The sequence below is a fragment of the Bacillota bacterium genome (genome assembly GCA_040757205.1).
In the GTDB taxonomy this organism is placed as follows: domain Bacteria; phylum Bacillota; class Desulfotomaculia; order Desulfotomaculales; family Desulforudaceae; genus Desulforudis.
The window spans coordinates 57,672-115,342 of record JBFLXL010000004.1; the positions used below are offsets into that span (position 1 = coordinate 57,672).

53 protein-coding genes (2 of these 53 cut by a window edge) are annotated in these 57,671 nt (G+C 63.8%); 15 read left to right on the plus strand and 38 right to left on the minus strand.

Features of this window, described 5'->3' with window-relative positions:
- The 8 genes from AB1402_04415 to AB1402_04450 all read right to left on the minus strand — a co-directional run.
- Positions 1–50, minus strand: partial view of a hypothetical protein gene (locus AB1402_04415; GenBank protein MEW6540844.1) — the beginning only. It extends 271 nt beyond the left edge of the window; the window shows 50 of its 321 coding nt (coding positions 1–50); the start codon lies at positions 48–50; its stop codon lies beyond the left edge, outside the window.
- A 192-nt stretch (positions 51–242) separates the two neighbouring features.
- Positions 243–518: a hypothetical protein gene (locus AB1402_04420; protein ID MEW6540845.1), complete on the minus strand. Its 276-nt coding sequence runs from the start codon at positions 516–518 to the stop codon at positions 243–245.
- Between the two features lie 432 nt (positions 519–950).
- Positions 951–1,742, minus strand: coding sequence for an N-acetylmuramoyl-L-alanine amidase (locus tag AB1402_04425; GenBank protein ID MEW6540846.1), 792 nt, complete (start codon positions 1,740–1,742; stop codon positions 951–953).
- Positions 1,743–1,805: 63 nt separating this feature from the next.
- The gene (gene rpsI / locus AB1402_04430; GenBank protein MEW6540847.1) at positions 1,806–2,198 is read right to left on the minus strand and encodes a 30S ribosomal protein S9; all 393 of its coding nucleotides are present in this window, start codon (positions 2,196–2,198) and stop codon (positions 1,806–1,808) included.
- Positions 2,199–2,216: 18 nt separating this feature from the next.
- A complete protein-coding gene (gene rplM, locus AB1402_04435) occupies positions 2,217–2,633 on the minus strand; it encodes a 50S ribosomal protein L13 (protein MEW6540848.1) in 417 nt (138 codons plus the stop codon).
- Between the two features lie 199 nt (positions 2,634–2,832).
- Entirely contained in the window at positions 2,833–4,956 is a 2,124-nt protein-coding gene (gene rnr / locus AB1402_04440; GenBank protein ID MEW6540849.1) for a ribonuclease R, read from the minus strand.
- 2 nt (positions 4,957–4,958) lie between these two features.
- On the minus strand, positions 4,959–5,510 hold the full coding sequence (locus tag AB1402_04445) for an HDIG domain-containing metalloprotein (protein ID MEW6540850.1): 552 nt from the start codon (positions 5,508–5,510) through the stop codon (positions 4,959–4,961).
- Positions 5,511–5,777: 267 nt separating this feature from the next.
- The gene (locus AB1402_04450) at positions 5,778–6,188 is read right to left on the minus strand and encodes a PaaI family thioesterase (GenBank protein MEW6540851.1); all 411 of its coding nucleotides are present in this window, start codon (positions 6,186–6,188) and stop codon (positions 5,778–5,780) included.
- Positions 6,189–6,491: 303 nt separating this feature from the next.
- Between AB1402_04450 and AB1402_04455 the strand changes: the two genes are divergently transcribed.
- The 4 genes from AB1402_04455 (at position 6,492) to AB1402_04470 (ending at position 10,767) form a co-directional block, all read left to right on the plus strand.
- Positions 6,492–8,834 carry a bifunctional diguanylate cyclase/phosphodiesterase gene (locus AB1402_04455; protein MEW6540852.1) on the plus strand — a complete coding sequence of 781 codons (2,343 nt, stop codon included), beginning with the start codon at positions 6,492–6,494 and terminating at the stop codon, positions 8,832–8,834.
- Between the two features lie 78 nt (positions 8,835–8,912).
- A complete protein-coding gene (locus AB1402_04460; protein ID MEW6540853.1) occupies positions 8,913–9,281 on the plus strand; it encodes a response regulator in 369 nt (122 codons plus the stop codon).
- Between the two features lie 245 nt (positions 9,282–9,526).
- The gene (locus tag AB1402_04465) at positions 9,527–9,940 is read left to right on the plus strand and encodes a PadR family transcriptional regulator (protein ID MEW6540854.1); all 414 of its coding nucleotides are present in this window, start codon (positions 9,527–9,529) and stop codon (positions 9,938–9,940) included.
- Positions 9,940–10,767: an extracellular solute-binding protein gene (locus AB1402_04470; GenBank protein ID MEW6540855.1), complete on the plus strand. Its 828-nt coding sequence runs from the start codon at positions 9,940–9,942 to the stop codon at positions 10,765–10,767. The genes AB1402_04465 and AB1402_04470 overlap by 1 nt, the downstream gene beginning before the upstream one ends.
- Here the strand turns inward: AB1402_04470 and AB1402_04475 are convergent, their stop codons facing one another.
- The 16 genes from AB1402_04475 to uvrB form a co-directional block, all read right to left on the minus strand.
- Positions 10,768–11,727: a sulfite exporter TauE/SafE family protein gene (locus tag AB1402_04475; protein MEW6540856.1), complete on the minus strand. Its 960-nt coding sequence runs from the start codon at positions 11,725–11,727 to the stop codon at positions 10,768–10,770. It lies immediately after the preceding gene.
- 499 nt (positions 11,728–12,226) lie between these two features.
- Positions 12,227–14,275: a sodium-translocating pyrophosphatase gene (locus AB1402_04480; GenBank protein MEW6540857.1), complete on the minus strand. Its 2,049-nt coding sequence runs from the start codon at positions 14,273–14,275 to the stop codon at positions 12,227–12,229.
- Positions 14,276–14,388: 113 nt separating this feature from the next.
- Positions 14,389–14,616, minus strand: a complete 228-nt coding sequence (secG, locus tag AB1402_04485) for a preprotein translocase subunit SecG (GenBank protein ID MEW6540858.1) — start codon at positions 14,614–14,616, stop codon at positions 14,389–14,391.
- A 106-nt stretch (positions 14,617–14,722) separates the two neighbouring features.
- On the minus strand, positions 14,723–16,006 hold the full coding sequence (gene eno, locus AB1402_04490) for a phosphopyruvate hydratase (GenBank protein ID MEW6540859.1): 1,284 nt from the start codon (positions 16,004–16,006) through the stop codon (positions 14,723–14,725).
- A 234-nt stretch (positions 16,007–16,240) separates the two neighbouring features.
- The gene (gene gpmI / locus AB1402_04495) at positions 16,241–17,824 is read right to left on the minus strand and encodes a 2,3-bisphosphoglycerate-independent phosphoglycerate mutase (GenBank protein ID MEW6540860.1); all 1,584 of its coding nucleotides are present in this window, start codon (positions 17,822–17,824) and stop codon (positions 16,241–16,243) included.
- Positions 17,821–18,591: a triose-phosphate isomerase gene (gene tpiA, locus AB1402_04500; GenBank protein ID MEW6540861.1), complete on the minus strand. Its 771-nt coding sequence runs from the start codon at positions 18,589–18,591 to the stop codon at positions 17,821–17,823. The genes gpmI and tpiA overlap by 4 nt, the downstream gene beginning before the upstream one ends.
- An 18-nt stretch (positions 18,592–18,609) precedes the next feature.
- Positions 18,610–19,791: a phosphoglycerate kinase gene (locus AB1402_04505; protein ID MEW6540862.1), complete on the minus strand. Its 1,182-nt coding sequence runs from the start codon at positions 19,789–19,791 to the stop codon at positions 18,610–18,612.
- A 27-nt stretch (positions 19,792–19,818) separates the two neighbouring features.
- Positions 19,819–20,862: a type I glyceraldehyde-3-phosphate dehydrogenase gene (gap, locus tag AB1402_04510; GenBank protein MEW6540863.1), complete on the minus strand. Its 1,044-nt coding sequence runs from the start codon at positions 20,860–20,862 to the stop codon at positions 19,819–19,821.
- A gap of 119 nt (positions 20,863–20,981) precedes the next feature.
- Positions 20,982–21,923, minus strand: a complete 942-nt coding sequence (gene whiA / locus AB1402_04515) for a DNA-binding protein WhiA (GenBank protein MEW6540864.1) — start codon at positions 21,921–21,923, stop codon at positions 20,982–20,984.
- Positions 21,924–22,047: 124 nt separating this feature from the next.
- Positions 22,048–22,929, minus strand: coding sequence for an RNase adapter RapZ (gene rapZ / locus AB1402_04520; protein MEW6540865.1), 882 nt, complete (start codon positions 22,927–22,929; stop codon positions 22,048–22,050).
- 19 nt (positions 22,930–22,948) lie between these two features.
- Entirely contained in the window at positions 22,949–24,016 is a 1,068-nt protein-coding gene (locus tag AB1402_04525; protein ID MEW6540866.1) for a bifunctional phosphoglucose/phosphomannose isomerase, read from the minus strand.
- A 432-nt stretch (positions 24,017–24,448) separates the two neighbouring features.
- Positions 24,449–25,462: an ROK family protein gene (locus AB1402_04530; protein MEW6540867.1), complete on the minus strand. Its 1,014-nt coding sequence runs from the start codon at positions 25,460–25,462 to the stop codon at positions 24,449–24,451.
- Positions 25,463–25,481: 19 nt separating this feature from the next.
- A complete protein-coding gene (locus AB1402_04535) occupies positions 25,482–26,291 on the minus strand; it encodes a Cof-type HAD-IIB family hydrolase (GenBank protein ID MEW6540868.1) in 810 nt (269 codons plus the stop codon).
- A gap of 232 nt (positions 26,292–26,523) precedes the next feature.
- The gene (gene uvrC / locus AB1402_04540; protein MEW6540869.1) at positions 26,524–28,368 is read right to left on the minus strand and encodes an excinuclease ABC subunit UvrC; all 1,845 of its coding nucleotides are present in this window, start codon (positions 28,366–28,368) and stop codon (positions 26,524–26,526) included.
- Positions 28,369–28,678: 310 nt separating this feature from the next.
- Positions 28,679–31,624 (minus strand): excinuclease ABC subunit UvrA, encoded by a 2,946-nt coding sequence (gene uvrA / locus AB1402_04545; GenBank protein MEW6540870.1) that lies wholly within the window; start codon positions 31,622–31,624, stop codon positions 28,679–28,681.
- 71 nt (positions 31,625–31,695) lie between these two features.
- Positions 31,696–33,723 carry an excinuclease ABC subunit UvrB gene (uvrB, locus tag AB1402_04550; GenBank protein ID MEW6540871.1) on the minus strand — a complete coding sequence of 676 codons (2,028 nt, stop codon included), beginning with the start codon at positions 33,721–33,723 and terminating at the stop codon, positions 31,696–31,698.
- 192 nt (positions 33,724–33,915) lie between these two features.
- Here uvrB and AB1402_04555 point away from each other — a divergent pair, with 192 nt between their 5' ends.
- On the plus strand, positions 33,916–34,368 hold the full coding sequence (locus AB1402_04555) for a hypothetical protein (protein ID MEW6540872.1): 453 nt from the start codon (positions 33,916–33,918) through the stop codon (positions 34,366–34,368).
- Positions 34,369–34,527: 159 nt separating this feature from the next.
- Here AB1402_04555 and AB1402_04560 read toward each other — a convergent pair whose 3' ends face one another.
- A complete protein-coding gene (locus AB1402_04560) occupies positions 34,528–35,820 on the minus strand; it encodes a substrate-binding domain-containing protein (GenBank protein ID MEW6540873.1) in 1,293 nt (430 codons plus the stop codon).
- 93 nt (positions 35,821–35,913) lie between these two features.
- Here AB1402_04560 and AB1402_04565 point away from each other — a divergent pair, with 93 nt between their 5' ends.
- On the plus strand, positions 35,914–36,240 hold the full coding sequence (locus AB1402_04565) for a DUF2508 family protein (GenBank protein MEW6540874.1): 327 nt from the start codon (positions 35,914–35,916) through the stop codon (positions 36,238–36,240).
- Here the strand turns inward: AB1402_04565 and AB1402_04570 are convergent.
- The 7 genes from AB1402_04570 to ftsE form a co-directional block, all read right to left on the minus strand.
- Positions 36,201–36,824: a uracil-DNA glycosylase gene (locus tag AB1402_04570; GenBank protein MEW6540875.1), complete on the minus strand. Its 624-nt coding sequence runs from the start codon at positions 36,822–36,824 to the stop codon at positions 36,201–36,203. The two genes, AB1402_04565 and AB1402_04570, sit on opposite strands and share 40 nt — an antisense overlap.
- A 264-nt stretch (positions 36,825–37,088) precedes the next feature.
- Positions 37,089–37,277 carry a CooT family nickel-binding protein gene (locus AB1402_04575; GenBank protein MEW6540876.1) on the minus strand — a complete coding sequence of 63 codons (189 nt, stop codon included), beginning with the start codon at positions 37,275–37,277 and terminating at the stop codon, positions 37,089–37,091.
- Between the two features lie 157 nt (positions 37,278–37,434).
- Entirely contained in the window at positions 37,435–38,682 is a 1,248-nt protein-coding gene (locus tag AB1402_04580) for a PDZ domain-containing protein (GenBank protein MEW6540877.1), read from the minus strand.
- The gene (locus AB1402_04585) at positions 38,679–39,818 is read right to left on the minus strand and encodes a S41 family peptidase (GenBank protein ID MEW6540878.1); all 1,140 of its coding nucleotides are present in this window, start codon (positions 39,816–39,818) and stop codon (positions 38,679–38,681) included. Before AB1402_04585 ends, AB1402_04580 begins: the two co-directional genes overlap by 4 nt.
- A 191-nt stretch (positions 39,819–40,009) precedes the next feature.
- A complete protein-coding gene (locus AB1402_04590; protein ID MEW6540879.1) occupies positions 40,010–41,137 on the minus strand; it encodes a peptidoglycan DD-metalloendopeptidase family protein in 1,128 nt (375 codons plus the stop codon).
- 90 nt (positions 41,138–41,227) lie between these two features.
- Complete coding sequence (gene ftsX / locus AB1402_04595; protein MEW6540880.1) at positions 41,228–42,115, minus strand: permease-like cell division protein FtsX; 888 nt, start codon at positions 42,113–42,115, stop codon at positions 41,228–41,230.
- Positions 42,105–42,791, minus strand: a complete 687-nt coding sequence (gene ftsE / locus AB1402_04600) for a cell division ATP-binding protein FtsE (protein ID MEW6540881.1) — start codon at positions 42,789–42,791, stop codon at positions 42,105–42,107. Before ftsE ends, ftsX begins: the two co-directional genes overlap by 11 nt.
- Positions 42,792–43,117: 326 nt before the next feature.
- Between ftsE and AB1402_04605 the strand changes: the two genes are divergently transcribed.
- From AB1402_04605 to AB1402_04630, 6 genes are all read left to right on the plus strand, one after another.
- Positions 43,118–44,062, plus strand: a complete 945-nt coding sequence (locus AB1402_04605) for a nitronate monooxygenase (protein ID MEW6540882.1) — start codon at positions 43,118–43,120, stop codon at positions 44,060–44,062.
- 169 nt (positions 44,063–44,231) lie between these two features.
- On the plus strand, positions 44,232–45,731 hold the full coding sequence (gene thrC / locus AB1402_04610; GenBank protein ID MEW6540883.1) for a threonine synthase: 1,500 nt from the start codon (positions 44,232–44,234) through the stop codon (positions 45,729–45,731).
- A 114-nt stretch (positions 45,732–45,845) separates the two neighbouring features.
- Positions 45,846–47,585, plus strand: a complete 1,740-nt coding sequence (locus tag AB1402_04615; GenBank protein MEW6540884.1) for an aldehyde ferredoxin oxidoreductase C-terminal domain-containing protein — start codon at positions 45,846–45,848, stop codon at positions 47,583–47,585.
- Between the two features lie 257 nt (positions 47,586–47,842).
- A complete protein-coding gene (locus AB1402_04620; protein ID MEW6540885.1) occupies positions 47,843–48,076 on the plus strand; it encodes a MoaD/ThiS family protein in 234 nt (77 codons plus the stop codon).
- A 4-nt stretch (positions 48,077–48,080) separates the two neighbouring features.
- Positions 48,081–48,806, plus strand: coding sequence for a HesA/MoeB/ThiF family protein (locus AB1402_04625; protein MEW6540886.1), 726 nt, complete (start codon positions 48,081–48,083; stop codon positions 48,804–48,806).
- A 220-nt stretch (positions 48,807–49,026) separates the two neighbouring features.
- Positions 49,027–49,353: a hypothetical protein gene (locus AB1402_04630; GenBank protein MEW6540887.1), complete on the plus strand. Its 327-nt coding sequence runs from the start codon at positions 49,027–49,029 to the stop codon at positions 49,351–49,353.
- 52 nt (positions 49,354–49,405) lie between these two features.
- Here AB1402_04630 and AB1402_04635 read toward each other — a convergent pair whose 3' ends face one another.
- The 5 genes from AB1402_04635 to cbiM form a co-directional block, all read right to left on the minus strand.
- Positions 49,406–49,909 (minus strand): nitroreductase family protein, encoded by a 504-nt coding sequence (locus AB1402_04635; GenBank protein MEW6540888.1) that lies wholly within the window; start codon positions 49,907–49,909, stop codon positions 49,406–49,408.
- An 85-nt stretch (positions 49,910–49,994) separates the two neighbouring features.
- The gene (locus AB1402_04640; protein ID MEW6540889.1) at positions 49,995–50,783 is read right to left on the minus strand and encodes a glucose 1-dehydrogenase; all 789 of its coding nucleotides are present in this window, start codon (positions 50,781–50,783) and stop codon (positions 49,995–49,997) included.
- Between the two features lie 128 nt (positions 50,784–50,911).
- The gene (locus AB1402_04645) at positions 50,912–51,724 is read right to left on the minus strand and encodes an ATP-binding cassette domain-containing protein (protein ID MEW6540890.1); all 813 of its coding nucleotides are present in this window, start codon (positions 51,722–51,724) and stop codon (positions 50,912–50,914) included.
- Entirely contained in the window at positions 51,721–52,470 is a 750-nt protein-coding gene (gene cbiQ / locus AB1402_04650; protein ID MEW6540891.1) for a cobalt ECF transporter T component CbiQ, read from the minus strand. Before cbiQ ends, AB1402_04645 begins: the two co-directional genes overlap by 4 nt.
- 105 nt (positions 52,471–52,575) lie before the next feature.
- Complete coding sequence (gene cbiM / locus AB1402_04655) at positions 52,576–53,271, minus strand: cobalt transporter CbiM (GenBank protein ID MEW6540892.1); 696 nt, start codon at positions 53,269–53,271, stop codon at positions 52,576–52,578.
- 303 nt (positions 53,272–53,574) lie between these two features.
- Here cbiM and AB1402_04660 point away from each other — a divergent pair, with 303 nt between their 5' ends.
- From AB1402_04660 to AB1402_04670, 3 genes are all read left to right on the plus strand, one after another.
- Positions 53,575–53,829, plus strand: a complete 255-nt coding sequence (locus AB1402_04660; GenBank protein MEW6540893.1) for a DVU0772 family protein — start codon at positions 53,575–53,577, stop codon at positions 53,827–53,829.
- A 256-nt stretch (positions 53,830–54,085) separates the two neighbouring features.
- On the plus strand, positions 54,086–54,991 hold the full coding sequence (locus tag AB1402_04665) for an isoaspartyl peptidase/L-asparaginase (protein MEW6540894.1): 906 nt from the start codon (positions 54,086–54,088) through the stop codon (positions 54,989–54,991).
- Positions 54,992–55,262: 271 nt separating this feature from the next.
- Positions 55,263–57,131, plus strand: a complete 1,869-nt coding sequence (locus AB1402_04670; protein ID MEW6540895.1) for a gamma-glutamylcyclotransferase — start codon at positions 55,263–55,265, stop codon at positions 57,129–57,131.
- Here AB1402_04670 and AB1402_04675 read toward each other — a convergent pair.
- Positions 57,064–57,671, minus strand: the end of a protein-coding gene (locus AB1402_04675; protein MEW6540896.1) for a GGDEF domain-containing protein. 616 nt of this gene lie beyond the right edge of the window; 608 of the gene's 1,224 nt are visible here — the last part of the coding sequence; its start codon lies off the right edge, out of view — the gene reads right to left on this strand; it ends in the stop codon at positions 57,064–57,066. The genes AB1402_04670 and AB1402_04675 overlap by 68 nt on opposite strands.

A 57,671-nucleotide genomic window follows, 5' to 3' on the forward strand; every position in this document is an offset into this window, starting at 1 on the left:
AAACAGATGCGGCCGTGCAGGACTCCGAGTTCCAGCCGCGCCACCAGCACTACGCTTACCCCCGATCCCGGTACCCGATAGCTCGATTTTGTTGAAACTGTGCCCGCACCATGAACTCGCTCACCTCGGGCAGCGCTAGAGGCTCGCCCGCTTTCGCAGGTCAAAACAGCCGGCCGCCGCCATTTCCCGGGAGCGTCCAATGGGCAACAATGCCCGGCGCGCAGCAGGGTTTTTCAGCTCAACTAGCACCAGCAGGCCAGGACCTTGACCTTGGCCTTGAAAGGCAGGTAGAAGTTCACCAGCGCGCTGAAGTGGTCATTGGTTCCGGGCACGGCCCGGTGCACCTGCCGCACCTGTCTGCCGTCAACCCAGGCGTTCGACCGGTATTCCAACTCCTGCGCGAGGTACGGTTCAATCCGGATTCTGAGCTCATCGTCCGCATTTTCGAGGTACACTCTCCGGCCGTCAAAACAGAGGCGGCCCACGTGACCGTTGAACTCCAGAGGCACTTCGATCATGTCTCTGTCCCCCCTCCCTCTCCCCGGCAAGGCGGCGCCCGGCAACGCGAAAGGCGCCGTCGCAAAAGACTCGCGTGGGCAAATGGTACTCATTTGCCAGTATCCCCTAGTCTTCGACTTTCAGCCGTGAAACCCTTCCGCAAACGGCAAAAACGCCGCTAACGGCGTTTGCTTGCTTCAAAACCCGCAAAGAAAAACGAAAGGCGCTTATGTACGGTGATTCCGGGTGGCGGCGGTCGGTTCCGGCCTATTGGCCGAAGATAATCACCATCATGTAGCAAAAAACACCCAGGCCGGCAAACAAAAACGTGGCGGGATTCTTCCACTCCATCACCGCTGTCCCCCTTGTGCTTCTTCAATTGGTTATGATTTATTCTATACGCTTCCGGGGACGGGTTCAAGAGTTTTGTAGAAATCCTTCTCGTGGAACGTTCAGGGGGCGACGATCTCGGGCATTTGCCGCTTGAAAGTCTCGATGATCTTCTCGTCGACCCATCTGGTGGCCGGAGTGGCCTGCTCGGCGAGGTACTTGACGATGCCGCAGTAGATCGCAAAGGCCATCTTTTGCTGGTAACCCGGGTCTTGGAGCAGCTTGAACTCCCGGGGGTTGGTCACGAAGCCCGTTTCCACGAGCACGGTCGGCATTGAGGCGTTGCGGCCGAGGAAGAAGTCCAACTCCTTGGGAGTGCGGTCGGTGTTGCCGAGGATACGGATGATCTCCGCCTGGATGGCCCCGCTGAGCGCGGCGCTGTCTTCCTCTCCCGGCTGCGAAAAAGTCTGGGCCCCCCGCTGACTTCTGTCCCGCGGATAGCTGTTGGCGTGGATGCTGATGAAGAGGTCGGCGTTTTGTTCCTCAGCCAGGCGGACCCGTAAAGCCAGGTCCTCCCGGTAGCGGGTGCCCATCCGGTGGTCGTCGTCGCGGGTCGCCAGCACGGTCGCCCCGCCCTGGCGCAACAGCTCAGCCAGCTTCAAGGCGATCTCCAGGTTGACGTCCTTCTCGGCCACCGGGCCGCCACCCACTCCCTTGTCGGCGCCGCCGTGCCCGGCGTCGACCACGATGGTCTTTCCCGACAGGATCCAGGACAGCGCGGCAACGGTCCGCTGCTGAAAATGCGCTCCCAAAGCCTGATATGCTTGCACCAAACCGGTCAGCACCAGGAAAATGGCCGCGGCAAGCAAGAGGTGGCGCCAGCCGAGCCGGCGGCTGCCGATCCAGACCGGCATGAGAAAACCCCCTTCAACACGCATTCGCTCAAGGAATATGCGTACCGAGGGGGGATTATGTGCCTAGCGCTTGGAGAACTGGGGAGCCCGGCGGGCCTTCTTGAGCCCGTACTTTTTGCGTTCCTTCATCCGCGGGTCGCGGGTGAGGAAACCGGCCTTTTTCAACGCCGGGCGGAGGTTAGGATCGGCCTGTACGAGCGCCCGGGCGATGCCAAGCTTGATCGCCCCGGCCTGACCGCTGACGCCGCCGCCGCATACGGTCGCCCGCACGTTGAACCTCCCGGCGGTACCGGTGATCTCCAGCGGCTGCCTGACAATCATCTCCAGGGTTCTCCGGCCCAGATAGCTGCCGAGTTCCTTCTCGTTGACCCGTACCGCTCCCGAACCCGGAGAAAGAAACACTCTGGCGATCGCGTTCTTCCTTCTGCCGGTGCCGTAGTAGTGTACCTGTGCCACGTTTTGTCTCTCCCTCCTTTACCCCGGCCAGACTTGGGGCCCCTGGGCCTGATGCGGGTGTTCGGGTCCGGCGTATACCTTAAGTTTCTTGGCAGCTTGCGCGCCGAGCCGGGTGTGCGGAAGCATCCCTACCACGGCCTTGCGCACCGCCTCCTCCGGCTTCTTGGCCATAAAGGTCCGGTAGTCGAGCGCCTTGAGGCCGCCCGGGTAGCCGGAATGCCGGTAATAGAACTTGTCGTTGAGCTTGTTGCCGGTCAGTACCGCCTGGGCCGCATTCACGATGATCACGTGGTCCCCGCAGTCGACGTGGGGGGTGAAACTGGGCTTGTGTTTGCCCCTCAAGATGCGCGCCGCTTCAACCGCCACCCGGCCGAGCGGTTTGCCGGCTGCGTCCAGGACGTACCACTTGCGCTCCACATCCTGGGCGCGCGCCATGTAAGTCGAAGTCGTGTTCACTGCCGCAATCCTCCCAAAAAACCTGAACCCTGCAAGAACACAGGGCTTTGGAGTCATACATTCCCCATTCTACTGCAGACGCCGCCCGCCTGTCAAGAAAAAACATCCCTTTCCGAAAAAGGGGGACAGTCCCACTTTTTCAAAATCCCCTTTCCAAAAAGGGGGACAGTCCCCCTTTTTAGGAGAGGGTGAAGTCGATCTGGCGGTCTTCCACGCTCGCCCGCACCACCTGCACGGTGACCTCGTCCCCCAGCCGGTAGACCTTGCCGGTACGCTGTCCGACCAGCCGGAAACCCGGTGGGTCATAGTCGTAGTAGTCGTCGGTCATGCTGGTCAGGCTGACCAAACCCTCCACCGTGTTCTCCAGCTCCACGAACATTCCAAAACTGGTCACCCCGCTGATGATCCCCGGGTACACCTCGCCGATCCGGTTTTGCATGTATTCCACTTTTTTGGCGTCCACCGCCTCCCGCTCGGCCTCCACCGCCAGGCGCTCCCGCTCGGACGACTGCTTGGCGACCTCGGGCAAGCGATTTTGCAGGGCGTTTTTCCGGCTGTCACTCAACGTTCCCCCGGCCGTCAGCACCTCCCGGATAAGCCGGTGGTTCACCAGGTCGGGGTAACGCCGGATCGGGGAGGTGAAGTGGGTGTAGTCGCGGGACGCCAGCCCGAAATGCCCCAACGGACTGGGGTGGTAGCGCGCCTGTTGCATCGAGCGCAGGGTCACGTCGTTGACCAGCCGTTCCTCTTTCTTGCCGGCCACGCGCGACAGGATGTCCTGCAGCGCGCCGGGCCGGACCCGGGGATAACCGGGGATGGCGTAGCCCAGGGTCCGGAGCAGGGCCTGCAGGTTCTCGAGTTTCTCACTATCCGGCTTCTCGTGCACCCGGCACAGAAACGGCACTTCCAGGCGGTGCAGGTGCCGGGCCACCACTTCGTTGGTCATCAGCATGAATTCCTCAATGAGCTGCTCGGCGACCGTCCGCTCGACCTTCATCAGCTCTTGCACCCGGCCGTTCTCGTCCAGGAGCACTTTGACCTCCGGTAGGTTGAAGTCGATCGCCCCGCGGCGGAAACGCCGGGTGCGCAACACCAGGGCCAACTCCCGCATCAGGCGCAGCATGGGGATGAGGTCCGCGTAGCGTTTGGCGGTCTGTTCATCCCCGTTGGTCAACACCTGCCGGACCGCCGTGTAGGTCAACCGCTCCCGGGTCCGGATCACCGACGGAAAGATCTCGTACCGCACCACTTCGCCTCCCCGGTCGATGTCCATCAGGACGGAGAGCGTCAGGCGGTTCACCCGGGGATTTAGGCTGCAGATCCCGTTGGAGAGCCGTTCGGGAAGCATGGGGATGACCCGGCCGGGCAGGTAGAAACTGGTTCCCCGCGCGTAGGCCTCGCGGTCCAGGGCGCTCCCCTCGGGCACGTAATACCCGACATCGGCGATGTGCACCCCCAATTGGCAGAGCCCGCCGGGCAGGGACTCCAGGCTCACCGCGTCGTCCAGGTCCTTGGCGTCCTCGCCGTCGATGGTGACGACCGCCTTGTCCCGCAGGTCACGCCGGCCCTCAAGCTCCCGCGCGCCGACCGTCTCCGGAACCCGTTCCGCTTCTTTTAGCGCCGGCTTCGGAAAATCTTCCGGCAGCCCGTACCGGCGGCAAAGCGTCAGGATGTCCATCCCCGGCTCGTCCGCGGCCCCCAGCACCTCCACGATCTTGCCCTCCGGGGCGCGGCGTTTGCCGGGCCAGGCGGTGAGGGCGACCACCACCTTGTCTCCGGAACGGGCCGCGTTCAGCCGGCCCCGCGGTATGAACACGTCGTGCGGCAGGCGGGGCTCGTCGCAGACCACGAATCCGTAGTTCTGTTTCTTCTGGAAGGTCCCCACCACCCGTTCGTTGGCGTGGTGCAGGATCTTGATCACTTCGCCCTCTTTTTTTCCGTTCCGGCCGGGGGTGACCCGCGCCACCACCCGGTCGCCGTGCATCGCGCCGTTTAGGGCCGACGCGCTGATGAACACGTCCGGGTGTTCCCGGTTATCGGGAATCACGAAACCAAAGCCCCGGGGATGCCCCTGCAGCTTGCCGACGGTGAGATTCATCTTCTCGGGCAGGCCGTAGCGGGCCGCCCGCGTCTTGTAGATCGAACCCTCGCTCTCCATATCCCCGAGCAGCTTCTTGAAGGCGCGCGCGCCGGTCTTTTTCACGGCGAAGGCCCGGAGGAGTTCGTCCTCGGTCATCGGCCGGTAGGCGTCCTTGCGCATGTATTCTAAAACTGCGTCTCTGTCATTTCTCTCATTCATCATTATTATAGACCCAACTCCTTGGCTTTTTCCTGCATCGCCTCCAGGCCCAGCTCGATGAATTCCTCCAGGGACAGGCCCAGTTCGGCGCAGGTCTCTATTTGTTCGCGGTTGGCGCCCCGAGCGAAGGCCTTCTCCTTGAACCGGTTGGTCAAGAAGGCCACGTCCACGGCGGCCAGTTTCTTTTCCGGACGGATGAGCGCCCCGGCCACAATGAAGCCGGTCAGCGGGTCCACCGCGTAGAGCGCCTTATCCAGCAAGCTCTCGCGGGGGAAGCCGTGCCGCTCGTTGTGCACTTTCACCGCGTACACGACTTCCGGCGGCAGTCCCAGCTCCGCAAGCATCCGGGCGCCCTCCATGCTGTGACGCTCCGGCTCGTCCTTGGTCTTTTCGTAGTCGATGTCGTGGAGCAGTCCGGTCAGCCCCCACGACTCCTCGTCCTCTTCAAACCGCCGGGCCAGGCGGCGCATCACCGCTTCGGCGGCCAGGCAGTGCTTTTGAAGATTCTTGTTCGGCAGGTTCTTTTTCAGCAAGACCATCGCTTCTTCCCGTTTCAAGCTTCAACCTCCTTGGTTCCTTAGTTAGATTCCGGTGTGCTCGACCGGGGCATTATCTTCGGTCACCATGTCTGCGCTGGGAAAGCGCCGGCTGAACTCCGTGCTCCGCGTGGACAGCGGTTTCAGCTTGGCTCGGGGCACTGCACGCTCGCCTCACATACTAGTTATTTCCTGATTTCTAACCGGCTTAACCCTCCCCGGCCACGGACCGCGGCTGTTCCACGGCCGCAAAAGCCGACCGGGGGCACCCAGGATCGCCCAGCACCGTCAGCCCAGGACTTGGGCCGGCACCCGCAGGAACTTCCCCTGGGCCGTGGCCACCACCGTCCCGTCAACGAGGCGGGCCTTGGCCTCCAGGATAAGCAGCCGCCCGCGCGCACCGGTCTGCCGGGCCTCCACCAGGAGTTCGCGCTCCACCGGCACCGGCAGGCGAAACCGCACCGTCAGTTCGGCGGTCACCGCCGTTTCCTTCCGCCGGTACAGGAACTGGGCCATGGCCTCGTCGAGCAGGGTGGTGACGATCCCACCGTGCACGCGACCGGTCCAGCCCTGGTGTTCGGGCCCCGGCACAAACCGCGTGACACAGGCGTCACCTTCATCCGCGAAAACCAGTTTTAGGCCGATGGGATTGATCGGACTGCAGGCGAAACACATGTGGGTGGTCTCGTCGATCGTCAAGCTACCAGACCCCGATACGGTCGATTCCACGATTCCGAGGATACCTCGAGATTGCGGATTGATTCTATAATTTTACACGAAACCCGGGCATTTCGCAAACTCCTGTTTTTTCGGGGTTTTGCAGCCCCCTTACTGCTGATTGGCAGTTCTCCGTTACAACCCAAAAACCGGCTAATCGCTTAGAATAGGCCCTAATGGTTATCCTCACTTTTTAATTTGGGCGCAACAAACAATTAACAATCATCTGCGATAATCGCCATAACGACATGATAATTTCTGCCGGGTTGTTGGAGATGATGCCGAGTGATCACGGCGATCGGGAATATCTATCAGCTGGTTGGCGACCTGCTCCGCTACCGCCCGCGGGGAATGCTTGTTCTTAACCGATCCATTAATCAGGCGTCTCCGGTGGACAAGCTGAAACGGGTACTTGCCGGTGACAGGCCGATCGGGGTCATCTTCCTGGATATCGTGAAATTTCATGAAATACATCAGCTGCAAGGTTCAATTATAGCTACCCGGATCCTGTTCTTGCTGGAAGACGCCCTCCGGCACAGAATAGCGGAATTGTTGCCCGAAGCCGGTATTTTAGCCGTGGAACACTTATGGGCCGATGATTTCGTGGTCTTGGTGGCGCTTGAAGACGTGCATTCACAGGAGTACCTTTTGCACCTGGCTGCAACCCTGCGCTCGTCCCTGAAGGAAGAACTGAACCCGAAGCTGGTGGAACTGGTAGGCTCGGAACTTGAACTGCACCTGGGTTGTTCCGTGATTGAACCACGCGGCAACCTGAAGCCGGACCTAAAGCTGTATAACGCACTTCGGGAGGCCCAGAGAGTGGCCAAGGGGGCGGTGGACTTGGACACCCTGAGGCTCAAGAGGGATTTTGAGGAGATCATCGAGAACAAGAACCTGAAGATCCAATACCAACCGGTTGTCTCCCTGTCGTCCGGGGAAATACTGGGGTGGGAAGCACTTACCCGTGGACCGGAAGGCAGCCACTTCAGCCGACCGGACATCATTTTCCGCTTTGCGGAAGAAGTGGGGTTGTTGTTTCCCACCGAAAGAGTCTGCCGTGAAAAGGCGATCAGCAATATCAACGGCTTAGGGCCGGAACAAAAGCTTTTCCTGAATGTTCACCCCCGTACGATGAACGACCCGAAGTTCGTCAGGGGTGAAACCTTGCAGTTGTTACAAAAATACGGCCTGGCCCCCCACAACATCGTATTTGAAATCACCGAGCGGCACAGTATTAAAGATTACCACTTCTTCAAGCGGGTGGTGGAACACTATCGCAGTCAAGGATACCGCATTGCGATCGACGATGTCGGCGCCGGTTTCTCCGGACTGCAGTCCATCGCCGAGATCCGCCCGGATTTCATCAAAATTGACATGTCCCTGGTCCGGAACATCGACAGCAACCCCAGCCGGCAGGCCGTGGTGAACGCCCTGATCAGCCTGGCCGGCAAGATCAACAGCCGGGTCATTGCCGAGGGAGTTGAGACCCAGAATGAACTCAATGTCCTGCTGTTACAGGGGGCACACTTTGCGCAGGGCTATTTTTTGGCCCGCCCCGAATTTCCCAAGCCGGCGGCCACAAAGGCCGTGGTCGCCTACATCCGGCGGCAGAGAACCGGGGATCTCGCCGGCCGGCGGCGCAACTTGTGCATCGGGGACCTGACCGTACCGGCGCTGGTGGTCGGCGAAGAAACACCGGTTTCGAAAGCCAAAGAGCTGCTGGATGCCGTCAAGCAACCGAACAGCGGCCTTTTGGTGATTAGAGGACAGGAGACCGTTGGACTCGTCATGCGGCACAATCTCCACCGAACACTGAGTTCCCAGTATGGGGTGCCTCTCTATTACCGGCGCCCGATAACAGCCGTGATGGACCGCGCACCGTTGGTCCTGGAGGTCCATATCAGTTTGGAGGGGGCGGCGGAGTTGGCGGTCAACCGGGCCCAGGATAAGCTGTATGACGATCTGGTGGTTGTGGATGAAAACAGAGTCCTGGTTGGAGTGGTGCCGGTCCAGCGGCTGCTCGATACCGTAACCCGGATGCAGATTGAACTGGCTAAGGGCGCTAATCCGCTGACCGGCCTTCCCGGAAACGTGGCCATTGAGGAAGAACTCTCCAGAAGAGCCCGTCACGGGCAGATCAGTAGCGTGATCTATGCCGACCTGGATGGGTTCAAGGCCTATAACGACATTTACGGATTCGAACACGGCGACCAAATGATTATGCTCTTGTCCAAAGTGCTTTTACACAGTGCCAAAAAATATGGTACGGAAGAAGACTTTGCCGGGCACATCGGCGGCGATGATCTGATCGTGATTACCAAGCCGGAATGCGCGGAGCGAATCAGCCGGAAGACTGTGGGGCTGTTCGACCGCTTGGTCGGGAGCTGCTTTTCTTCCGAGGAGCGGGCCAGGGGGGCGTTTTACGGTTACAACCGGGCCGGGCGGCAGGAATGGTTGCCCCTGACGTCAGTTTCTCTGGCCATTGTTGACTGTCAAGACCATGAGGACTACCGGTCACTGGCCGAGACCGCCGCTCAGTTGAAGAAACGCGCCAAGGCACTACCGGGTAGTGTTTACGTGCGGGACAGGCGCTCAAAAACTGCTAAAACCATAGTAAAGAGCTTTTGATGGGCGTGACTTACCTTGTTGTTTCGCCCTGGAAAGATCCTGCATTATTTATTATTTGCTTTTAGGAGGGAGTGCGTTTTGCAGATTCTAGTGGCGGAAGATTCGCTATTTGCGCGGAAGGCTATTGTGGGCATTTTGCAGGGTTACGGTCACAATGTCTTCGAGGTCGCAAACGGGGTGGACGCTTTGAATAGCTTCTGGAAACTCCGCCCGGATCTCGTCTTCATGGACATTGCAATGCCGCACATAAACGGTCTGGACGCCACCAAAGTGATAACCGCGGCTGAGCCAAAGGCAAAAGTGGTAATCCTGACGGCTTTGGCCGACACAACCAACGTTCTTCAAGCAGTCCGGAACGGCGCGATAGACTTTATCGTTAAGCCTTTTGATGAAGCCCGGCTGATGCAGGTGGTTAATCGCGTTCAAGAGATCAACACTACGGCGTAATTCAGCTTTTAAGGACCGCCGCCGAGCCGCCCTCGACGCCGGGGTGACCGGGGTCCGTCTCGCAACGTGCGCCTGTTTTTTTTGCATACGAAAAAACACTGGGTCAAGGTCCCGGCACTTCGCTTCGTCGACTGCTCACCCCGCCATCCGATCCGTTAGTCAGCACCCCGGTTTTTTGTTGTCCCCGGCGCCTTTCTGTGGTATTTCTATGACAAGGGCTTCTTTAAGGGAGCGTCTTTAAAACGATGAACGCCGGACTAAACCGCCCGCAGGAGGACGAACTCGCCCTCCTGCAGGCCCACACCGAAAAACTAACCTGGTCCTGCCTGCTTTTCCTCCTGCACCGCAAGCCGGCGCACGGCTACGAGCTGATTCAGTCCTTGAACGAGCTGGGACTGGCAGAAAGCGAGGCGGACCCGGCCACCATTTACCGGAACCTGCGCCGGATGGAGGAGGAAGACCTGGTGACCTCCCGCTGGGAGGCCGGGTTGTCAGGCCCCGCCCGCCGGCTTTACCACCTGACCCCGGCGGGTGAGGCGGCCCTGCACCTGCTCGCCCACCTGCTGCGGGAGAAGAAAGCGAAAATAGAGGAGTTTCTGGGCCGGTACCGGGAGCTGTTTCCGGACGGACCGGCGGGAAACGGGAAAGAGGGAGACTGATGCTGCCCAAACCCGAGCAGTCACTGACCATTCTCCACGCGGGCGCCTTGCGCCATCCGCTCCGGGAGTGCGCGCGCCTCTTCGGGCAGAAGCACCCGCGGGCCGAGATCCGCCTGGAGGCCGCCGGTTCGCTGGCGTGTGCCCGCCGCCTCCTGGAGGGCCGCCACGCGGACGTCGTCGCCCTGGCCGATCCGATGCTCTTCGAAAAGCTGCTGGTGCCCCGGTTGGTCCAGCGTTACTTTGTCTTCGCCATCGACCAGATGGTGATTACTTTCGACGACCTGTCCCGGCACAGCCGCCACATCAACCCGGACAACTGGATGGACGTCCTGCTGGAGCCGGAGGTGACCTTCGGCCGTTCCGACCACAACCTGGACCCCGCCGGCTACCGGACCCTGATGCTGTGGCGGTTGGCCGAGCAGCACTACGGCCGCCCCGGCCTGTTTGGCCGGCTGAACGACAAGTGCCGCCCGGAGTTTATTTACGCTAAATCGGTCGACCTGACCCCGGCGATCCGGGAAGGGCGCCTGGACTACGGGTTCCAGTACCGGAGTGTCGCCCGGCAGGAGAGCTTGCGTTTCCTGCGCCTGCCCGAGCGGATCAATTTGTCCAACCCCGCCTATGCCGGCCACTATGCACAGGTGTCGGTGGAGTTGGACAGCCCGCTCACCGGCCTGCGCACAATGTTGCACGGCGCCCCGGTGGAGTTTGCGGCCGGCTGTACCAAACAGGCCCGCAACCGGGAACTGGCGGAAGCTTTCCTGGAGCTGCTCATCAGCCGCGCCGGTCAACAAATCCTTGAGGAGTCGGGCCTCGTTCCCTACTAGCTAGAAGAGGAACTGCACGACGTAGCTTAACCCGGTGAACGTGATGATAAAAGCCAGCAGCCACTTGATGACGTTGGACGGGACGAATTTCTGGGTCCTGGCCCCGAGGTACATTCCCACCATGCCGCCGAACCCGAAAAGGACACCGAGCAGCCAGTCCGGCGCTATCCCCAAGTGAGGGTAAAACGGAGCAACGGCCTGGTAAAACACAACCGCCGTCAAGGACGTGAGAAAGGTGCCCATCAGAGTCGCCCCGGCGATGGTGTACACCGGCAGGTGAAACATGGCCACGAAGATCGGCGCGATGATCGCCCCGCCGCCGATGCCGTAGATCCCGCCCACAATGCCCACCAGCGCGGAAACAGAAATCATGATCACGGGGTTGACCGCAAAAGACTCGCCGTAGAAAGAATATTCCATTCTGGTCAGGCTGAACTGCTTCACCTCGGTCCGGGGCAGAGCCGCCTTGCCTTCCTCCTGAACGGCCGCCGCCGTTTTGCGGAACTCGCTGACCAGTTCCTGAAACCGGCGTTCCACGGACTTCGCCCCGGCGCCGGGGGCTTGTTTCTTGATCAGGGATCTCGCCATCACGAGGCCGATATACAAAAGTACCAGTCCGGCGAAGAACTTGAAAGCGGCCGGGTCCGGCAAGTAGTGCACCCGCGCGAACACCCCCAGGAACACTCCGGGAAGGGTGCCCACAACCACCATCCAGGTCAGGGGCCAGACCATGCGCCCTTCCCGGATGTAGCGGTATACCCCGCTGGGAATGGCCACAACGTTGAAAAGGTGGTTGGTGGCGCTGACCGCAGGCGTGGTGAATCCGAGCACGCTTACCTGGAGCGGCAGCAGCAGGAAGGCGCCGGACACGCCGCCCATGCTGCAGACGAAGGCCACCGCGAAACCGGCCAAAAAAGGGATCCACGGTGCCACCTCAATTCCGGCTACCGGGAAGAACACGTCACCCACCCCCTTTACCGAGTGGAGCTTTTCAGTGTCAAAACAACACGTCTTTCCACTAACTGGTCTTTTGACTAGTCCACGACGTCAGGCCGTCAGACGGCTTGACCGGCTAGACGCCCGGCGTGGAAACAAAAGCCCGGCGAAGCAAGCCCGTGGCCGGCCAAAATCCCCCCGTTTTTCTACTATGTGCATGTTGCATATAGCATAGCATGGAGATGGAATAAAGGCAATGGCTTTGTTACGAAAAACACAATTGACACCGATTGTGCGCCGCCTCGGCCGGCGGCCCCGCCCGCACGGCCGAATCCTGTAGGCGCTGAACCTGCACTTCCGCCGGCGCCTGCACCGGTACGTATGGTTGCACGCGGCTGGCAGGTGCCCTGTAGGCCTTCCGTCGGCGCGTGCACCGGTACGTATAGCCGCAAGGCACCATTGAAAAGCCCCCGCACTTGTGCGCGGGGGCTTTCGTTGCGTGCCGCCTTTTAAAGGGGCGTGATTACCGGACGATGTGGAAGATCAGCGGAACCATGAGCAGGGCCACCACGTTCACGACCTTGATGACCGGGTTGACCGCCGGGCCCGCGGTGTCCTTCAGCGGGTCGCCCACGGTGTCGCCGGTGACCGCGGCCTTGTGGGCCTCGCTGCCCTTGCCGCCGTACATGCCTTCCTCAATCCACTTCTTGGCGTTGTCCCAGGCGCCGCCGGCGTTATTCTGGAAGCAGGCCATGTAAATGCCCACCACGATCACGCCGATCAGCACGCCGCCCAGGGCCAGCGGGCCGAGGATGAAGCCGACCAGCAGGGTGGTGACGACCGGGATCAGGCCCGGGACCACCATTTCCTTCAGGGCGCGCTTGGTGACGATGTCCACGCACTTGCCGTACTCCGGCTTCGCGGTGCCTTCCATGATGCCGGGGATTTCCCGGAACTGGCGCCGCACCTCTTCCACCACGGAGAAGGCCGCGCGGCCCACCGCGCCGTTGGCCAGCGAGGAGAACATGAACACCACCGCGCCGCCGATAAAGAGACCGGCCAGCACCAGCGGGTCATCCAGCTTGAAGACGTATTCCGCGGCCGCACCGGCTTCGGCGGCCGCTTTCTTCAGCGCGTTCACGTAGTCCGCGAAGAGCACGATGGCCGCCAGGGCCGCCGAACCGATGGCGTAACCCTTGGTGACCGCCTTGGTGGTGTTGCCGACGGCGTCCAGGGCGTCGGTCACGTGGCGGACTTCGGGAGGCAGGTCGGCCATTTCGGCGATGCCACCCGCGTTGTCGGTGACCGGACCGTAGGAGTCGAGGGCCACGATCATACCGCACATGGAGAGCATGGCCATGGAGGCGATGCCGATGGCGTACAGACCCTCACCACCGCCGCCGCCGACGTAGTAAGCCGCCAGGATGCCCGCCACAATCATCAGGGTCGGGGGAATGGCGGACTCCATGCCGACCGAAAGACCGGTGATGATGTTGGTGCCGTGCCCGGACTGGGAGGCGTGCGCGATGGAACGGACCGGCCGGTAGTTCTTGGCCGTATAGTAGTCGGTAATGTACATGATCAGTACTGTAGCCACTACACCGACTATGGCGGCGTAAAACATGGTCAGGCCGCCCAGCATCGCCGTGGTGATCGGGTAGAAACCGATCAGGGCCAGGATCGCCGACACCCAGACGCCCTTGTACAGCGCGCTCATGATGTTGGTGCTGCCACCCAGGCGCACGAAGAACACGCCGACGATGGAAGCGACGATCGCCACCGCGCCCAGCGCCACCGGGTACAGAATGTATTCGAGCGCGCCGCCGAAGATCAGGTAACCGAGCAGCATCGCGCCGACCGCCGTCACCGCGTAGGTCTCGAACAGGTCGGCGGCCATGCCGGCGCAGTCACCGACGTTGTCACCGACGTTGTCGGCGATGGTCGCCGGGTTCCGCGGGTCGTCTTCAGGAATGCCGGCTTCGACCTTACCCACCAGGTCCGCACCCACGTCGGCGCTCTTGGTGAAAATGCCGCCGCCGATCCGGGCGAAGAGGGCGATCAGGCTGCCGCCGAAGCCGAGGCCGACCAGAACGTGCACCGTGTGCGAGATATTATTGGGATCGTAAAAGAGGAGGAAGATACCGGACACACCCAGCAGTGCAAGACCGACGCACATCATCCCCGTAACCGCGCCGGCTTTGAAGGACACGTTCAGGCCGTAGGCCAACCCTTGTTTCGCCGCTTCCGCCACGCGGGCGTTGCTGCGAGTAGATACGTTCATGCCGATGAAGCCGCAAAGACCGGAGAAGAAGGCGCCCACGACAAACGCAAACGCGGTCTGCCAGTCGAGAGCGAAATACAGGGCGATCGCCACGATCACGCCGACCATGGCAATGGTCTTGTACTGCCGGGCCAGGTACGCCATCGCTCCTTCCTGGACGGCCTTGGAGATCGCCTGCATCTTTTCCGTGCCTGCCGGACGGCCCATGATCCAACTGGTCAGGTAAAGGGCGAACAGAATGGCCAGAACCGCCGCCCCGATGCCGATCCACGGAATCAGGTTCACATCCATGTAACAAATCCACCTCCATCAAACAATTTATTGCAGAAGATTACCGGAGCCTCTCACCATCTCCAGCATCAACCACCCCCCATTAACTAGTCGGCAAAGGGCCAAAAAAGCTGTTAGTTCCACACGGTCAGGATGATGGACAAAAGACCGAAAACAACAGCCAAAACAATGGTTACTTTGCCAAAGAACTGGTCCAAACCCTTCTTTTTGCCAAAAAAGGTCTCGGCGCCTCCGGCGATGGCCCCGGAAAGGCCGGCGCTCTTACCGGACTGCAAGAGGATTACGGCGATCAGCCCGAGGGCGATCAGGGCGTGCAGGCCCATTACGATGCTTTTGAGCAACATGGCAAACAACTCCTTACAATACCGATGAATATTATAGCATGGCCCTCATACACCTGCAACGTCAAAATAGCAGGAATTCCAGAAACGGCGCCCATTTACGCCACTAGAGGTTGGAGAAATACCTCCGGCCCCGAAATACGGCGACCTCACCCAATTCCTCTTCGATCCGCAGCAGACGGTTGTACTTGGCCACCCGTTCCGTCCGGCACGGGGCGCCGGTCTTGATCTGCCCCACCCCGGTGGCCACCGCCAGGTCCGCGATGGTTACGTCCTCGGTCTCGCCGGAGCGGTGCGAAATGACGGCGGTGTAGCCGGCTCTCCGGGCCCGGTTGATAGTTTCCAGGGTCTCGGACACCGTACCGATCTGGTTTACTTTTATCAGTATAGAATTTGCCGTTTTCGATACAATTCCTCTTTCCAGCCGCTGGGGATTCGTTACAAACAGGTCGTCCCCCACGAGCTGCACCCGGCCGCCCAAACGCTCCGTGAGTTCCCGCCAGCCTTCCCAATCTTCTTCGGCCAGTCCGTCCTCGATGGAGATGACCGGGTAGTTTTGAACCAGGTCCTCGTAGTAGCCGATCAGCTCGGAGGCGGTAAGTGTCCGGTTTTCCCCGGCCAGGTGGTATCGGCCGTCCCGGAAGAACTCGCTGGCGGCCGCGTCCAGGGCCAGCATTACGTCCTCCCCGGGGCGGTAGCCGGCGGCCCGGACCGCCTCCATGATCAGGTCCAGCGCCTGGGCATGTGACTCCAGGAACGGGGCGAAACCGCCCTCGTCTCCCACTGTGGTGCCCAAACCCCGGGATTTCAAAACCTTCTTCAGGGCGTGGTACACTTCCACTCCGCAGCGTAGGGCGCCCGCAAAGGACGACGCGCCCACCGGCACGACCATGAACTCCTGGAGGTCCAGGTTGTTGTCGGCGTGCCGCCCCCCGTTGAGGATGTTCAGAAGCGGCACCGGCAGCTCACGGGCGTAGGTCCCGCCCAGATAGCGGTACAGGGGCAGACCGACCCCGTTGGCGGCGGCCTTGCAGACCGCCAGCGAGACCCCCAAAATCGCGTTGGCCCCGAGCTTGCTCTTGTTCTCGGTGCCGTCAAGCTCGATCAGGATGGTGTCGATGGCCACCTGGCCGGTCGCGTCGACGCCGGTGATCTCGGGGGCGATGATGGCGTTGACGTTCGCCACCGCCCGGCTGACGCCCCGGCCGAGGAAGCGGTGCATATCCCCGTCGCGCAGCTCGACCGCTTCGAAGGTCCCCGTGGACGCGCCCGACGGTACGGCCGCCCGGCCCAGGGTGCCGTCGTCGAGGATGACATCGACCTCGACGGTGGGGTTGCCGCGCGAATCAAGGATCTCCCGGGCAAAGACGTCGGAGATGAAAGTGGACACAGGGAAGACCTCCTTAAAGGGGTTAAGAATATAGCAATCAGAATCTAGAATCCAGAATGAAAACCCCGGAAAGGGGTCAGGCCCCTCTTAGGAGCAAGAATATAGAATCCAGAATGCGCATCCGAGCAACAAAAGGCTTCTTTCAATTCACGGGCTCGGTTGCTCCCCAGAAACGCGATCCACGATGCGTGCGCTCCCTAAAGCTTCCGAACGAACAGATATTAGTTCTTTGACTCACCGTTCTTTGTCTTCACCACTTCTGAATTCTGGATTCTGGATTCCTCTCCCCTGGGAGAGGAGGGAGGTGCCCGTCATTTCCACCGGCTTGGGCAACCCCAGCAAGTCCAGAATTGTGGGGGCCACGTCCTGTAAGCCGCCCGGCCGCAGGGACCGGCCCGCCGCCGCCCCGCCGATGATCAGCAGCGGCACCGGGTTACAGGTATGAGCCGTAAGGGGACAGCCTTCGGCGTCGCACATGTGCTCGGCCTTGCCGTGATCCCCCACCACAAGCACCGTCCCGGCCTTGGCCAGCACCGCCTCCACGACCCGGCCCAGGCATTCGTCCACCGCCTCGACGGCCTTGACAGTGGCCGAAAGGTCTCCGGTGTGCCCAACCATGTCGGGATTGGCGTAATTCACAATGATTACGTCGTATTTTTCCATATTCGCCAGCAAAGTATCCGTTACCTCCCTGGCACTCATTTCCGGTTTCAAATCGTAAGTGGGCACTTTCGGGGAAGGGATCAGGAGCCGGTCTTCCCCGGGGTCGCACTTTTCCACGCCCCCGTTGAAAAAGAAAGTGACGTGCGCGTATTTTTCGGTCTCGGCCAGGCGGAGCTGGCGGAGGCCGTGCCGACTCAGGACGTTTCCCAGGGTGTTGGGCAGTTCCTGAGGACCGAAAGCGACCGGCGCTTCGATGGTCCGGTCGTACTGCGTGAGGCACACGAAGTCCGGAAAGACGGGCGCCGGACCGCGGTCGAAACCGCCGAATTCGGCGTCCGTGAAGGACCTGGTGATCTGGCGGGCCCGGTCCGGCCGGAAGTTGAAAAAAACCAGCGCGTCCCCGTCGCGCACCAGTCCGACCGGCCGGTCGTCCCGGACAATGACGGTCGGCTGGATAAACTCGTCGGTTTCCCCCCGCTCGTAGCCCTGTTCCACGGCCTGCCGGGCCGAAGAAGCCTGAAAGCCCCGGCCCTGGACCATGGCCCGGTAGGCCCGGGCCGTGCGCTCCCAGCGCCGGTCCCGGTCCATGGCGTAGTACCGTCCCATTACCGAGGCCACCGCCCCGAAGCCGAGCGTCTTCAGCTTCTCCTCCAACGCGGCGATGTACTCCAGGGCGTTCGCCGGAGGTACGTCGCGGCCGTCCAGGAAAGCGTGCACGTATACGGAACGCTGATCCAGCCGCCCGGCCATCTCCAGCAGGGCGAACAGGTGGCTGATATGGCTGTGCACGCCGCCGTCGGACAAAAGCCCCATCAGGTGCAGGGTGCCGCCGTTTCCGCGCGAAGCCTCAATACTCGTGATCAGGACTCCATTTTCAAAAAAACTCCCGTCCCTGACGGCACGGGTGATTCGAGTCAGATCCTGGTAGACGATCCGGCCGGCCCCGAGGTTCAGGTGCCCGACCTCGGAGTTCCCCATCTGGCCGGGGGGAAGCCCCACCTCCTCGCCCGCGCACTTGAGCACGGTGTGGGGCCAGTTGCTCAGGTACCGTTCCCAGTTGGGAGTGTCGGCCAGGGCGATGGCGTTCCCCTCCACCCGGTCCCCCAGGCCCCAACCGTCCAGAATCACCAGGACCAGCGGCGTGTTGCGGTTCAACCCCCCACCACCCCCCCGGTCTCCCGGATGATACCGGCGAAACTCTCGACCTTCAGGCTCGCCCCCCCCACCAGGGCCCCGTCGATGTCCGGCTGGGACATCAGGGCGCCGGTGTTTTCCGGCTTCACGCTGCCCCCGTACTGGATGCGGACCTGGTCGGCCGCCTCCCGGCCGAATAGTTCGCCCACCAGGACGCGGATGCGGGCGTTTACATCCTGGGTGTCCGCCGGGCCGGCGGTCCGGCCCGTGCCGATCGCCCACACCGGTTCGTAGGCGATGACCAACCCGGCCACCGCGTCGGCCGGCAATCCGGCCAGGCACCCCTGGACCTGGGCGGTGACCACTTCTTTTGTCCGGCCCGCTTCGCGCTCCTCCAGGGACTCCCCCACGCAGACGATCGGGACCAGCCCCCGGGAAAGCGCCGCCCGGGCTTTGCGGTTCACGTTCGCGTCGGTCTCCCCGAAATACTGCCGCCGCTCGGAGTGGCCGAGGATTACGTAGCGGCAGCCGATCTCCGCGAGCATCACCGGCGAAACCTCACCGGTAAAAGCCCCCTCGGTTTCCCAGAACATGTTCTGGGCGGCCAAGCCGATGGGCGACCCGGCCAACACCCCGGCCACCGGCACCAGGGCCGGAAACGGCGGGGCAATCACGATTTCCACGTTGTGAACGCCGGCACTCGCGTCTTGCAGCCGCCGCACGAATTCCACGGCCTCCGACGGCGTCTTGTACATCTTCCAGTTACCGGCGATAATCGGCTTGCGCAAAGCTTTGATTCCCCCTCCCTACCGGTCCTGCAGGACCGCCACCCCGGGGAGTTCCCGGCCCGCCAGCAATTTCAGCGAGGCGCCCCCGCCGGTGGACACGTGGTCCACCCGGTCGAGCACCCCCGCCTGTTTGACGGCCGCGACGGTATCTCCCCCGCCGACGATCGTGGTCGCTTCGGCGGCGGCGATCACCCGGGCCAAATCCAGCGTGCCGCGGTCGAACCCGGGCACCTCGAAAAGGCCGACCGGACCGTTCCAGAAAATGGTGCGGGCCGGCCGGAGCCGGTTGGCGTACAGGCGCACAGTGCCGGAACCCAGGTCAAAAGCCGCCCAGCCGACGGGGATGCTCTCCACATCCACGGTCACCCTTTTCTCAGGCTGCTCCCGGTCGGGTGCCACCACCAGGTCGATCGGCAACGTGATCCGCTCCCCCCGGCCGGCCTTGGCCAACAGCGCCCTGGCCGTATCGAGCCGGTCGGCCTCGAACAGGGAAGCCTGGAGATTGTGACCCTGGGCGGCCAGAAACGTGTTCGCCATTCCGCCGCCGATCAGGAGGTAGTCGGCCTTCTCGATGAGGCGCTCCAGAACCCCGATCTTGTCCGAAATCTTCGCGCCCCCGATGACAGCCACGAACGGGCGTTCCGGAGCGGCCAACAACCGCCCCAGAATATCCAGTTCTCTCTCCAGGAGCAAACCGGCCACAGCCGGAAGGTGGGCGGCGATGCCGGCGGTGGAAGCGTGGGCGCGATGGGCGGTTCCGAAGGCGTCGTTGACGTAGAGGTCGGCCAGGGCCGCCAGGCGGGAGGCAAATTCAGGGTCGTTTTGTTCCTCTTCGGGGTAGAAGCGGACGTTCTCCAGCAGCATGATGTCACCCGCAGCCAGTTCCCGGGCGGCGGCTTCCGTCTCCGGACCCACGGCCTCCCCGGCGAAGCGCACCGGCCGTCCGGTCAGCGTGCCGAGTCTTTCGGCCACCGGCCGCAGGCTGAAACGGCCGTCGGGTCTTCCTTTGGGCCGGCCCAGGTGCGAGGCCAGAATTACGGCCGCCCCGCCGGCGAGCAGGTACTCGATCGTGGGCAGACACGCGCGGATCCTGGTGTCGTCGGCCACCTTACCCTGTTCGTTGAAGGGGACGTTGAAGTCCACGCGCACAAAGACCCGTTTTCCACCGACGTCCACGTCCCGTATCGTTTTCTTGTGCAAACGTTTCTCCCTCCGCAGTCGGCGGGGTTATGCCGATTCCGGAAATCCCCTGGACGCGATGTAGGCGGCCAGGTCCACCACCCGGCAGGAATAACCCCACTCGTTGTCGTACCAGGCCACCACCCGGACCAGATTCCCGCCCAGGACCATGGTTGAGGGGCCGTCAATGGTGGCGGAATGCGGGTCCCCGATGTAGTCGACCGAAACCAGGGGGGTATCTTCAAAGGCCAGCACGCCTTTGAGTTCGCCCGCGGCCGCTTCCCGCAGGGCGGCGTTGACTTCTTCCTCGGCGGCCTCCCGTTCGAGTTCGGCCACCAGGTCGACCACCGACACGTTCGGCACCGGAACCCGCAGGGCGAAGCCGTTGATCCGGCCCTCAAGCTCGGGCAGTATCCCGCCCACCGCCATGGCCGCGCCGGTGGTCGTGGGGACGATGGACAGGGCGGCCGCCCGGCCCCGGCGGGGGTCCCGATAGGGCATGTCGAGCAACTGCTGGCCGTTGGTGTACGCGTGCACCGTGTTCATCAGCGCCTTGCGGATCCCAAACTGCTCGTGCAGCACCTTGGCGACCGGAGCCAGGCAGTTGGTGGTGCAGGAAGCATTGGAGAGGATGTGGTGCCTTTCCGGGTCGTACAGGTGGTGGTTTACGCCCATCACCACCATCAGGTCCGCGTCGGCCGCCGGCGCGGTGACGATCACCTTCCGGCCTCCGGCCCGGAGGTGGCCCCCGGCCCGGGCGGCGTCCTTCAATACCCCGGTCGACTCGACCACGATGTCTGCTCCCAGGTCGGCCCACGGGAGAGCCGATGGGTCCGCTTCCGCAAGGACCTTGATTTCCCGGCCCCGGAACAGAAACACGTCGCCGAGGGCGCTCACTTCATCTTGAAACCGGCCGTGAACCGAATCGTGGCGGAGGCTGTACAGCAGGGATTCCGCGTATGCGGGCGTTGCGGCGAGCCGCCGCGACCTGTGATTGACCGCCGCCACCTCGACGTCTTCACGGGCCAGGGCCGCGCGCATCACCAGCTTCCCGATCCGGCCGAACCCGTTGATACCCAGTCTCACCTTCATCAGCCGTACTCCTCCCCTAGTATGAGTTGTTCCCGTTCCGTCTAACCGGCCGAAGACGATTGGCCACATTATAACAGGCCGGGCAGCGGATGGTAACCCCCGTATGCAATTCACCCGGCTCAGTTCCGGGTCTTGGAACCCAGGATCTGCCCGGCGATGTGTTCCAGCCTCCGCAGGCGATGGTTGACGCACGACTTGCTCAAGGGAGGCTGGGCCAACTCACCCAGTTCGCGCAGGCTGACTTCCGGATACTGCAGGCGCAGCCGGGCCACCTGGCGGAGCGGTGGGGAGAGGTTCTCCAGGCCCAACCGCTGCACCACCAGCCGGATGTGTTCCTCCTGGCGCATTCCGGCCGAAACCGTCTTGCCCAGGTTGGCCGTGTCACAGTTCACCAGCCGGTTCACCCGGTTGCGCATATCCTTGTAAACGCGGGTGTTTTCAAAATCAAGCAGGGCCGTGTGCGCTCCCATGAGCTTGAGCGCGTCGGCCACCTGCTCGCCGCCCTTGAGGTAGACGACCCAGCCCCGTTTGCGCGGGGAAAAACGCCCCTCCAGGCCAACCTTGCGCATCAAGCCCGACAGGTCCGCTGCCAGGCGCTCGTCCCCGACGGCGATTTCCAGATGGTAGGCCCCCCGGGGACTGGAAACCGAGCCGCGGGCCAGGAACGCCCCCCGGAGGTAGGACCGCCGGCAGCATTCCCGGCCCACCAGGTCCCGCCTCAGACCGGGTCTGACCCTTAGGGAAGCAGTGAACAGGCCCGTCTCCACCAGGGCGGGACCCAGGCCGTCCTGGCGGCCGATGCGCACCAAATACTCGTTGTTCTTCTTCAGCCGTGGCTTGCGGCGGATTTCCACCCGGGCGGCAAGTTTGAACTGCGTCTTCAACGCCTTGAAGACTTTGCGGGCGATCGCCGCATTTTCCGTCGTGACCAGCAGCTCCCCCGGTCCGCGGACCAGGCGGCCGTTAAGCTTGACCAGCGCCGCCAATTCGGCCAGCCGGCAGCAAGACGGCAACCCTTCGATCCGGGCCAGTTCGTCCTTGGTGTAGGCCGAAAACGACACAGGCCAGCCCTGCCTCCCGCTGTTTGCTATTTATTATAGCACAATCATAAATAGTGCTGACCTAAAACTTCCCTAAAAGGTCTTTTTGTGTGAATCTATTCCCTGATTAAAACATATGTGCCTATTAATTTGCGCCGGCAGTGTCCCGGCCCAGGTCACGGTGCCGGACGACGATCCGGTGGTTGCGCTCCCGCAGTTGTTCTCCGAGCCAGTTGGCCAGCACCACCGACCGGTGCTTGCCGCCCGTGCACCCGATGGCCAACGTCAGCGTGGTCTTGCCCTCCCGGATATATTGCGGGATCAAGAAATCGAACAGGTTTTGCAGGTGGGAAAGAAACTCGCCGGTGATGGGCGCTTCGAAGACGTAGTCTTTTACCGCCTCTTCGAGCCCGGTCAGGGGCTGGAGTTGGGGTTCGTAATGGGGGTTGGGCAGAAACCGGACATCGATGACCAGGTCGGCGTCCAGGGGAATTCCGTACTTGTAGCCGAAAGAAACGGCGGTGATCGCCAAACGCTCCCGGTCTCCATTGCCACCGTAGAGGTTGGCTATCTCTTGCTTGAGCTGGGCCACGGAGAAATTGGAGGTGTCGATGATCTTGTGGGCCAGTCCGCGCAGTTCCCGCAGCGCCAGCCGTTCGGCCTCAATCCCTTCCACGATCTCCCCCGAGGTGCTCAACGGGTGCGGGCGCCTGGACTCCTTGAAGCGGCGCACCAAGGTCTCGTTTGAGGCCTCCAGGTAGAGGATTTCATAACGGAGACTCTGGTCTTTGAGGTCGTTCAACACGTCAAGGACGGTGGCGAAGAACTCCCCTCCCCGGACGTCGACCACCAGCGCGATCCGCTCTATCTTTCCGGTGGTTTGGGCGCAAAGCTCGGCAAACTTAGGTATCAGCTTTGGGGGCAGATTGTCGACACAAAAGAACCCCAGGTCCTCCAGACACCGTACGGCCTGGGTCTTGCCCGCTCCGGACAGACCGGTGACAATCAGGAGCCTGGTCCCCGCCATGATTCATCACACCCCGGGTCTATTCGTGTTTGGCCAGTTCGTTTTTGAGGTGGTCGATCACCCGCACCGGACCGGGGTCGATCCCGGCCAGTGCCGCCACATACATGCTAGCGTAATCTCCCAGATAAATCAACGAATAGAGCCGGGCCGACTCAGTGGGGCCGGAGGCGTGAACCTCGGTCAGGCCGGCCGTCTTCCTGACCATTTCCCGGGTAATCTTCATGCGGAGCCGCACCCGTGGGTGATCGGCGTCGTCTTTTAGGATGATGAGCCAAATCCGGCCCAGGAGGTCTCCGGGCTGTTCAAATCCGACCACCTCGTTGTGGTTGAGCTCGGGAAACACGTTCCAGTAGGCGGGCGCCTTGGCGTTCTCGTTGAGCTGCCCCTTCCAGCGCTGGGCGACCACCTCGGTGGTGCCCGAGGCGCCCCAGATCACGGGCAGCCGGTCCTGAAGGTTCAAGGCTAGTTGCTTGGCCGGGTTTTCGCGGGTCGGCGTCCGGGGGCCGTACCGGTCGCGGAGTTCCCGCAGGTGCACGGAAAGGCCTTCGACCTCGGCCCGCATCCCGGCGAAAAACCCCAGCCGCTCAAGCACGGCCACCATCGGGATAAAAAGGTGCCCGGTCGCCGCGCGCGGGGCGATGCCGGCCGGCACGCGGATCACCGTTTGACCATCGGCGGCGGCTTTATCCCCCAGTTGCCCGCCGGTGGTGACCGCCACCACGGACGCCCCCCGCTCCCGAGCGGCATCGTAGGCGCTCAAGGTCTCCTCGGTGTTCCCGGAATAGCTGACCGCGAAGACCAGGGTGTCCTGGTTGACGTACCACGGCAGCGTGTAGTCCCGGTTGACCAGCACCGGGAGGTGCAGCTTGCCGGCGGCAAACACCCGCAAGAGGTCCCCGCCGATGGCCGAACCCCCGACACCGGTCACCAGGATCTGCCGCCAGTCCGTCACTTCGGGCAGGGGCGTTTCCCCGGCCAGGGACCAGGCTTGCTCACATTGTTCGGGCAGGTTCCAGGCCGCCTCGAACATCCCCGTGGAATCCAGTGCTCCCAATTCCCTTGCACTGTCCAACACACCACTCACCATATCACCCTCCTTAAAGTTAAGGATCAGGACGGTCAGGACAATAACTTACGGAACACTTGCCTATCAGATCTCCTTGCCTTCAACTCCAACCTTTCTGGAATGTCGGAACCTACCCTGAAAATCCCCTCGATAAACACTTTCATTCCCGCATGAGCGACGATGAATCGTCGTGAGCGACTCCTCCGACTCCTCTGACTTGGCTCGATCCGGTGGGTTTCGGGGCCCACTTCGAGCACGTCCTCAGCGCAGGCCCGCCCAAGCCGTCTGATGGTGCCGCAGGCGGCATGGTTGTCTTCTCTGAAAATATAATCTGGAATAAACACTTTCATTCCCGCATGAGCGACGATGAATCGTCGTAAGCGACTCCTCCGAAAGGTGTCCGCCGAAGTCACTCAGAATCATTCCGGCTGTATCGCCGCAACATCCTCCGGTTCACCTGCCGCGCAGGGCCAGGGCGACCGCGCCCAGCGCGCCCGCCCGCGCGCCCAGCGCGCCCGGCACCAGTCGCACCTGCCGGTAGGCCGCCTCCAGGGCCTGCTCCCGCAGGGAGGTGTCCATCCGCTCCCAAAGCAGCCGGCCGCTTCGCATCACCCCGCCGCCCAGCACTACCAGGCCCGGATTGAGCAGGTTGACTACGGCGGCCAGCCCGGTCCCCAGGTGCCAGGCCGCCTCGTCTAGGATGGCGCGCGCTTCCGGGTCGCCCGCTTCGGCCGCGCGGGCCACGGTTGCGGCCGTAATCGCTTCCGCCGCCCCGCCCGCCAGGGCCAGCATGCCGGCTCCGGGGCGGACGCGGGTACCGCCGGTTCCGGCAGGCGCACCGGCACCGCCGCCCGCACCCCCGTCCAGCAATTCCCGGGCCCGGAGCGCGATCGCCGTTCCGGAGGCCACCGCCTCCAGACACCCCCGGCTCCCGCAGCGGCAGCGCGGGCCGCCCGGCACCACGGTGATGTGCCCGATCTCGCCCGCCCCGCCGCCCGCACCCCCGTAAATCTCCCCTCTCAGGATGAGCCCGCCGCCGATCCCGGTGCTAACAGTGACGTACACCAGTTCGGTGCCGCCCCGGCCGGCGCCGAAGGCGTACTCGCCCAGGGCGCCGAGGTTGGCGTCGTTCTCCAGGCGCACCGGGAGTCCGAGGCGTGCCTCCAGGTCGGCTCGCAGGGGCGCCTCTTTCCAACCCAGGTTAGGCGCCTGGTGCACGATTCCGGTCTGCGGGTCGAGCGGCCCGGGCGCCCCGACCCCCACCACCCGGACGTTTTCGGGGCGCGCGCCGGCCTGGGCCGCGACCGCGGCCACCGTCTCCGCAATCCGCTCCACGACGGCTTCGTATCCCCGCCCGGCCTCGGTCGGCACCTTCGCCTCCGCCTTGACCGTACCTTCCGCCGTGGCCAGCAACGTGTATATTTTGGTACCGCCCAGGTCGACCCCGGCTACATAATCGGCCCCCACGAGTCCACCCCGCTTTCCGTCACTCGCCGAGCACGAACCGCTCGATGACCTCGGCCACGCCGTCCGCGTCGTTGGACGCCGTGACGTGGTCCGCGTGCCGTTTCACCTCGTCCCGGGCGTTGCCCATCATCACGCCCAGCCCGGCCCAGGCCACCATGTCCAGGTCGTTGTAGCCGTCGCCGATCGCCATCACGGCTTCCCGCGGGACGCCGCAGTGTTCCGCCAGGTACTGCAGCGCCCGGCCTTTGGTCGCCCGGGGATGGGAGAACTCCAGGAACTTGAGCTTCGAGCGGGTGATGTGCACCCGCTCCGGCGGGAAAAGGGCGAGCATCTCCCGTTCCAGGCGCTCGATGTCGTCCTCAGCGCCGATGGCCAGCACCTTGGTCGGGTCGCGGCCGCCGAGGTATTCAAGGAGGTCGCCCACCGGGTGGGCTTCAACCCGGGAAAGGTCGGCGTACCTTCGGCCCAGTTCGGTCAGGACTTCCATATAGAGCCGGTCGTCCAGGTACACGTTGATGTGGTAGCCGTGGGCCCGCAGGCGTTCGATCACGGCCCGGGCGGTGTGGTTCGCCAACGCCCGGTGCAGCAGTTCGGCGCCGGTCACCGGGTGCTTCACCAGCGCTCCCTGGTAGGTGATGATCGGAGCGTCGATGCCCAGGCGGCGCGCGAACGGCGCCGCGGAAAGGAACATCCGCCCGGTCGCCAGGGTGACCACCACGCCCGACTCCTGGGCGCGGCTGATCGCCCGCTCCGCGCGCGGCGACACCTCGAGCCCGCTCGTGAGCAGAGTGTCGTCCAGGTCAATGGCCACCAGCCCGTAGTCCGGCAAAACAATACCCCCGTGCTAGGGCGGACCGGACCGAAGTCCGCCGGTCTCCGCCCCGCTATTGTGGATGCCCCGGCCCGGCCCGCCCTGAACCTTCTCCCGTCATGTTCCTTCAGGCGGGCCTTGTTTATCCGGAGTGGTGCGCATAACGCCTCTGAAAATCAAAGTTCGCCGACTGGGCACTTTATACCTGCCCGGGCGGCGGCAAGGTTTGGCAAACGGCCGGGTCCGGCCGTTATTCCGCGGGAGCGTCGTGGAAGTAGTCGTACACGGCTTGGGCGGCCTTGCGGTTCATGGACGGGACGGCGGCCAGTTCCGCCGGCGTCGCCCCCTTAAGGGCGTCCAGGGACGGGAAGGCTTTCTGCAGGGCGCGGCGCCGCACCGGCCCGATGCCGTCGATCTCCTCCAGCAGGGAACGCAGGCTTTCCCGGGAACGGGTCCGGCGGTGGGTGCCGACGGCGAACCGGTGGGCCTCGTCGCGCAAGTGCTGCAGGAGAAAAAGGGCCTGGGAGTCCGGGGGCACCGGCACCGGTGTGCTGCGTCCCGGGGCGTAGACCTTTTCCGCTTCCTTGGCCAGGGCGAACACGGGTACGGCCTGGAATCCGGTCTCGCGCAGGGCCTCCTGGGCCGCGCTCAGCTGGCCCTTGCCCCCGTCAATGAGCACCAGGTCGGGCAACCGGTAAAAACGGGCTTCGCGCGACGAGAGCTGTCCCGTGGCAATCAACTCCGCCTCTTCACGGGCGCGGGCGAAACGGCGGGCCACCACCTCGCGCATGGCCGCGAAATCGTTCGGAGCGCCGACGGTCTCCCGCACCCGGAACTGCCGGTATTCAGCGGGGGCCGGGCGGCCGTCCTCGAAGACGACCATGACGCCCACCGTTTGGGCGCCCTGAATGTTGGAGATGTCGTACCCCTCAAGGCGGGCCGGGGCCTGTTCCAGCCCCAGGACGGCGGCGAGTTCGGCCAGGGCCTCGCCCGCATCGCGTTCGAACTCCATCTGGACCCGGGCCTCGGCGGCGTTTTGCTCGGCCAGGCGGACCAGTTCAAGTTTGCGGCCGCGCCTGGGCACGGGCAACCGGACGCGGGCTTGCCGCCGCAATCCCAGCCACTCGGCGATCACTCCCCGCTCCTCGCCCAGCGGGGCGGGGAGCAGCACCTCGGGCGGGATGAAACCGGCCTCCCGGTAGTACTGCTTCAAAAAGGCGGCCAGCACCTCGGCGTCGGAGCGCTCCGCGATCCCCTGCAGGTCCAGGATGTGGCGACCGAGCAGCTTGCCGTCCCTGATTTCCAGCACGACCGCCCGGCCGCGGTTTCCGTCCCGGGCCAGCGCGACCACGTCCCGGTCCTCCCGCCCGGGGGACACAATGCTCTGCCGGGCCAGCACCTGCTCGACAGCCCGGAGCTGGTCACGCAGTTCGGCCGCCCGCTCGAATTCCAGGTTCGCCGCGGCCGCCTCCATCTTCCGGGTCAGGCCGCGCGCCAGTTCGGCGTGCCGCCCCTCCAGGAACAGCAGCACCTCCTGCACCATGGCCCGGTACCGCTCGGGATCGACCGTACCAGCGCAAGGGCCCAAGCAGCGCCCGATGTGGTGGTTCAGGCACGGGCGCTGCTGCCTGAACCGGGTCTGACGGCAGGAACGGAGCGGGAAGAGTTTTTTCAGAATCCGCACCGTCTCGTGCACCGCCGCCGCGCCCGGGTAGGGGCCGAAGTAGCGGGCGCCGTCGCACGGCTGGGTGCGGGTCAGAAAGATGCGGGGGTACTCCTCCTGCACGGTCACCTTCAGGTACGGGTAGCTCTTGTCGTCCTTTAGCACCACGTTGTAGCGCGGCCGGTGCTCCTTGATCAGATTCGACTCCAGGATGAGGGCCTCGATCTCCGAGCCGGTGACCAGGCACTCCACGTCCCGCGTCTTGCCGACCAGCGCCTGGACTTTGTCGCTCCGCGCCCCGGTGAAGTATGACCGCACCCGGTTTTTGAGGGATACGGCCTTGCCGACGTACAGCACCTCGCCGCGCGCGCCCCGGAAGAGGTACACCCCGGGCTGGTCGGGAAAGTGTTTGGCTTTTTCCGCCGGCTCCACGCTGCTGATCTCCTCCGCCCGCAAAAGTCAAAGAAGTTAAAAGGGGGACGGTCCCCTATTTTCCCGTGAAAAGTCAAACGTCGCTGGGTAATAATTAAGTAAGGTGTCCCCGTAATTTCCCACGCAAAAGTCAAAGAAGTTAAAAGGGGGACGGTCCCCTATTTTCCCGTGAAAAGTCAAACGTCGCTGGGTAATAATTAAGTAAGGTGTCCCCGTAATTTCCCGTAATTTCCCAGTAAGGTGTCCCCGTAATTTCCCATATTCCTATGGTGAAAGCCAAAGAAGGTGAAATAGGGGACTGTCCCCCTTTTTAGGCTTCGGCGGCGGCGTGGCCGGCGCCGGGGGTCCGGTCGGCCCGGCCGAGCACCCGCCGCAAAAACCGGCCGGTGTAGGATTCGGCTTGGGCGGCCACCGCCTCGGGAGTGCCGGTGGCCACCACCCGGCCGCCGCGGTCCCCGCCTTCGGGACCCAGGTCGATGATATGGTCGGCCGTTTTGACGACGTCCAGGTTGTGCTCGATCACGATCACCGTGTTCCCGGCGTCCACCAGGCGCTGCAATACCAGCAAAAGCTTCTTGATGTCCGCGAAGTGCAGCCCGGTCGTGGGCTCGTCCAGGAGGTAGAGCGTGCGCCCGGTCGCCCGCCGCGAGAGCTCCGAGGCCAGCTTCACCCGCTGCGCCTCGCCGCCCGAGAGCGTGGTCGCCGGCTGGCCGAGGCGGATGTAGCCTAAGCCCACGTCCTGCAGGGTGGCCAGGCGGCGGTGGATCTTGGGGACCGGGGCAAAGAACTCGGCGGCCTGGTCCACCGTCATCTCCAGCACGCCGGCGATGGTCCGTCCCTTGTACCGGACATCCAGCGTCTCCCGGTTGTACCGGCGCCCCCCGCACACCTCGCAGGGCACGTACACGTCGGGCAAAAAGTGCATCTCGATCCGGATGATGCCGTCGCCCCGGCAGGCCTCGCACCGCCCGCCCCGGACGTTGAAGCTGAACCGGCCGGGCTTGTAGCCGCGCATTCGGGCCTCCGGGGTGAGCGCGAAAAGCTCCCGGATGTCGGTGAACACCCCGGTGTAGGTGGCCGGGTTCGAGCGGGGGGTCCGCCCGATGGGCGACTGGTCGATGTCGATCACCTTGTCCAAATACCCTGTGCCCCGGATTTCGCCGTGCGCCCCCGGGTGGGTGCGGGCGCCGTGCAGGGCGGCGGCCAGCGCCTTGTTCAGAATTTCGTTCACCAGGGTGCTTTTCCCCGACCCGGAGACCCCGGTGACGCAGGTGAACACACCCAGCGGGAACGGCACGTCGATATTCTTGAGATTGTGCTCGCGCGCCCCGACCACCTCGACCCACCGGTCCCCGGGAGTCCGGCGCGCCGGGGGCACCGCGATGGACTTCCGGCCGGCCAGGTACTGCCCGGTGATGGAAGCGTCCGTGCCGGTGATCTCCCGCAGGGTGCCCGCCGCCACCACCCGGCCGCCGTTCAGCCCGGCGCCGGGACCGATGTCGATGATGTGGTCCGCGGCCCGGATGGTCTCCTCGTCGTGCTCAACGACGATCAGGGTGTTCCCGAGATCGCGCAGCCGCTTCAGGGTGTCCAGGAGCCGCCCGTTGTCGCGGGGGTGCAGCCCGATGCTGGGCTCGTCCAGGATGTAGAGCACCCCCACCAGCCCCGACCCGATCTGGATGGCCAGCCGGATCCGCTGCGCCTCGCCGCCCGACAGCGTGGCCGCCTGGCGGTCCAGGGTCAGATAGTCCAGGCCGACGTTGATCAGGAAACCCAGCCGCGCCCGCAGCTCTTTGAGCACCCGCTGCCCGATCAGCGCCTCCCGGGCGGTAAGGTTCAGTTCCGCAAAGAACCGGTCGGCCGCAGTGATGGACAACGCGGCCACCTCGGCGATCGATTTGCCGCCCACCTTGATCGCCAGCACCTCCGGCTTCAAGCGGCGGCCTTCGCAATCCGGGCAGGGCTTGGTGCGCATCATCCGCTCGGTCTCCTCGCGGACGTGGTCGGAGGTGGTCTCCCGGTGCCGGCGCCCCAGGTACGCCACCACCCCTTCAAACGGCGCGGTGTAGCGGCGCAGCCGCCCGGCCATGTCCCGGTAGCTGAAGGGGACGCGGGTCTCACCGGTGCCGTACAGGATGATGTCCATGTGGTCCGGGTCCAACTCCCGCACCGGTGTGTTGACATTGAACCCGTAATGCCCGGCCAAGCCATCCAGGATGTGGTAACCCCGGGTCCACCAGGACCAGGCGGCCACGGCGCCTTCGTACAGGGTCTTGCTCCGGTCCGGGACGACCAGGTCGACGTCGACCTCCAGGCGGCTGCCCAGGCCGGTGCACGTCGGGCAGGCCCCCACCGGGCTGTTGAATGAAAACAGGCGCGGCGTGATCTCGCTGAAGCCAAAACCACAGTCCACGCAGGCGAAGTTCTGGCTGAACAAGATCTCCGGCACATTCTGAATCCTGGCTTCTGAATTCTGATCTCCGGCTCTTGGCTTCGAGTTTCCGGCTTCTGAATTCTGAATCCTGGATTCTGAATTCTGATCGATAACGTGGCAGACGGCCAGGCCGCCGGTCTGTTTCAGGGCGGTCTCGAGGGAGTCGGCCAGCCGCGCCTCCAGGCCCGGCCTGACCACCAGCCGGTCGACGACAATCTCGATGGTGTGCTTCTTGTTCCGGTCGAGGGTGATGATCTCGCCGGTCTCGCGCATTTCCCCGTCGATGCGCATCCGGACGAACCCGCCGCGCCGGGCTTCCTCCAGCACGCGCACGTGCTCGCCCTTCTTGCCCCGGACGACCGGCGCCAGGATCTGCAGGCGGGTGCCCTCTCCCAGCGCCATCACCTGGTCGACCATCTGCTCCACCGTCTGGCTGCTGATCGGGTGCCCGCAGTGCGGGCAGTGCGGCCGCCCCACCCGGGCGAACAGGAGCCGCAAGTGGTCGTAAATCTCGGTCACGGTGCCCACCGTGGACCGGGGGTTGTGCGAACGGGTTTTCTGGTCGATGGAAATGGCCGGAGACAGGCCCTCGATGTAGTCGACGTCCGGTTTGTCCATCTGGCCCAGGAACTGGCGCGCGTAGGCCGACAGCGACTCCACGTAGCGGCGCTGCCCCTCGGCGTAGATGGTGTCAAAGGCCAGCGAGGACTTCCCGCTGCCGGACAAACCGGTCAGCACCACCAGCTTGTTCCGGGGGATCTCCACGACAATGTTTTTTAGGTTGTGTACGCGCGCGCCGCGCACGATAATCTTGTCTTGCATGTTGTTCTTGCACCCCAGGCCTCCGTCAGATTCCGTTATATGGTAACCGCCGGGCGCACCCGCCATCCGCCCTACTCCGGCTGGTCCCCCACCGCCGGGCGGAGCAGACGGGCGCCCTTGGGCTGGAGCTCGAGCCGCAGTTCGATCAGCACGTCGCGCAGTTGGGCCGCCCGCTCGAACTCCAGGTGCCGGGCGGCGTGCTGCATGTCCTTCTCCAGCCGGGCGATCAGTTTCTTGAGGTCGTTCCCGGTGAGCCGTTTCTCGCTCGCCGCGAAGTACGGCGCCTCGGTTTCGGCCGCCCGGGTGGCCTCGATCACGCTCCGCACCGCCTTCTGCACGGTCTGCGGGGTGATGCCGTGCTCCCGGTTGAACGCCGTCTGGCGCGCGCGCCGCCGTTTGGTCTCGTCCAGCGCGCGCCGCATCGAGCCGGTGATCTGGTCGGCATACATGATCACTTTCCCGTTCAGGTTCCGGGCCGCCCGCCCCGCCGTCTGGATCAGGGAGCGCTCGGAGCGCAGGTAGCCCTCCTTGTCGGCGTCCAGGACGGCCACCAGGCTGACCTCGGGCAGGTCCAGCCCTTCCCGCAAGAGGTTGATCCCCACCAGGACGTCAAAAGTCCCCAGGCGCAGGTCGCGCAGGATCTCCATCCGCTCCAGGGTGTTGATCTCCGAGTGCAGGTACCGGACTTTCAGGCCCAGTTCCCGGAAGTAGTCGCACAGGTCCTCGGCCATCCGCTTGGTCAGCGTGGTGACCAGCACCCGCTCGCTCTTGGCCGCCCGCTTCCGGATCTCGCCCAGGAGGTCGTCGATCTGGCCGCGGGTGGGCCGGACCACCATCTCCGGGTCCACCAGCCCGGTCGGGCGCACGATCTGCTCCACCACCGCCGCGGCGTGTTTCAGCTCCCACGGGCCGGGCGTGGCCGAAACGTACACCCCCTGCCGGACCCGGGCCATGAACTCCGTGAAGGTCAGGGGCCGGTTATCGAAGGCCGACGGCAGCCGGAAACCGTGCTCCACCAGCGCCACCTTGCGCGAGTGGTCGCCCTCGTACATGCCCCCGATCTGGGGGATGGTGATGTGCGACTCGTCCACCACGATCAGCAGGTCGTCCGGAAAGTAGTCGAGCAGGGTAAACGGCGGCGCCCCCGGTTCCCGCCCGGTCAGGTGGCGGGAGTAGTTCTCGATGCCCTTGCAGTAACCCAGCTCCCGCATCATCTCCAGGTCGTAGTTCGTGCGCTGCTCCAGGCGCTGGGCCTCCAAAAGCTTGTTCGCCGCCCGCAGTTCAGCCAGCCGCCCGGCCAGTTCCGCCTCGACGGCCGTGACCGCCCGGTCCAGCCGCTCCCGGGAAGTGGCGTAGTGGCTGGCCGGCAGGATGGAGACGTGCTGCCGTTCGCCCAGCACCTCCCCGGTCAGGGCGTCGAATTCCAGGATCCGCTCCACCTCGTCGCCGAAGAACTCGACCCGGAGGGCCCGCTCCCCGGAGGCGGCCGGAAACACCTCCAGCACGTCGCCGCGCACCCGGAACCGGCCGCGCCCGAAATTGACGTCGTTGCGCTCGTACTGAATGCGCACCAGCTCCCGGAGCACCGCGTCCCGGTCGTAGCCGCCCGCTCGTGAGCGCAGCGAAACCACCAGGTTCTTGTACTCCTCCGGGTCACCCAGGCCGTAGATGCAGGACACGGACGCCACGATGATCACGTCCCGCCGCTCGAACAGGGACGAGGTCGCCGAGTGGCGCAGCTTGTCGATCTCCTCGTTGACCGAGGCGTCCTTTTCGATATACATGTCCGCGGACGGGAGGTAGGCCTCCGGCTGGTAGTAGTCGTAATAGCTTACGAAGTACTCCACCGCGTTCCCGGGGAAAAACTCCTTGAACTCCCCGCAGAGCTGCGCGGCCAGGGTCTTGTTGGGCGCGATCACCAGGGTCGGCCGCTGCACCCGGCTGATCACCTGGGCCATGGTGTAGGTCTTGCCCGAGCCGGTCACGCCCAGCAGCACCTGGTGGCGCAAACCCTTTTCCAGGCCGCGCGTCAGGTTCTCGATCGCCTCGGGCTGGTCGCCCCGCGGCCGGTAGTCCGAAACCAGCTTAAAAGGGGGCATTCGTCCCCACCTCCACCCGCTATTATACCACTTCGGCAAAACGGGAAAAAAGACGCGCGGTTGGATTATGGGCGCTCCGTTGTGGCAAACATAATGATGGCGCCCAGGTGGCAATGAAGCGGAATTGCAGAGTTGCTTACAGACTTCCCGAAAAGGGCACACAAATAAAAGAAATGAGGGGGTCCATTTAGGATGAGAATCCCAAGAGACCGGTTGGTCATCGGTTTTACCGCCGGGGTGATCGCCGGCCTAACGATGAACATCCTTGACCTCGTGTTACACCTGCTGAATATCCCCAAGCTGCTTTTCCTGGACTGGGCGGCGATCACGATCTACGGCTCGAGACCCGATAGTTTGCAGGAAGCGGCCTTGGCTTTCGGGGTGCAGCTCTTCTTCGGCGGGCTGTTGGGCATCGTGTTCGCCTACCTTCTCCCCCTGTTCAAGAGCAGGTACCACCTGTTCAAGGGCTTTGTCTTCGGGGTGACCGCATGGTTCGTCATTCACGGCTTGGTCATCATGTTCAACTACGAGGGGCTGCGCACCATATCCTTCGCCACGGCGCTCACCGACCTTATCGGCTCCGCGGTTTTCGGCGTGGTGGTGGCCTTTGTTTTCAAACAGCTGCACGACAGAGTCACCGTCTAAAAGGGAGGCCGGAGTATTATCAATCACCCTAGACAGGCCGTAGACCCAGTCTTCACTGAAGAATGCGGGTGAAGAACAGGAACTGAAAATCGGGGACTGTCCCCCTTGACGCCGTCAAGGGGACGATAGTTCAACCTTCGAAACCATTGGCACCGAGTATCATTGGCCGCCGCCCTGGCCGCCCTGCTGCCCGCCTTGGCCGCCTTGCTGACCCCCTTGCCGGCCGCCCTGGCCGCCGCCCTCCTGTTGGGCTTCAATGCTCTGGATCTGGCCCGGAATGTCGATTTCTACCGTCTTGCCGTCCTGGGTCCTAATCATCAGCTTGGTCATCGGCTGTTGTTGTTGCTGTCCCTGCTGTTGCCCCTGCTGCTGGCCCCCGCCCTGTTGCCCCTGGCCGCCGCCGCCCTGCTGACCCTGACCACCCTGTTGGCCGCCGCCCCGGGTCAGGTCGCCGTAGTACTCCCGGAGCAAGAAGGCGTTTTTGCCTTGCACCAGGCGCACCGGCACCATGCGGGCCGGCACCGTGTAGTCCCCGCTGGTGATCTGGGTCTCGTAGGCCCAGTGCCCGTCCCGGGCCAGGCCGACCGCCGCGTCGTAGCTGAACTGGGCGAGCAGGTCCGGCCGGACGTCGACCTCGGCGTCGTGGTCCCCGGCGACCAGCGCCTCCGCGGCCGTGCGGTCGGCACCGACGCCCACGGTCAGCACTTCATTCAAAAGGCCCCGCTGCCGGAGTGCCTCCACCGCACTGACCGCCATCCGGCTGTCCACGGCCAGTATCGCTCCCAACGGACCAGCGGCCAAAGCTTCGTGCACGCCGGCTGCCACCCGCCCCGGGTCACCCTGGGGATGCTCCCGCACATCGACCGCGAATCCGGGTTGCCCCCGCATAAAGGTGGTGATGCCCTCGATGATGTTGCGGGAGATCGGGTCCGCCGGGTCCCCGCCCAGCACCAGCACGCGGCCCGGCGCCCCCGGGGGCAGGTTGCGCACTACGTACCGGGCCTGGTGCTCCCCGGCCCGGACCTGCTCGGAAGCCACGTAAGCGTCCAGCGGCGCGTCCGGGGCAAACGTCTCCAGCGCCACCACCCTGATCCGGTTCATCGCCAGGCGGCGGACGATTCCCGGGCCCATCTCCGGCTCCACGAACTGGATCACAACGGAGTCGACCTTTTGTTCGATAAACCGCTCCACGTCTCTCTCCTGGCGGCGGGCGTCACCTTCCGCATCCCGCCAGATAATCCGGACCTTCTCGTCGTTCCCCGCCCGTTCCTGAACAAGGCGTTTGATCACCTGGTTTCCGTCCCGGCTTTCGTCGGCGATGCTGTAAGCCACCGCCAGCGGACGCTCGCCCGGCCGGGCCTGGCCGCCGCGGTTGAAGAGGCCGCAGCCGCCGACCCCCAGCAGGACGAAAGTGCAAAGGAAAAGGACAATCACTCTCTTGATCTTGGGCACGATACCGCCCCCTCGAGAATATGATTCCTCGAATCGAAAGGTTGATTCTATTTACGGCGCCACCAACATAAGCTATGTCAGGAGGGATTGGCAATGATTACCATATTCGGGAGCACTCCGGCCAGCCCGCTTTTGGAGGCGATTGAAAAGGCCCGGGAAGAGTGTAGAGAAGCGGAAATGATGCTTACCCACGCCGAGCCCGACTTCATCGACCACGCCGTCAACCGGATCAATGCCGCCCGCAGCCAGTTCGAGGCTCTGATCAGGACCGCCAAGAAGCAAAGAGTGCAGGCGTGGCCGGAACTCCAGCCGGTGGCCGAATACCGCCCGGAAGAAGACGAAGAAGCGGCAAATAGTAATAAGACCTCTTCCGTGTGCGCTCAGCTCAAGTCGTTTTTGAAGGGCACGATTTCACGATAGGCGTCGCGAATCAGCTGAAAGTCCCGCCATACCTCGCGCTTCTTGCCCGGGTCCCGGAGCAGCGCGGCGGGGTGGTAGGTGGACATGAAACGTACGCGGCCCCTTACGATCCACTGGCCCCGCCAGGCCGTAATGGAAGCCTGGGGGTCGATCAGGTTTTTCAACGCGGTGCTGCCCAGGATCACCACCAGCGGGGGGCCGATCAGGGCGAACTGCTTCCGGAGCCAGGGCAGGCACGCTTGCGCCTCCTCCCGGCTGGGCACCCGGTTGCCAGGGGGCCGGCATTTGACCACATTGGCAATGTACACCTCGGAGCGCGCAAATCCGGCGGCGTCCAGAATCCGGTCCAGAAGCCGGCCCGCGGCACCGACAAAGGGCCGCCCCAGGCGGTCCTCCTCGGCCCCGGGCCCTTCGCCGATCAACATCAGCCGCGCCCGGGGGTGGCCTTCCCCGAACACCAGGTTCGTACGGCCCGCAAAAAGGCCACACTCCCGGCAGCCGGACATCGCTTCGCGCAGTTCATCCAGCGCCCGCGGCGCGTTAAGGTCTTCCAGGCCGAGCGGCCCGGAGCGTGATTCCAGCAAAGGATCCCTCACCCCCACCGCAATTGCGCGGCCAGGCCGTTAGGAGAGTGTTGCAAAAACAGAAATCGTTCTAAACACTTGGAGGCCGCGAAAAACAAGCATGGCTTGATGCGGCGAAGCTGGACGTTGAGAAGTGAAATGTGGGAAGTGCGAGGTGAGAATTTTCGAAGGAATTCGTTTTGCGAATTCCTTCAAGCATCCCACTTCTAACCTCTCACTTCACACCTCTTTTTTTGCCAGGCGCGAGTTTTTTGCAGCGGTCTCCTAGCCGCGTTCCAGGATGATCTTGTGTTCCACCAGGGCCAGTTCCCGGATCCGGGCATTGATGATCTTGCGCCGGCCGAAAATGTCCTCCAGCAGGAGCCCGTCCTCGTGCGGCACCACCCGGTCCACCGACGCCAGCACCAGCTCCTCGCCTTCGGCGGTCAAAAGATACGCGTTCGCCTCACACACTTCGTGTTCACGCCCCCTGCCGAGATGGATGGCACTATAAAAATTATATTTTTTGCGCCTTCTTACTGTCAATGCAACCCGGCCGCTGCGGCCGCCCCCACGGCATAAACGGGCACCGGCCGTCAGCCGGGGAACGCCGCGGTACCCCGCCGCTCACTCACACGCCCCGGCCCCGGCCGCGCCCCAGCCAGCGCCTGACCGGCGGTGTGCCGTCCAGTTCCAGGTAAACCGGCTCGCCGCCCTCGGGCACCGGCATCACTCCGAACGGTTCTCCGTCCCGCAGCCGCACATTGTCCCGCCGGAAATGGGTTCCCCGGTGGAGATATCCGACCTCTTTCCACCCGGGCTGCCTCAGAACCAGGTGCATATCGGCACGGTTGCGGACCTCAAGGCCGTTGATCTCGACGACCACGTCCCCTGACCGGACACCCGCCCGCCAGGCCGGCGAGCGCGGCATAACGTCCAGGACCATCAACCCGGCCGGGTGGGGTACGAACAGGGGGCGGCCGTGCAGTTCAATGTGTTTGCTGATGTGGATGATCAGTTCATGCCCAAGCGGGGCGAAAAGAGCCGCCAGCCAGGCGGCCCCGCCTCCGGACATGGCCAGTACGGCCAGGGTAAAGAGCGTGACGCTGTAGCCGGCCAGGTACAGGGCGCTCTTCCGGGCCTTGTCGGCGGGCGCGTGGGAAGTGGCGATGTCCGCGTAGCCCAGGCCGGCCACCAGGGTCATCATGGCGAAGACCACGGTGCCGGTGCCGCCCGGTACGTCCGGCTTGATCAGCGGCCACCATTCAGGCATGGACACCAGTTCCATTTCGGGGGCCAGGGTGCCGGTCGCGATGGTCAGGGCGACGATCGGGATCGGCCAGAATTTCTGCAGGGTGAAGCCCCCGACCATCCGGCCCCCGGGCAGCCGGACATAGGCGGGCACCGCGCCCAGATGCCCGCTGACCAGGATCAGGATGCTCTCGACAAAGTGCAGGATGGCCACCAGGGCCATCACGGTGGGAATGCTGATGTCCGGAAAACCGAACAGCAGGTGGCAAACCGCCAGCACCCCGCCGCCGTACGCGAAACAGAGCAGGCGCGGGTTGATCAGCATGAGCAGTATCGCCACCGGCAAGAGGTACAACAGCCCGGAACCGTGGATGGTGATTCCGGTCAGGAGGATGAGGCCGCCGCCGATCAGCCCGCCGCCGAACCCATAGGCGGTGGCGGTCAAGGTGTCGGCCAGGACGGAGTTGCCGCGGGCCCCGAAAAAGCCGGCCCGCTCTCTCGCGATACGCCGGTACTGAAGGGCGACCAGCACAATAACCAGCCAAAACAGGGGATGAAAAAGGGCGAACACGACCGAGGTAAAAACAGCCCCCAAAGCCCATTCAAAGGGGAACCCTCCGGAGATCATCTAGAGTTCAGCCCTGCTTTCAGGATCTCCAGGGCTTTCTCAAGCTGCGGATCGGACTCGAAATCGTCCGCTTCCTCCACCTGGATATGGGGCTCGATCCCCATTTGGTTCAGGTCGTAACCCGAAGGCGTCAGGTACCGCGCCGTGGTCAGTTTCAGGCCGGCCCCGTTCCGTAGCGGGAACACGTTCTGCACGACCCCTTTGCCGTAGGTCTGGGTGCCGACCAGGACCCCGGAATCCGTATCCTTGACCGCGCCGGCCACGATCTCCGCGGCGCTGGCCGTGGTCCGGTTGACCAACACCACCAGCGGCACTTCCAGCCGGTGCTTTTCGGCGTAGTAAGTCTCATCCTCACCGGTGCGGTAGTCGATGTGCACGATCGGGCCGTCATCCACGAACAGGTCGGCCACCTCGACCGCCGCCATCAGGTCGCCGCCCGGATTGTCGCGCAAGTCCAAAATGAGGCCTCGCATGCGGCTCTCAAAACTGTTCAGCAGGTAGGCCAGCTCGCCCCCCGTCTTTTCGGTGAACTGACTCAAGACCACGTAGCCGATCCCGCCGTCCTTGAGTTCGCCCTCAACCGTCGGGACCTCGATCTGCCGCCGGACCACCGTGAACTCCAGGGGTTCTTGACTCCCGCGCCGGATGGTGAGCTGCACCTCGGTGCCCACCTCGCCGCGCATCAGCATCACCGCGGTTTCCAGATCCATTTCCTGGGTGTCCTTGCCGTCCACGGCCAGGATCAAATCCCCGGCCCGCAAGCCGGCCTCGGCCGCCGGGGTGCCTTCGTAGGGCCGAACCACGGTCAATCCCTCGTCACGGTAGCCGACCAAAATCCCGATGCCCCCGAAAGAACCCTCGACCTGTTCCAAAAACCGCGCGTAGGTTTCGGGCTCCAGGTATACTGAATACGGGTCGTCCAGCGCCTCCACCATCCCGCGGATGGCGCCCTCGATCATCAGTTCGCTGTTCGTGGCCTCCACATACTGGTCGTGCACGAGGCGCACTACCTGGACCAGGTTGCCCAACTGTTTGAAATTAGTAACCACCGCGAGGTTCAGGACGACGACCACCCCGACCAGGAGCACCCCCATCCCGAAAAAGAACCAGTGCGTCGGCTGCCGGCGAGGCAACATAAAACACCACCGTACATAGGTTTAGGTACGCTATTATACTATCTTAGGCCCACCCAAATTACAACCGCGCAAAGTACTGAGGGCCGCCTTCCAAGAGGCGGCCCCGCGCTTCCCCCAACCGGTAAACCTGCTACCCTGCAAATAGCTCCTTGCTACTTCCTTCCGAATGGTGCCGCAGGCGGCATGGGTGTCTACCGAAGATAGTTCCAGGGAGTTACATGTTCTCCGTGTTCCCGGACGGTGAAGTGGAGGTGTGGTCCGGTGGAAAGACCAGTACTGCCGATCCGGGCGATAGTCTCGCTCTGAGCCACCATTTGGCCCTCGCTGACTCCCATGGTGGACAGGTGGGCGTAGAGCGTGGTAATACCGCCGCCGTGGTCGAGCACCACCACGTTGCCGTAACCCCGGAGAGTGCCCACGAAAAGGACCCGCCCGGTGCCCGCCGCCACCACCGCCGTCCCGTGGGGCGCCGGAATGTCGATGCCGTCATGGAACCGCTGTACCCCGAGGATCGGGTGTCTGCGCCAGCCATAGTCCGAGGATACCCAGGTGTGCTTCGGCACCGGCCAGGCTAACTTGCCGGTGTGCAGGACGTCCTGGCCCGCCCGCTGCAAAGCGATCTGGCGCAGGAGTTCCTGTTCTTCCCGTTCCAGTTGGTCGACTTCAGCCTGGAACTGCGACAGACTGCCCCGGGCGACGACGAGCAGGGATTCCTTCTCCCGCTGTTCGTTCAATAGGGACCGGTAGGCCGCCTCCTGCTCGGCGTGCAGGGACTGCACCTGTGCGCGGCGTTCCTCGATGGCCTCCTTTTGGCGCTCAATCGCCAGCCGCTCCTCTTCAATCTGCTCAATAAGGGCCACATCCCGGGCCACGATCTCCTTCAGGAACTCAACCCGGGTGACGAATTCGTTGAAGCTCTCGGCGCCGAGCAGCACCTCCAGGTAGGTGATGTTCCCATTTTCGTACGCGCTGCGCACCCGGGCCGCGAACAGCGCGTTCATTTCCGCCAGCCGGGCCTCGGCGTCGGCGAGCGCGCTCTCGGCCTCCTCCAAGCGCGCCGTTACCTCCTGCAGCAGGGCGATGAGCTGGTCAATCCGCAACAACCGTTCCTTCATCGAGTTGTCGATGACCGCGATCTCCCGGGTGAAGTTGCGCACCTGGCCGCGCGCCGATTCGGTCTGCTGCCGGGCCGACTCGAGCTGTTGCCGCGTCTGTTCCAACTTCTGCTCCAGATTGCCGTAAGCCAGGGTATACGAACCGGCGCACAAGACCAGCAGCAAAGCCGCGATCAGACCAGTGGTGATCCAGGAACGGCGCAAAACAAAAAACCCCCTTCCGGAAAAACAGGCCGCTTACCTCTCTATTCTTCTATCGGCCGCTTCAGGCCGGGAATAAAGGCCGCTCGCTTGTTAAACCCGCAAGAACTTGCGCAGGGAAATCCAACTGCCGGCACCCCCCATCAGGACCCCCAGTCCCAGGAGCCCCAGGAAAAGCGGCGCCAACGTCTCCCGGTCGGTGACCGGCCGCAGGAAGAAGATCAGGTCGACCTTCTGCAGTTCGGTCAGCAGACAGTAGTAAGCCCCGCCCAACACGGTCACGGCGGCCAGCGCGCCGGTCAGGCCGACGAATATCCCCTCCAGGACAAATGGGGAGCGGACGAACCAGTTGCTCGCCCCCAGATATTTCATGATGCCGACCTCGTCCTCCCGCGCCACCAATGACAGGCGGATGGTGGTCACGATTAGGAACACGGCCCCGGCGGCCAGCAGAATCACCGCGCCCAGCGCGATCATGTTCACCCAACGGGAGGCCTTGACCAACCGGTCGACGTACTCCTCACCGTAGCGGATCTTGTTCACGCCGGGGAAGAAGGAGATCTGGTGCGCCAGCGCGGGCACCGCTTCGGCCTCCAGGGCCTTCACCCGGAAGGAATCCGGGAGCGGGTTATTCTCACCCTCGAACCCGGCCAGCAGGTCGCTTTTCTCGCCAAACGATTTCTTCAGTTCCTGCAACGCCTGCTCCTTGGGGATGAAGGTGTAGTTCTCTACACCCTGCAGCCCGTTCAGCCGCTGCCGGAGATCCGGGATGTCGGCCCCGTCGTCGAGAAACACGTTAATTTCCACGGTAGACTCGATGTTCCGCATGAAGTGGCCGGCGTTCACCGCGACCAGCAGAACCGTGCCCAAAATCACCAGGGTGACCATGATCATCGCTGCGGACGCCACCCCAAGCCAACAGTTCCGGTGCAGGGAGACGAATGTCTGGCGCAGGCAATACCACAGGGAGTTAAGCCCCATGACCGTAACTCCCCTGCGCTTCGTCCCGGATCAGCCGGCCGTTATCGAGCGCCACCACCCGTTTGCGCATCCGGTTCACGATGTCCCAGGCGTGGGTGGCGATCACCACCGTGGTACCGTCACGGTTGACGCGCTCCAGGAGTTCCATCAACTCCCAGGAGGTGTCCGGGTCCAGGTTGCCCGTGGGCTCATCGGCCAGGATCACCTGCGGTTTCTTGACAATCGCCCGGGCCACGCCGACGCGCTGCTGTTCACCGCCCGACAGTTCGGCCGGAAAAGCGTCCTCCTTTCCGGACAGGCCCACCTCAGCCAACGCGTGCGGCACCTGTTCCCGTATCACCCGCCGCGACCGGCCGATCACCTCCAGCGCGAAAGCGACGTTCTCAAACACCGTCTTCCGGGGCAGCAGCCGGAAGTCCTGGAACACCACCCCGATCTGGCGCCTGAGCGTGAGCAGTTCCCGCTGCCCCAAGCGCAACACGTTACGCTCCCGGAAAAAAATCTGCCCGGAAGTGGGGAGCTGTTCCCTGAAAATCAGCCTGGTCAACGTCGATTTGCCGGCCCCGCTGGGGCCGACCAGAAACACGAATTCGCCTCTGTTGATTTTCAGGTTGATATCGGAAACGGCCGCCGTACCGTTGGGATAGACCTTGGAGACGTTAAACAAGTGGATCAAGCTACAGCACTCCTTGGCCCGAATGCCAGTGAATCACTTCGACAACGCTTCGACAAAGCGCACAAAATTCCTCTAAAAATGGGAAAAAACTCACGGCCAAGTTCTTACAGCACCTGCCCTGTCTGCGGCCCCTCATAATCTGCTGGGAAAGCAAGGTTCCAAGAAGGAATTGTTGAAAACGTGGCAAATTGTTAGTATGGTTCGTGCTGAGACCGAATGCATTAATTTTGGCTGCCGGCCAAAAATACTCTTGGTTGAGAGAACATTTGTCAAATGCTCCTTCATCTGTTTTAATTGGTCTAGACCACTTTGCGGAGGAATTGGCCTTGAATTTTCCAACCCTCAAAATCGGCGATCTGATCCCCCGTTACCCGATTATTCAAGGCGGAATGGCCTACCGGGTCTCGACCGCCCCTCTGGTTTCGGCCGTGGCCAACGCCGGCGGAATCGGGACCATCGGCGCCACCGGCATGACCGCCGACGAGCTGATTGAGGAAATCCGCCAGACCAGGAGTATGACCCGGGGCATCATCGGGGTGAACGTGATGTACGCCATCCGGAATTTCGCCGATCTGGTCGGCGCCGCGATTAGAGAAAAGATCGACGTGATTTTCACCGGGGCGGGTTTTTCCCGGGACATTTTCGACTGGGGCCGGGAAGGCCGGGTGCCGATAGTGTCCATCGTATCCTCCGCCCGGTTGGCCAAAATGGCCGAAAAATTGGGGGCCGCGGCGGTGGTCGCCGAAAGTGGGGACGCCGGCGGACACCTGGGCACCGAACGGTCCACTATGGAAATCCTGCCCGAAATCCGGGCCGCCGTGGGTATTCCAGTAATTGCGGCGGGCGGCATCGTCAGCGGGCGGGACATCGCCGATATGGTCCGGATGGGGGCGGACGGGGTACAGATGGCCACCCGCTTCGTTTTAAGTACCGAGTGTGCCGTCTCGGACGCCTTCAAACAGCATTACCTCAAGGCCGGCGCCGAGGACGTCATTCTGGTAAAGAGCCCGGTGGGCATGCCCGGCCGGGCCCTGCGCAACGCTTTCACCAAGCTCATGGAAGAGGGCGGTCTCCCCAAACCGGCCGAATGCCTAAAATGCCTGAAGGTCTGCTCCAAGGAGTACTGCATTATCGAGGCGCTGAAAAACAGCCGGGTCGGCCTGATCGACCAGGGAATCGTCTTTGCCGGCAAGAACGTTTACAAAATCAAGGATATCCTGCCGGTGAGCAAGATCTTTGACCGCCTGATCGCCGAGTTCAAGGCGGTATAGGTTTGATAAAAGAACTCCGCAAGCCGGAAGCTTGCGGAACGACATTGGAAAATATTGGGCAACCCCCTTGTGTCAATTGGATTTCTTCGACACTGCGTCTTGAGATTCCTGCCTGAAAATTTGGCCATTTAAAACTTTAGGAACACGCTGGAGGAGGGCGGAGCCGCAAATGCTGTACGAGAGCACCAGAGGCCGCGCCCGGCCCGTGACGGTTTCCGAGGCCATTTTGCAGGGCATTGCGCCGGACGGGGGTCTTTTTGTCCCCGGGTCCCTGCCGGCTTTATCCGTTGATGCGTTCAATGAAGCGGCCTTCCCGGACTACCGGCGGCGGGCGGCCCGCGTCCTGGAACTCTTTCTTACCGACTTCGGCCCAGACGCCATCGCGGCCGGCGTTGCGCAGGCCTACAGCGCGGAGAAGTTTGACGACCCCGGGATCGCTCCGGTCCGCACCGTGGCCCCGGACCTGCACTTCCTGGAACTTTGGCACGGGCCCACCTGCGCTTTCAAAGACATGGCCCTGCAAATCCTCCCCCACCTCCTCATGCGGGCGATGACCGGCACGGGCGAAACCGCCGAAATCATCATTCTGGTCGCCACCTCCGGCGACACCGGCAAGGCCGCCCTGGAGGGGTTCCGGGACGTGCCCGGCACGCGGATCATCGTGTTCTTCCCGGCCGCGGGCGTAAGCGAGATGCAGCGCCTGCAAATGGTCACCCAGGAGGGAAACAACGTGCACGTGGTCGCCGTGCGGGGCAACTTCGACGACACCCAGAGCGGCGTGAAGGCCCTTTTTACCGACCCGGCGGTCAACGACACCCTGCACCGGCACGGACGCCGGTTTTCTTCGGCCAACTCGATCAACTGGGGCCGGTTGGCCCCCCAGATCGTGTACTATTATTCGGCCTACCTCGACCTTTCGAACCGCGGGGCGGTCAGCCCCGGGCAGGCCGTGAACTTCGTGGTCCCCACCGGCAACTTCGGCAACATCCTGGCCGGTTTCTACGCCGGGCGCATGGGCCTGCCGGTGCGCCGCCTGATTTGCGCGGCCAACCGCAACAATGTGCTCACCGACTTCATCCGCACCGGCACCTACGACCGGAACCGGCCTTTCCACCGGACGATCTCACCGTCCATGGACATCCTGATCTCCAGCAACCTGGAGCGACTGCTTTACGAACTGACGGGCCGAAACGCCCCGCAGGTGGACGGCTGGATGGCCGAACTCCGGGAGTCGGGCCGCTACCGGGTCGATGAGGGCACCCGGGAGCGAGTTGCCGACCATTTCTGGTCGGACTTCGCGGACGAGGACGAGACCGAGGCCGAAATCGGGGCCGTCTGGCGGGACCACCGTTACCTCATCGATACCCACACGGCGGTGGGCAAAGCCGTGCTGAACAAGTACCGGACCGCCACCGGCGACCACACCCCGGCGGTCGTGGTGTCCACCGCGAGCCCCTTCAAGTTCAACCAAGCGGTGGCCCGCGCCCTGCTGGGCCGGGACGCGGCCGCGGGCCGGAGCGAGTTTGAACTCCTGGAGGCATTGGCCGCCTTTACCGGGCTCGAGATCCCCACGGGGCTGCGCGGCCTGGACAAAAAGCCCGTCCGTCACGCCCGGGTGGTCGGGAAAGCAGAAATGAAGCAGGCCGTCCTCGACATCCTAGCCTTCTAGCCTTCCAGCTTTGCCTTCTAGCCTTTCAGAGGAAAAACTTAAATGTTGACTGTTTGTCCGACAATGATTATTGTTTAACTAGTTATAACAATATTTGACAAGGGGGTTCGCATGGTGGGCAAGATTCTGCGGATTAACATGCGCGAACTGACCGTCAGGTATGAAGATCTGCCCGACAAGTACCTCTTACTTGGGGGCCGGGCCCTGACCTCGGCCCTGGTCGCGGACGAGGTACCGCCGGGCGCCCACGCGCTGGGGGAAAACAACAAGCTGGTCATCGCTCCTGGTCTTTTGTCCGGCACCACCGCGCCCTGTTCCGGGCGCCTGTCAGTCGGGGCCAAGTCGCCCCTGACCGGCACCATCAAAGAGTCAAACGCTGGCGGCATCACCGCTCAGAAAGTGGCCTGTCTGGGTATCCGCGCGATTGTGGTCGAGGGCCGGCCCGCCGGGGAGGGCTTCCACCTCCTGGTGGTGGGCGAGGACGAGGCCAAACTCGTGCCGGCGGGGGACCTGACCGGGATGGGATGCTACCAGTTGAACGAGGAACTGTGGAAACGGTACGGCACCAAGTCCGGAGTGATCAGCGCCGGCCCGGCCGGGGAAATGCGCATGGTGGTAGCCGGTGTTTCGACCAACGACGGTGAAGGCCATCCCGGCCGCTACGCCGGCCGGGGCGGGCTGGGGGCGGTAATGGGTTCCAAGGGTTTGAAGGCCATCGTGGTGCGCACCGACAAGGCTTTCGAAGTCCCGGTCAAAAACCGGGAGGCCTTCAAGGAAGCCGCCCGGAAATTCGCCAAGGCCATCGCCGAACACCCCGTAACCAACGCCGCCCTGCCTGCCTACGGGACGGCGGTACTGATCAACATCCTTAACGAAGCCGGGGGCCTCCCCACCCGCAACTTCTCCGACGGCCGGTTTGAAGCGGCCGCCCTGTGCAGCGGCGAGGCCTTGGCGGAAACGGTGCAAAAGCGAGGCGGCAAGGGCCGGACCGGTCACGTCTGCCACCCGGGTTGCTTGATCCGCTGTTCCAACATATTCGCAGACGAAAAGGGTGAGGCCGTCTGCGCTCCGGTCGAATACGAGAGCGCCTGGGCGCTGGGCCCCAACTGCGGGATCAGTAACCTGGACCACATCGCCGTGCTGAACCGCCTGTGTAACGACGTCGGCCTGGACACCATTGAAACCGGCGTAACCCTGGGCGTGCTGATGGAGGCGGGCGTGCTGGCCTTCGGCGACGGGGAGGCCGCGATCGACCTGCTGGACCGGGAAGTGCGCAACGGCACCCCGCTGGGCCGCATCCTGGGCGGGGGAGCGGAGGCGGCCGGGAAGCTTTTCGGGCTGACCCGGGTACCGACCGTGAAAGGCCAGGGCATGCCGGCCTACGACCCCCGGGCGGTCAAGGGCATCGGCGTAACCTACGCCACCAGCACCATGGGCGCCGACCACACGGCCGGCTACTCGGTAGCGTCCAACATCCTCAAGGTGGGCGGTTTTGTGGACCCGCTGTCGCCCGCGGGACAGGTCGACCTCTCCCGGAATCTGCAGATCGCCACCGCCGCCGTGGACGCCACCGGGCTCTGCCTGTTCACCGCTTTTCCGCTGCTTGACCTCGACTACGCCCTTCCCAGCGTGGTGGACATGCTCAACGCTCAGTATGGCGTGAACCTGACGGTGGACGATGTGGTAGACTACGGGAAGGAAATCCTCAAAACCGAGCGGGCGTTCAACCGGGCGGCGGGATTCACCGAAGCCCACAACCGCCTGCCGGAGTTCATGAGACACGAGAAGCTGGCGCCTCACGGGGTCACCTTCGACGTCCCGGACGAGAAACTGGACGAGGTGTTCAACTTCTAAAACCGAACCGGGGTGGTCCACAGCCGAACGGAAATCACGTGTCTTGAAGAGTTCAATTTCAAAATCGAACCGGGGGGACCGGGAACGGTTGGAACCCTCCCCGTCTTAGGATCCCAACCGTTTTCCGGGGAAGCGCTCACAACGATTCATCGCCGCGAAAAGGGGACGAGAAAAGGGGACTGTCCCCTTTTCTCCCCGGGGACTGTCCCCTTTTCTCGTCCCCTTTTCAGTCTTTTGAGGGAGTGAGTCGCTTGGAGGTGGAACTGCGGGTGTACGCCACCCTGCGCAAATACCTGCCGGCCCAGCCGCTGGGTGAAGGTACCCTGTTCCGGTTTGAACCGGGCACGTCCGTCGCCGGCCTATTGGAACAGGCCGGGGTGCCGCTGGACCAGGTCAAAATCATAATGGTGAACAACCGCCACGCCGGGCCGGAACACGTGCTCGCCGACGGGGACCGGGTGGCGGCGTTCCCGCCCGTCGCGGGAGGCTGAAGTAGTGAAGGAACGATACGCCCGCAACTTGAGCCTCCCGGGCTGGACCCCGGAGACCCAGCAACGCCTGACCCAGGCAAAAGTGCTGGTGGTGGGCGCGGGTGGCCTGGGCTCGGCCGTACTGCTTTACCTGACAGCGGCCGGCGTGGGCCGCATCGGGATTGCGGATGGAGACCGGGTGGAATCGTCCGACCTGCAGCGGCAGATCATCTACGATACGGACGACCTCGGGAAGGCGAAAGCCGACGCCGCCGCAAGGCGCCTGCGGGCCTTGAACCCCCAGATCGAGGCAACGGTCCACCGCACCCGCCTGGAAGCGGAGAACGCCGTCCGGTTGATCGACGATTGCGACTTGGTCCTGGACTGCACCGACAACCTGGGGGCCAGAATACTGCTGAACCGGACCTGCCTGCAGCTTTCCCGGCCCTGGGTACACGGCGCCGTCAGCGAGTACTACGGCCACGTCACCACCTTGCTGCCTTCGGGACCGTGCTGGCACTGCCTGTTCGGCACCCAAACCGCCGGCAACCCGACGCCGCCCGGAATTCTTGGTCCGGTCCCCGGGACCATCGGTTGCGTTCAGGCCGCCGAGGCCCTCAAGTACCTCACCGGCATCGGGCGGCTGCTCGTCGGGCGGCTCCTGGTCTGGGACGCCGTCCCGGCCACGTGGGATGAGTTCACCTACACCAAGAACCCCGACTGCCCCGCCTGCCGCACCGAAAAAGCCTGACCGGCAAGCGAGGGTGCAACCACCGGTCGGCGTACCCGTTCCGGCCGGACCGCCCTGCGGGGCGGACCTTCGTTGCCCGCGCAGGACTGGTTCTAGCCGCCCCCGCCGAAAGCAACTCCCGAGATGCACCACTGCAAGCCCAATTGCTAAAGCCGCCGATAATCCGGCGGCTTTTGTCGCACAATATGGTTCAGGAACAAACGAAAGGAGGGTCCCTGAATTGAGCATCCAGAAACCGGATGAGGCCGCCCGCGAACTCAAGGACCACTGGCTCGGGCGGGAAGTACTCCTAACCAAGACCGAACCGACCCCGGAGATCCGCTTCACGCTTCAGGACGCCCGGGTTGTCGACTGGCACGAGGTCAACGATCCGATCCGGCACGGGCTTCCCGAGCACACCCGCTTCGTGTCCCTGTATGGTGAGGGGGAAAAGCTTTACGCGGTGTTCATTCCCTTGGACCGGGAGACGGTTTGCGACGTACGGGACACCCGCATGGTGTTTCTGACCGGCAAAGAGGTGGTCCAGATCCGGCCGGTGAACCAGTAGCGCTGCAGACCGGACAAAGAACGGATGCTGCATAAATATGGACTTTCTCTGGCTAGCGGCGGTAGCGTTCCCGGTGCACCACTTCAGCCAGGCTCCTCTTCTTGGGGCCGGATGTTTCGCCGGCCCGGTAACCGACGGCGATGAGCGAGACCAGGGTGTACTTCCGCGGCACCCCCAGCAGGTCCCCCACCGCTTCAGCGTAGGCTTTCTTGTCCCCGGCCACCCAGCAGGAGCCCAGCCCGTGCGCGGTGGCGGCGACGAGCATGTTTTGGGTGGCGGCAGAGCCGTCCTCCAGATAGTATTTTTTGTCCCGCAGGCAGAACACGGCGATGCACGCCGGAGCCTCGGCGATGAACTTGCCGTAGTCGGTCAGCGCGGCGACCTTCTCCCGCGTGGCCGCCTCGGTCACCAGCACGAACTCCCACGGCTGCAGGTTCAACGCGGTGGCCGCCAGCCGGCCGCAGTCCAGGATGTCCAACAGCACCTCTTCCGGAACAGTCTGCCGGTTGTACTTGCGCACGCTGCGCCTGGTTTTCAGGGCTTCAATGGCGTCCAAGATAATCCTCCTCCAAAAATGCAATCGCTAAATAACATTTTTATCCTCGCATGGCGACGAGGAGTTGTCGTGAGCAACTCCCTCTCTAATCGACCGGGCGGCCGGCCATCCCGAAGGAGGCGAGCATCCCGCCGTCCACCGGCAGCACCGCCCCGGTGATGAACGAGGCTTCCGCGCCGGCCAGGAAGAGCACGGCCGCGGCCACCTCCTCCGGGGTTCCGAGGCGCCGGAGCGCGTGCAAATCCGCCCAGTCGCGGCGGGCCTTTTCCGGGTCGGGGTAGCCGGCCAGCGTCTCTTCCACCTTTTCGGTGGCGATGGCGCCCGGGCAAACCGCGTTCACCCGGATGTTCAGGGGCGCCAGGTCCAGCGCCATACTCTTCGTCAGGGCGACGAGCCCCCCTTTGGAGGCGATGTAGGCGGCGTTGTCCTGTTCGGCGGCCAGACCCTGCGCCGAGGCGATGTTGACGATGGCCCCGCCCCCGCGCTCCTCCATCTCCGGCACACAGGACCGGGAAAACAGGTACGCCCCGGTCAGGTTCACTTCCAGCACCTGGCGCCAGTCGTTCGGCGGAACGCCCGTGATGCTCCCGGGTACGCCGACGGCGGCGTTGTTCACCAGGATGTCGATGCCGCCGAAAGTCTCGACGGCCATGCGCACGACGTCGTCCACCTCGAAGGGCTTGGACACGTCGGCACCGACGAACATGGCCCCGCCCCCGCTTACCCGGCCGAGCCTCTCCGCCGCTTCCCGTCCCTTCCGGTCCTTGTCGACCACCGTCACCATCGCCCCCTCCTTCACGAAGGCCTCCGCGACGGCCAGGCCGATCCCCCGGGCCGCACCGGTCACGATCACTGATTTCTTCTTAAACCGCACCGTCCAAAACCTCCTTACACATGGAATACTTTGCAGTAGTCCCCTCTTAATCTGGACACTATTATAAGCAAAACCTGGCGAAAAAACAAAATCCGGGCAATAGCGCGATAGCGCCCGAACCCGTTTTGTCAGTCTGGTCGCCGCCCGCAGTGCCGGCGGATCCAGGCGTTGGCCGAACCGGCGTCGCGCGGCTTAACGCCCAGGCCCCGGAACACCTTGAGCAGCACGGGCAGCTCCAAGCCGGCCGCGCGCATCAGCTCCTCATCCTCCAGCAGGGCGGCGGGACCGGCGGCCGCCAGCCGGCCGTCCGCCAGAACAACCGCCCGGTCAGCCCAAGCGTAAGCCAAATCCACGTCGTGGGTGGCCAGGACGATGGTCCGACCCTGGGCGTGAAACACGGTCAGGAGTTCCATCAGCTGGCGTACCCCGGAAGGGTCAAGGCCGGCGGTGGGTTCGTCCAGCACCAATAGGTCCGGCTCCATCGCCAGCACCCCGGCGATGGCCGCCCGCTTCTTTTGGCCCAGGCTCAAGTGGTGCGGCGGCCGCTGGGCGAGCGCGGCGATGCCCACCGTATCCATGGCCCGCCGTACCCGGCGCCGGACCTCTCCGGGGCTGAGCCCCAGGTTCCGGGGACCGAAGGCCACGTCCTCCGCGACCGAGGTGGAAAACAGCTGGTCGTCGGGGTTCTGGAAAACGAGGCCGACCCGGCGGCGGATTTCGCGGAGGCTGTCCGGGCCGACCGCGCGGCCGAACACCCGGACCGAGCCACGCCCCGCGGCCAGCAGGCCGTTTAAGTGCAGCAAAAGTGTGCTCTTCCCGCTTCCGTTCGCCCCCAAAAGGGCCGTCCGGGACCCGGCCGGCGCCTCCAGGGAGAGGCCCCGCAGCGCGGGGGTGCCGTCCGGATAGGTGTAGTGCAGGTCCAAGATCTCGAAAGCATTCAATAGAGCAGCCCCCGGTCCAACACCACCAGCAGGATGACGGCCGCCACCGAAACCAGTCCCTTGGCCAGGTCGGCGGCCCGCACCGCCCGCACCGGGCCGGCGGGCAGCCGTCCTTCGAAGCCCCGGGCGGACATGGCACGGTGCACCCGTTCGGAGCGGTCCAACGCCCCCAGGAGCACCGTCCCGGTCAATTCACCGAAAGCACGGAAGGAACGCCGGTCCAGGCCCGGCCGGAAGGCGCGGGCGGCCAGGGAACGCTGGGCGGCGTGGAGTTCGTCCCGGAACAGGAACAGGTAGCGGTAGGTAAGAAAGAGCGCCGTCAACGGCAGAGGGGGCAGGCGCAGATGAGCCAGAGCGCTCAACAGGGTTTGCAGGGGCTGGGTCCCCAGCAGGGCGACCATCACCGTAACGGCGGTCAGAGCCTTCAGGCAAACCAAGGCCGCGAAAATCAGGCCGGCCGCCGAGAGCGGCAACCCGTTGCCCAGAGCCAGGGTGATGAACATCAGGCTTAGGAAGGGCAGCACCCACAAAAACCGGCCGGCCAAAAAACGGGCCGGCAACCCGGCGGAAAACACCGCCAGCGCCGCCAAGCCGAAGGCGGCGGCCGCCAAGGGCAGCGATTTCAGCAATATCACCCCGACCACAAAGACTGTGCCGGCGGCGATTTTGAGCCGCGGTTCCCAGCGGTGCAGCCAGGAGTCCAGCCCGGCGTGCGCGTCAATGTCTTGAACGTGGATGTGCCCCACTCCCAACGATGACCCCCTCCTCAAGCTTTCTTCAGCTTTCTTCTTCAAACCCCCGCCCGCCCCGGCCCGGTATCCCCGGGCGCTCGACCGCCGTGCACGTGAGGGTCAAGACCGCGGCCCGCTCCCGATCAACTCCGGCCGGACCCGCTGCAGCAGGCGCACCGCAAAGCCGGTCAGCGCCGCCTCGACCGCCAGGACCGGCAGATAGGAAGCCGACAAGACGTACACCAGCGAGAACGGCCCGTTTAAATAGTATTCCGCGCTCAAAACCAGGAAAAACACCATTACCGCCACTGCCAGGACCACGGCCAGCCCACCGCCCAGAGCGCCGCGCAGGGCGGGCGGCACGCGGCGGAGAACCGGAAAGGCAAGACCGGCGAGTAAGGCCGGCACCCCCATGATCAGCAGGTTCGCTCCCAGGGTGGTCAGCCCGCCGTGTTGGAAAAGGAGCGCCTGAAGCAGGAGCCCCAGAAAGACGGCCAGCGGGGCCCGGCGGCCCAGGAGCACCCCGGTCAGCCCCAGCAGCACGGGATGTACGCTGGTAACACCGACGGGCACCCGGACCAAGGACGAAACGAAGAAGGCGCCCGCCAGGAGGCTGATGCGCGGCACATCCTCCGCTTTCAAGCCCCGGGCGGAGTACCACAGGAGTCCGCCGGCGGCCACGGCCGCCGCACCCACCACGGGCACGCTCAACACTCCGTCCGCGATATGCAAAACTCCCACATCTCCCTTCCGCCGAAAAACGAAAGACCACGGGCCGCCCCTTTCTGGGACGCCGACCTTCGTGGCCTTGAGCATTCGATATCTTTGACGACTGTCCGCCTGAAAACCGGAATGCGGCGGCCTTCATGACCGCACGTTACGCCTACAGTCTACCACAGCCGGGATGTTGGAGCAACGGTTTTTTCCGGGGAGGAAATCGGCGGCGCAAAAAGAATAAGTATACCGGCATACTGCTACCTTAATGGTGGTGCGTGGTCAGGGTGCAAAAAGAATAAGCGTGTGGGCATACTGCTACTCAACATGAAAGAGGGGTGCGGCAAAATGCTTGGAAAGCCGGATATAGACAGAGTCAAACGGAGGCTGATGTGGGACTTTCGCGTGGAAGACGAAAGTGTTCATTTCGGTGAGCGGCGTACCGGCTACGCCTTTATAGTGGACGTGGCCTTCGGGGAACCCCGGCTCTCCATTTACCACGTCACCCGCTTCGGCAGCCAGTGCGAAGACGTGGGAAAACAGCCCCCGAACGAACTGCTCTTGAAGGCCCTCGCCGAACAAGGCGCCTCCCTTGGCAAGGACGGGATGTACAACATCAACCACGAACTGCGGCTGTGGATCGAGGAGCACGTTCTATAGGAGACAACCAGCCGACCGGCGCGTGCCGGGTCACAACCCCCCGGTCCGACAGTTCGCCACCCCGGAAGCCGGGGTCGAGGCGCACATCCAGCACCTTTACGCCTACGCCACGACGGCGACACTCCCAGCAGGGTCGGCCGGCCGGCCGAAACAGGTTCGCGCAGGGCCGAAAAACCGGAGACGGATCGCCGGCCAAAACCGGCAAAATACTCCGGCCTGCCGCATAGATGGAAATGCGCCTGCCGACAATAGAAGCATGGAGATCATCGCACTGCACGGCGGTCTGGACACCAGCCGCAAACCGGAGTATATCAGCGTTCTGGAGGCCGCCGTCCATAAAGGGCACCGGCTCTTGGACACCGGGCGCGTGCCGGCCGTGGAAGCCGTACTGAAAGTCCTGGAGGACTCCCCGCGCTTCAACTGCGGCTACGGATCAGTGCTGAACCTGGACGGCGAAGTGGAAATGGACGCCGCCATCGTGGACGGCGTTACCTGTCGTTTCGCAGCGGTGGCAGCCATCCGGGCCGTGGCAAACCCCATCGCGGTGGCCCGCAGATTGATGGAGGAAACCAACCAGGTAATCCTGGCCGGATTGGGAGCAGTGAAGTTCGCCCGGGACCAGGGTTTTCCTGAGGCAAACTGTGTTTCCGAAGAGCAGCTTGAAGCTTGGCGTAAAGCCAAGGAGAGCCTGGCCCGGGGTGAAGAGCCCGAACAAAACCTGTTCACCGGGTTGGAATACCACGCCGACACCGTCGGCTGTGTGGTCTGGGACGGGCAAGGATTGGCGGCGGCTTCGTCCACCGGCGGCTATTCGCTGAAGCGGCCGGGCCGGGTCGGGGACACCTCGGTCCTGGGCGGCGGCATCTACGCGTCAAGGGCCGGCGCCACGGTCTGCACCGGGGTGGGCGAAGCCTTCATCGAAACCCTGACCGCCAAACACGTGGATGATTTGATCGCCGCGGGCGCCCACCCCCAGGAAGCAGCCCGCAAGGCGTTGGGCAGGCTGGCCGGGATGAAGGGGGTTCAGGGCGGGATTCTGGCCCTCGATGCCCAGGGGCGAATCGGCGCCGCCTTCAACGCGGGCCGTTTTCCAGTGGTCGTCTCGATAAACGGTGTGCTACAAAGGGGTTTTCAACCGGTAAACCTCAACGATCTGAACTAGCGTCCTCCCCCACGACTTCCAGGCGCGCGGCCCGCCCGCCGATGTCAACTCTACCATTTTGCCGTCCCCAGAGTGTACAATAGTGGACAGTACCGCGTCGTCACGTACGGGGCAGGAGTTTTTCAGCAGGCGAATCCGGTTGGCGATGTGCGGCTGGACAGTACCGCGTCGCCACGTACAGAGGTTGAATTGTGCGGGCGTGCCTGCACCTTCATCGCCGCGAGCGCCAACGGACTGATCACGTAACGTACAGGGGAGGAATTATGCGGGCGTGTCTTCAGCGGTTTTCGTGTACGGTACCCTGATGCGGGGAAGGAGCAACCACCGCTTCCTGAGTAAGGCACGTTTCCTCGGTCCGGCACTGGTTCATGAGGCCGGTCTGTTCGCGGTCACCCCGCATTATCCCGGGGTGGTGCGCGAGCCGGGAAAGACGGTGCGCGGCGAGGTATACGAAGTTGACGGTCCGACCCTGGCGGCGCTGGACCGCCTGGAAGGCACGGGCGAACTCTACCGCCGCGAGCTGTTTCCGGCGGTTCTCGAAGAAACGGGGGAAACGGTGCCGGCCTGGGTGTACCTGTGGCTGGGGCCCGTGCCGCCCGGGAGCGAAGTCCCGCTGGAACGGCAGCCCTGGCGGCCGGTCCACGCCTGCGGTCGGCGCCCAAGTCTTGTACCCACCGCGCGCTGGCCGCGGCCGGACACCCCGGCCTGGCGCCTTCTGCACCACCAACCCCGAACAACGGCCTCCCGCCGCCCGGTTCCGGAAACCGCTGCGGCCGGCGCCCGACCGGCCGGTACGCTGCGGGTCCTGCACCTGCTTGCGCAGCAACCGGGCAAGACCGGCAGCGGGATCTACCTCGAAGCCCTGGTGCGTCACGGGGCCCGCGCCGGCATCGCCCAACGGGTGGTGGTGGGGATCCCGGCCGGGGCCCCGTTACCGGTACTGAGCCCTCTGGCAGAGGGGCAGGTCCACGCGGTCCGGTTCGGCGCGCCGCCCGCCGACTTCCCGGTGCCCGGGATGAGCGACGTCATGCCATATGAGAGCACCCGCTTTTCGGAGTTCACCCCGGCCGTTTTGGACGGCTACCTGCAGGCGTTTCACGACACGCTGACCCAAGCGGTGAAAGACTTCCACCCGCACCTCATCCACAGTCACCACCTGTGGCTGGTCACCGCCCTCGCCCGGGTGATGTTTCCCGAAACCCCCCTGGTCTGCACATGCCACGGCACCGACCTGCGCCAGTTGGAACTGGTCCCGGCCCTGGCGCCGTTTGTCGTGCCCGCCTGTTCGGGGGTGGACCGCGTACTGGCCCTGCACTCCGGCCACGTGGAAAAGATTGCCGGGCGCTACGGCCTGCCCCCTGGACGCGTCGTCCCCGTGGGCGCCGGCTACCGGGACGACATCTTCCGGCCGGCCGCCACCTGTCTCGTGCCCCGCAGGCGGGAGGTCTTGAACATCGTGTACGCCGGCAAACTGAGCCGGGCCAAGGGCCTGCCCTGGCTGATCGAAGCCGTAAACCGGCTTGACCCTCCCGGGGGGCTCACGGTACGCCTGCTGGTCGCGGGCTCCGGGGGAGGGGAGGAAGCGGCCGCCATCCAGCAACAGGCTGCCGTCGCCGGGGACCGCGTCACTCTCCTGGGCGCCCTGCCCCAGGAGGAGCTGGCGAAGGTCTTCAGGAGCGCCGACCTGTTTGTCCTGCCTTCGTTCTATGAAGGTTTGCCGCTGGTGGTGCTGGAGTCCGTTGCCTGCGGCTGCCGGGTGGTGGTGACCGACCTGCCCGGAATGGACACGTGGCTCCCGCCGGCGCTGGACCGCTCCGGCCTTGTGGAACGGGTGCCCCGGCCCCGCCTGCGCGGGCCGGACGAGCCCGAACCGGAGGACCTTTCCCGGTTCACGGCCGACCTTGCGGTCGCCATCACCCGGCAACTAGAGCGCTGCCTCCGGGGCGAACCACTGCCGTCCGGCCAAATTGCCGGTTTGCTTGCGGCCATGACCTGGGAGGGTGTTTGCCGCCGCGTGCAGGAAGTGTACCGGCAGACCTTGGCTGAGGAGGCCAGGGAAGCGATGGGGCTGTCTAACTCGCCACCCGGTTCCGCCCATTTTTCTTGGCCCGGTACAGGGCGGCGTCCGCCGCCTGAATGACTTCCTCGGGGGTGCCGTGCTCCTTCTTCCTTTCGGAAACGCCGATGCTGACGGTTATCTTCACTTTTCCCCGGGCGGTTTTCTCCTTGTTCGCCTGCCGGGGTTTCTTTTTGGGCCGGTCCTTTCCCCGCAGGATAAACGGCCTTGCAGCGATGGCCTTCCTCAGCTCTTCAAGGTGTGCCGCCGTTTCTTCCACTGTCCTTCCCGGAAAGACAATGGTGAACTCTTCGCCGCCGTACCGGAACGGCCGTCCCCCTCCGGAAATCTGCCGCAACGCCGCGGCCACAAACTTCAGGACCTGGTCTCCCACGGCGTGCCCGTACCGGTCATTGACCTGCTTGAACAAATCGATGTCCACCATGGCGATCGTGTAGTCTGGGCCGAGCTTCATCGTTTCCTGCCGGAGGGCGCGCCGGCCGGGGAGCCCGGTCAGTTCGTCCAGATAAGCCATGGCGTACGCCTGGTGAATAAGGGCGATGACCAGCAGAAGCCCGGCCACGGCAAAAAACAAGGGGGTGGCTGTTCCGGCGTTGAAATGAA

What these genes read in the sequence shown, in the direction of transcription:
- AB1402_04585 (MEW6540878.1), bottom strand. Translation starts at nt 39,818, where the DNA reads ATGTTGCCTCGCCGGCAGCCGACGCACTGGTTCTTTTTCGGGATGGGG.
- rplM (MEW6540848.1), bottom strand. Translation starts at nt 2,633, where the DNA reads ATGGCGCGCGCCCAGGATGTGGAGCGCAAGTGGTACGTCCTGGACGCA.
- AB1402_04555 (MEW6540872.1), top strand. Translation starts at nt 33,916, where the DNA reads ATGAGAATCCCAAGAGACCGGTTGGTCATCGGTTTTACCGCCGGGGTG.
- AB1402_04525 (MEW6540866.1), bottom strand. Translation starts at nt 24,016, where the DNA reads ATGGTGAGTGGTGTGTTGGACAGTGCAAGGGAATTGGGAGCACTGGAT.
- AB1402_04465 (MEW6540854.1), top strand. Translation starts at nt 9,527, where the DNA reads ATGAACGCCGGACTAAACCGCCCGCAGGAGGACGAACTCGCCCTCCTG.
- AB1402_04665 (MEW6540894.1), top strand. Translation starts at nt 54,086, where the DNA reads ATGGAGATCATCGCACTGCACGGCGGTCTGGACACCAGCCGCAAACCG.
- uvrB (MEW6540871.1), bottom strand. Translation starts at nt 33,723, where the DNA reads ATGCCCCCTTTTAAGCTGGTTTCGGACTACCGGCCGCGGGGCGACCAG.
- AB1402_04420 (MEW6540845.1), bottom strand. Translation starts at nt 518, where the DNA reads ATGATCGAAGTGCCTCTGGAGTTCAACGGTCACGTGGGCCGCCTCTGT.
- thrC (MEW6540883.1), top strand. Translation starts at nt 44,232, where the DNA reads ATGCTGTACGAGAGCACCAGAGGCCGCGCCCGGCCCGTGACGGTTTCC.
- AB1402_04470 (MEW6540855.1), top strand. Translation starts at nt 9,940, where the DNA reads ATGCTGCCCAAACCCGAGCAGTCACTGACCATTCTCCACGCGGGCGCC.
- AB1402_04425 (MEW6540846.1), bottom strand. Translation starts at nt 1,742, where the DNA reads ATGCCGGTCTGGATCGGCAGCCGCCGGCTCGGCTGGCGCCACCTCTTG.
- cbiM (MEW6540892.1), bottom strand. Translation starts at nt 53,271, where the DNA reads ATGCTCAAGGCCACGAAGGTCGGCGTCCCAGAAAGGGGCGGCCCGTGG.
- AB1402_04580 (MEW6540877.1), bottom strand. Translation starts at nt 38,682, where the DNA reads ATGATCTCCGGAGGGTTCCCCTTTGAATGGGCTTTGGGGGCTGTTTTT.
- gap (MEW6540863.1), bottom strand. Translation starts at nt 20,862, where the DNA reads ATGAAGGTGAGACTGGGTATCAACGGGTTCGGCCGGATCGGGAAGCTG.
- uvrA (MEW6540870.1), bottom strand. Translation starts at nt 31,624, where the DNA reads ATGCAAGACAAGATTATCGTGCGCGGCGCGCGCGTACACAACCTAAAA.
- ftsX (MEW6540880.1), bottom strand. Translation starts at nt 42,115, where the DNA reads ATGGGGCTTAACTCCCTGTGGTATTGCCTGCGCCAGACATTCGTCTCC.
- AB1402_04565 (MEW6540874.1), top strand. Translation starts at nt 35,914, where the DNA reads ATGATTACCATATTCGGGAGCACTCCGGCCAGCCCGCTTTTGGAGGCG.
- rnr (MEW6540849.1), bottom strand. Translation starts at nt 4,956, where the DNA reads ATGATGAATGAGAGAAATGACAGAGACGCAGTTTTAGAATACATGCGC.
- AB1402_04480 (MEW6540857.1), bottom strand. Translation starts at nt 14,275, where the DNA reads ATGGATGTGAACCTGATTCCGTGGATCGGCATCGGGGCGGCGGTTCTG.
- rapZ (MEW6540865.1), bottom strand. Translation starts at nt 22,929, where the DNA reads ATGGCGGGGACCAGGCTCCTGATTGTCACCGGTCTGTCCGGAGCGGGC.